We start from the raw sequence: 56901 nt of genomic DNA on the forward strand, positions 1-56901 counted from the left end.
ACCGCAGCAACGGATATGTACACAAACCTCACGCCGGAAACCGCAATGGCAACGCCGGCTTCAGCAACGCCGCCGGATCCCGATAACGCGCCCCAAAGTGGTCCCCCGGCAACCGCGCCCGCCCAGCCCCAAACAACCGCTCCCGCAACGTCTCCCCCTCGTTGTACCGCTCACGAAACCGCCCCCGACGACGCAACTCCGGCACCACCAATTCAATAAAGTCCCGCGCCGTCTCAAACGACAAATACTGCCTCAGGTTAATCCCGTCGATCCCATCCTCATCCAGCCATTTCTCAATCGCGTCCGCCACCACCGTCGGCGTACCCGCGACAAAAAACCGCTCGCGATTAAACCCACCCAACTGCGCCAATACCGCCCCAACAGTGGAGTCCGCCTTGTACCGGCTCAAACTCTCCCACCCCTTGACCTGCCGACTCACCAGATCACTGATCAACGTATCCCGCGGATACGCCGTCAAATCAATCGCCGACTGCCCGTGAGCCAGCGACGCCTCGACACTCACCAACTTGCGATAACTGTCGAGCTTGGCACTCACCTCCTCATCGGTCCGCCCAACGATCACCCCCGCCATCACAATAAACTTCAACCCCGCCGGATCGCGATCATGCTCAACTGCCTTCTGCCGCATCGCCTGGATATTCGCCCGCACCGCCGGCGCATCATTACCACCGGTAAACACCACTTCGGCATGCCGCCCGGCAAACTCGATCCCGGCCGGTGACCCCGTAGCCTGAAACAACACCGGCGTACGCTGCCGCGAAGGCTGGCACAAGTGTGGGCCGGCAACCTTGAAGTGTTCCCCCACGTGGTTGATATAGCGCACCTTGTCCGGATCGGTGTAGATCCGACGCTCACGGTCGACAATCACCGCGTCATCGTCCCAGGAGCCTTCCCAAAGCTTGTACAGCACGTCGAGGTATTCATCGGCGATCTCGTAGCGGTGATCGTGAACCACCTCAGTGTCGTGCCCGAAGTTGCGCGCCGCATTCGGCAAATACGAGGTGACGATGTTCCAGCCCACCCGCCCCTTGGTCAGGTGATCGAGGGTACTCATGCGCCGCGCAAACGCGAACGGCGGTTCGTAGGTGGTGGAAAAAGTCGCGCCGAAACCCAGGTTCTTGGTCACCCCGGCCATCGCCGGAATCACCAGCAGCGGGTCGTTGCTGGGAATCTGCATGCCCTCACGCAGCGAGGTCTCGGGGCCGTCGCGAAAGCGGTCATAGGTGCCAATCACATCGGCCAGGAACACGCCGTCAAAGGTGCCGTATTCCAGCAACTGCGCCAGCTCGGTCCAATAGTCCAGGTCGTTGAAACGGTGCCGGTTGTTGTCCGGGTGCACCCACAAACCATGGACGATGTGGCTGACGCAGTTCATCTCAAACAAATTCACGTGCAGTTGCTTGGGCACCAGGAGCACTCCTTTCGTAGATACGTTTTCCAATACGTCAGATCGCTACATTCAGGTAGAACGGGATCGGCGTGTAGTCGGTTTCAAGGGTCGGGATCGCATCGATCAGCGCGCGGGTATAGGCATGGGCCGGACGGTCGAACACCGCGCGTACCGAGCCGGACTCCACCACTTCACCGGCCTTCATCACCAGCACACGCTCGCTGACGTGATTGATCACGCCGAGGTCATGGGAAATGAACAGGCAGGCCAGGCCGAGGCGGCGCTTAAGGTCGTCGAGCAGTTCGAGAATCTGTGCCTGTACCGACACGTCGAGCGCCGACACCGGTTCATCGCAGATCAGGATCTGCGGCTCGGACGCCAACGCTCGGGCAATCGCGATGCGCTGGCGCTGGCCACCGGAAAGTTCGATCGGCCGGCGCGACAAGACGCTGGCATCAAGGCGTACCAGTTCCAGCAGTTCCAGGGCACGGTCGCGCCGGGCATGACGCGGTACGCCAGCCACCACCAGCGCTTCGAACAGCACACGCTGCACGGTGTAGCGTGGGTCGAAGGAGCTGAGCGGGTCCTGGAACACCACTTGCACCGCACGCCGGGCTTCGCGTTTTTGCCTGGCGTCGAGGTCGGACCAGCGCTGGCCATTGATCCACACCTCGCCGGCATCGGCGGTTTCCAGGCCGAGTATCAGCCGGGTCAAGGTGGTCTTGCCGCAACCCGATTCGCCCACCACCCCCAGCGTCTCGCCGCGACGCAGCTGTAGCGACACCTGGTTCAGCACCGTGCGGGTTTTGCCGTCGGGGCCGACAAAGGTTTTGGACAGCTCGCGTGCTTCAAGCAGTATTTCGCCCTGGGGCGCCGGCTCGGGCTCCACCGCCGTGAGCAGTCGGCGTGTGGGCTGGAAGTGCACGGCCTTGGCGGCCCGCAGCAGCAGTTGGGTATACGGATGACGCGGGTCTTGCAGGACCTGTTCGGTGCTGCCCTCCTCCACGATCACCCCGTGGCGCATCACGGCCACGCGATCGGCCAGGCGCGAGACCACCGACAGGTCGTGGCTGACCATCAGCAGTGCATTGTCTTCACCGCGCAGGCTCTCCAGCAGGGCGATGACCTGGGCCTGCACCGTGGCATCCAGTGCCGTGGTGGGTTCATCGGCAATGATCAGCCGCGGATTGCAGGCAATCGCCGAGGCGATCAGCGCCCGCTGGCGCAAGCCGCCGGAAAGTTGCCAGGGGTATTGGCTGGCGCGCAGTTCCGGTTCCGGCACACCGACATCCCGCAGCAGTTCCAGCACCCGCAGGCGGCGCGCTTCCAGGCCCAATGCGGTGTGCAGGTACAACGGTTCTTCGATCTCGGCACCGACGCGGCGCAGCGGGTCCAGCGCGCCCAACGCGTCCTGCATCACAAAGCCGATGCTCGCGCCGCGCAGTTGCTGCCAGGCCCGCTCGTTGAGCTGGCGCAGGTCGACGCCCTGGAAGGCCAGCTTGGCAGCCTGGACATGGGCGTCCTTGCCGGTGAGGCCAGCCAGGGTGCGGGCGGTGACGCTTTTGCCGGACCCCGACTCCCCCACCAGCGCCAGGCATTCGCCCCGGTTCAACTGCAGATTGACACCGTGCAACACCGGCTCGGCCTGGCCGAAACGTACTGTGAGGTCGCGGATATCGACCAACGGGCCGAGGGTATGAATGTTCATCGTCATAGAGGCTTTCCTTCGCTGCGGCGCAAGAGTTCGCGGCCGATGGCACTGATGGAAACAACGGTCAGGGTGATGATCAGGGCGGGCCAGGCCACCAGCCACGGCGCATTGGCCAGGAAGCTGCGCCCGATGGACATCATCCCGCCCCACTCCGGCGCAGGCGGCGGTGCGCCGAAGCCGAGGAAACTCAAGGCGGCACCGGCAGTGATCGCGCCGCCGATGCCGATGGTGGCGAGGATCAACACGGGCTTGAACGCATTCGGCAGGATGTGCCGCAGCACCACCGCCAGCTGCGATTGGCCGAGGGTGACGGCGGATTCGACGTAGCCGGCATTGCGTACGCTGAGGGTTTGCGCCCGCACCAGGCGCGCATAACGCGGCACACCGGCAATGCCTATCGCGAGAATCAGATTGGCCGTGCCCTGGCCGAAAAACGTGATGATCACCAGCGCCAGCAACAGGTCGGGAAACGACAGCAACACGTCGATCCCGCGCATCAAGGCGCCGTCCAGCCAGCGCGGCCCAAGGCCTGCGATCAAGCCGAGCAAGGTGCCCCAGGCCAGTCCCAGCGCAGTGGCGGCGAGGCCCATGAACAGCGACGAACGCACGCCATAAATCAATCGGCTGAGCACATCGCGCCCGTTCTCATCAGTGCCCAGCCAATGCACATTGCTCGGCGCCTGGAACGCCATGCGCGCCGACGCCTCCAGCGGGTCATACGGGGCCAGCCATTGCGGAACAACGGCGGCCAACAGCAACAGCCCGACAAATACCCCGGCGAGCAACAGACCCGGCCGCAGTTGGGTAAACCCGACAAGACGCAACGGGCGATTGCCGATCAACGTTTCAATGGTTTGCGTCATGCCAGGCTCCTGGTGCTAGGGCGCGGGGTTGGGAATGCGCTGGTGGATGGCCTGGATCTGCGCCTTGATCTCATCGCCAAGAGTCACGTCCAGCGCGCCGAGGTTGTCGCGCAATTGCGCCAGGCTGGTTTGCCCGGTCAGTGCGCTGGTGACGAAGGGTTTGTCGATGATGAAGGCCAGGGCCAGTTGGGCCGGGGTGAGGCCATGTTGCCGGGCAATCTCCACGTAGCCGGTGATGGCCTCCTGGGCCGAGGCACTGTCGTAGCGATTGAAAGTGCGGTACACCGCCGACAGCCGCGAGCCCTCGGGCCGTGCGCCGCCGAGGTACTTGCCGGTGAGTGCACCGAAGGCCAGAGGCGAGTACGCCAGCAGCCCGACGCCTTCGCGATGGGTGAACTCCGAGAGGCCGCCTTCGTACAGGCGGTTAAGCAGGCTGTAGGGGTTTTGCACACTGGCAATGCGCGGCAGGCCGAGGCGTTCGCTTTGCTTGAGAAACTCGGCGACGCCCCACGGGGTTTCATTGGAAACCCCGATGTGGCGCACCTTGCCGGCCTTGACCTGATCGGCCAGCACCGCCAGGGTTTCCTCGATGGCGACGCTCTGGGTGTCTGCCTGATACGGGTATTCGCGCTGGCCGAAGATGTTGGTGGTGCGGTCGGGCCAGTGCAGTTGGTAAAGGTCGAGGTAGTCGGTGTTCAGGCGTTTGAGGCTGCCGTCGAGGGCTTCGACGATGTTGCGCCGGTCGTGGCGGCTGAGGCCGTCGCGAATGTGTTGCTGGCTGCTGGGGTCACGGGCCGGGCCGGCGATTTTGCTGGCCAGGATCACCTCGTCACGTCGACCACTGGCCGCCAGCCAGCTGCCGATGTAACGCTCGGTGGTGCGCCAGGTTTCAGCCTTGGTCGGCGTGGGGTACATCTCGGCGGTGTCGATGAAATTGATACCTTCGGCCAGTGCCAGGTCGATCTGTTGATGGGCATCGTTTTCGGTGTTCTGGTGGCCCCAGGTCATGGTGCCGAGGCCCAGCACGCTGACTTGGATGTCGCTGTTGCCCAGTTGGCGGTAACGCATGGGTGATCCTTTTTTCTTCAAGGGTTGATGGCTCATACCGCACTCGCTTCGTCGCGGGCGGCCTGCTGCTCGGCGTCGGCGGCTTGCAGGCTGCGCCAGGCGGCGTTCGGGGTGACGTCATTGAGGTAGTAGTTGCCCAGTGCCCGTTCGCGAAAGATCGCCGGGTTGTGGGAGGCCAGGGTTCGTGCGTTGCGCCAATGCCGGTCGAAGCGACGCGACTCGCTGGTGGCGGAGGCGCCGCCGACTTCGAACAGCAGCGTGGTGGCTTCCAGTACCTGTTCCAGCACGATCTGTTGCGCCTGAAAAGCGCGAATCTCGGCCTCTGTGTAATGCTGTTCGGTTGCGTGCCCGCCCTGCTCCGCTTCGTGCACGTCCTGCAGCACCTCCGCGACGGCCAGCACCTGGGCGCGTGCGGCATAGGCCAGGCTCGACAAGCGGCCGATCACCCGCTGCACCAGCGGGTCATCCTTGGGGCTCGATTGCCCCGGCACCCCAAACGCGCGGGTGCGGCCCTTGACGAACTCGGTGGCGTCGCGCAGCACGGCGTTGGCGATGCCGGCCAGGGTCGCCAGGTGGAACAGCTGGTAGAAAGCGCTCAGGTAGGACTCGGCGCGCAGTTCGTCTTTCTTGAAGCGCCGCACAATGTGCTGCTCCGGTACGTTCACCGCCTTGAAGCGGGTAGTGCCGCTGCCGGTGAGTCGCTGGCCAAAGCCGTCCCAGTCATCTTCGACGGTGACACCCGGCGCGTCGGTGCGTACCGCCAGGCTGACAAAATCTTCGCCATCCAGGGCCACGGCCGCGATCCAGTTGGCGTACAGCGTGCCGGTGCAGTAGTACTTCTCGCCGTCCAGCTGCCAGCCGGAGTCGACTGCGCTGAGGGTCACCGAGTTGCGGGTGGTGTCGGTGCGCTCGGCCATGGCGGCGCCCCACAACTCGCCGTCGACGACTTTGGCGAACCAGTAATTTTGGGACTCGCTGTCACGGCTGGAAAGCCGGCCTTCAACAAACCCGAAATGCGCGCGCACAATCTGCGGCAGGTTTGAATCGGCCTCTCCCAGTTCAATCAACAGGCGAAACAACTGCGGCAGGCTTGCACCCAGGCCGCCCAAGGCCTGCGGCACACGCAGTGCGCCAAAGCCGGCCTCGCGCAGCCAAGCCACCGCGTCATGGGCCAGCTCGCGTTGCTGCTCGCGGACGACGGCGGTGTCGGCTATCCGGGCAAATACGTCAGCGAAACGCTGGTGCAAGTCGGCATAACTCACTTCAGCGGGGATCGAAGCACTCATGGTTTTTCCTTCTTCAAAGGCACTCACGCTTGGTTGGCCCGAGGGTCAATCCAGCGGTTGATCAAATCGACGGCCAGGTTCACCAGCACATAGACGGTGGCGGCCAGCAAGGTCACGCCCAGCACCACCGGTACGTCTTTGTTGCTGGTGGCATCGAGCATCAAGCGCCCGATGCCCTGGCGTGCAAACAGCAATTCCACCACCACCGCGCCGCCCAGCAGGCTGGCGAACACGAACCCGGCCAGGGTCACCAACGGCACCAGCGCATGGCGCAAGGCATGACGCAGGCGCACAGCGGTTTCGGACAAGCCACGGGCACGGGCCATGGCAATAAAGGGTTGTTCGAGGGTGTCTTCCAGGGACTGGCGCAACAGCTGGGTCAGCACTGCCGCCACCGGCAACGACAGCGCGATCGAGGGCAGGATCAATGAGCGCCAGCCAACGGAACCGGAGGGCGGCAACCAGTGCCAATGAAACGAAAACACCAGCAACAACAGCATGCCGATCACAAACGAAGGTGCTGAAGACAGCACCAGCTCGCTGCCTGAAACGGCTGAACGCACCCAACGCGAACGGTTGGCGGTGAGGATCGCGCACACCAGGGCCAATACCACCGCCAGCAACGCCGCGCTCAGGGACAGTTGAATGGTTGCACCGATCTGCTCGGCAATCGCCTGCTGCACCGGGATGCGCAAGCGATAGGACTCGCCCAGGTCGCCATGGGCCAGGCGCACCAGGTAATTGCCGTATTGCACTATCAGGGGTTGGTCCAGGCCGTACTCGGCACGTACCCGGGCCAGCAGCTCCGGGGTGGGCATCGAATCCGGCCCGCCGAGGATTGCCAGCGCCGTGTCACCGCCGCTGAAATTGACCGCGAGGAACGTCAGCGTCGCCGCGCCCCACAGCACGCCAATGCCCGCCAGCAGGCGCCAGGCGATGGATTTGAACAGGCTCATGGTTGCCCCCGGTCCAGCCAGATGCTGGTGAAGAACGGTACGTTGTGGGAGGTATCGAAAATCACCCCCTGGACCTGCCGGCCATACGCGGTGAGCACCTGGCTTTCCACCGAAGGCACCGCCGGGACGGTTTCGGTCAGGCGCTTTTGCGCCTCGCCATAGAGCGCCTGCAATTGCACCGGGTCGCGGGATTGGCGGGCGGCGCTGAGCACGCGATCCAGTTCGGCATCACGGAAGCGCCCGACGTTCTGGCCGATGATCTTGTCGGTGCTGATGGCCTGGCTGTGATAGAGCACGAACAGGCCATCGGGTGTGTTGGTGTGCCAGTAACCGCCCGCCAGCGCCTGGAACTTCCCGGCGTAGCGTTTCTCGGTCACGCGGGTCAGCGGCAGCATTTCGATGGGCATCTCGAAGCCGACTTTTTTCAGGTCGGCCTGGATGGCCACCGAAACGCTGGCGGGAAACGCCGGGTTGTCATAGGACAGCATCGTTGCCTTCAGGCGCTGCCCGTCCTTGGTTCGATAGCCCTGGGCATCGCGCCCGGTCCAGCCGGCCTCGTCCAGCAGCGCATTGGCGGCTTTCACGTCGTAGGCCAGGGCGTCGTTGTTGGGTTGATAAAACCGGGTGTTGGCCGCCAGGAAATCCGCCTTGGCGATGTATTCGCCGAAGCCGGAAATCCACGCCAACCCTTCGCGGTCAATGGCCTTGGCCACTGCGCGACGCACCCGTACATCGTCGAACGGTGGCTGCTCGACGTTGAAGGTCATGCTGCGGCTCGGGTTGCCTTTGCGGATCCGGCTGCGCATCACCAGGTCGGGGTTGGCGCGGATGGCGGCGGCATTCTGGGCCGGTGCATCAAGCGCGAAATCCGACTGGCCGGACTCTAGCGCCGTGAAGCGGATCATGGCTTCGGGGACGTAGCTCAGTTCGATACGGTCCAGGTAGGCTTCGCCCGCGTGGCGCGTCACCGGTGGCGCCCAGTTATAGCCGGGGCGCTTGATGAACACCGCGCCCTGGTCACGGGTGTAGCTCTGCAACGTAAACGGCCCGCTGCCGATGGGGTGCTCGGCGATGGTCTTCGGCGCCTCGCGAATCTGCCTGGGGGAGATCATGCTCAGCCAGGACTGCGCCAGCACATCCAGGAAAGGCGTATAGGGTTCGCGCAAATGGGCTTCGAAGGTGTAGTCGTCGATGACCTTGCCATCCAGGTACGGCGCGATATAGGCCGCGGCCAGTGGGGACTTGGTCGCCGGGTCGCGCATGTGTTCCAGGTTGGTTTGCAGCGCCTGGGCATTGAATTTCTCGCCGTCGCTGAAGGTCACGTCGTCGCGCAGGTGAAAGGTGTAGGTCTTGCCGTCGTCGGAGATGTCCCAGGAGCGGGCCAGCCACGGGCTGATATTGCCCTGCTCGTCCTGGTACACCAGGCAATCGAAGAGAATCCGGCCCATCCACTGGATGTTGCCGTTAGACAGTGCATGAACATCGAAACTGCCGGCGTCGGAGGCGGCTGAGACGCGCAAAGTTCCGCCACTGCGCCCCGGTGACGACTCATGAAAGTCCGTCGCCGAATAAGTCACTACACCGTTGGTGACCGTGCCATCAGCCGCAGACGTTTCATGTTTCGGTGCCGCAGCCGGTGAGCAGGCATTGACTGCCAGGCACAGTGAAATAACCGCTGAAAGTTTCAGGATGGTTGTCAATGACACTTCCTTAGAGGAACTCGATGAACACTGAAAGTTTGCAATTACGGGGTGTAATGCAGTGAGCATGCCAGTCTTCAAGAAACGCCATATTGACCACGAAACCAGCGCAAAACCCTTGTAAAACGAGGCGAACACTGCCAAACACTTATATGGTTATACCCGTTATACTCCCCGGAATTGTTGGTAGCCTTACACACTGCTTATCAGCTGTTGCGTTCGCGACAGCTGCGGTAATCCCAGCCATTAAAGTTGACTGTTGAGAATCAAACACCGATTCAAAACAAAGTATCCCGCAGAACACTTAACCTTAACTAAGCGCCCGTATTCCTTGGCCAATAGTCTTGGCATAGAAACTGCTCAGAGCGAAACAGGCATGACTATTCGAATAGAAAGCTGGGGCTCTTTTATCTATTCACAAGGAACACGCTTAATGGATCCAATCTTTCGGGGAGAGTTGCAAAAGTTGACACTTGCCGTGCGGCAAGCAACTTGGCTGGCGATGGTGGGGCTGGGCTCAGCCCTGGTTTTTGCCGCCAGTGTGCAGGCAGATGATGAGGTCACACCGACGACCGGAACACGGCTAAAGACGGTGACAGTAGAGGCACAAAAAATCACGCCCGTTGAGGCAGCCAAAAGTCAGCTGTCCGAAGTGCCAGGCGGCACCAGCGTGGTCGACAGCGAACAGGTGGCCAAGGGACGCACCGCCACCTTGCAGGACACCCTCGCCTATCAGCCGGGGGTGTTCGTGCAGTCCACCGGCGGCAACGACGCGGCCAAGATCTCCATCCGTGGCTCGGGCGCCAACACCTCGCCGGGGTATTTCCGTGAGGGCATCAAGTTCCTGTTCGACGGCCTGCCGATCACCGGCCCAGGCGGCACACCCTATGAATTCCTCAACGGCTCGGGGGTGAACTACACCGAAATCCTGCGGGGGGCCAACGCCTTCCAGTACGGAGCACTGAGCCTTGGCGGCGCCATCAACTTCGTCAACCAGACCGGCTACACCGCACCCGGGCTGCGGGTGCGAGCGGAAACCGGGAGCTACGGCTACAACAAGCAAAGCCTGAGCGTCGGCGGCGTCGAGGGTGCGTTCGATTACTACCTGAATGCCGACAACTACCGCAGCGACGGTTACCGCGACTACAGCCTGTCGAAGAGCCAGGGCGTGGTGGCCAACTTTGGCTACCGCTTCAGCCCGCAACTCGAAACCCGGGTGATGCTGCGTTACCGCGACGAGTTCCACAACGACCCGAGCGCTACCACCCTGGATGCGGTCAAGCACCATTCCGACCGTGCCAGTGCCACCGCCGAAAGCAGCGGCGCCGGCAGCCGTCGCCCCGGCAGCGTATGGCTGGGCAGCAAGACCACCTACACCTTTGAGGACGACGCCACCCTGTCGGTAGGTTTCGTCTACTACCAGTACGCCCACAACAACAGCCCGAACAGCCCGAGCAACCCCAGCTACTGGGACTGGCATGACCTGAGCGCGGTGATCAACTACGACCGCCGCGACACCCTGTTCGGCCACGAAAGCCGCTCCAGCCTGGCCTTCACCTCCACCGAGCACCTCAAGGGCCAGGTCGACTCCACCTTCGCCAACAAACAGACGCGCAAGTTCGTCGACTACAGCTCCTCGTTCGATCACGTGTTCTCCGTGGGCAACGACCTGGAACTGGTAGACGGCCTGTGGCTGACCAGTGGCGTCTCGGCGATCAACGTGCGCCGCCATGCCGACGTCAAGGAAGCCCTGGTGGCCAACACCACCACCTACCCGAGCGATGTGACCTACGACAACTGGAGCCTGGCACCGCGAGTGGGCGTGCGTTACGAGTTCAACCCACAACTGCAAGTGTTTGCCAACGTCAGCCGCTCCGTCGATCCACCGGCGTCCTGGGAATACTCCGGCTCCGGGCCGACCACGCCGTACGTACGGCCGCTGGTGGAACAGAAAGCCAATACCGTGGAAGTCGGGATCAAGGGTTCATCGGGCATCTTCGACGGCAGCCTGGCGCTCTACCGCTCGTGGGTGAAAAATGAATTGCTTAACGTACAGATCATCCCGGCCACCTCCACGGCTGCTGCGGTCACCGGTGCATTCAACGCCACGCCGACGATCCACCAAGGGATCGAGGCCGGCTTGAATACACGCCTGTGGGAAAACACCTCGGGTGAAAAAATCACCCTGCGCCAGGTGTATACCTATAACGACTTCTACTACCGCCACGACCCGACCTTCGGCGACAACCAACTGCCGGGGATTCCGAAGCATATCTATCAGGGCGAAGTGCAGTATCAGCACCCGGCGGGCTTCTATACCGGGGTGAATGTGCAATCGGCTTCGCGTACGGCGGTGGATTATGCGAACAGCTTCTATGCGCCCTCCTACACAATCTTCGGGGCGAACGTGGGGTATGAAACGCCGAGCAAGGACTGGAAGGTGTCGCTGGATTTGAAGAACCTGACCAATCAGAAATACGTGACGGCGGTGCAGCCGTTGTATGACGCGAAGGGGCAGGATACGGCGTCGTTGTATCCGGGGGATGGGATTGGGGCTTATGTGGCGGTGGAAATGCGCTATTGAGGCCTCTGCGTCAACCGTCGACAGAACCCGTTAGGCGCTGTCGACGATTTAACTCAAATCTTGCCTAGAAGACGAATGACAAACACAGCCCCTTGCCCGACCGAATGATCTACCGCGTGCATCAACGCTTTCGCAGCATCTGAAGAGAAGCCAGCCGAAATGGTGACCGACGCCAGGATACCTAGAAAATAAATAACCCAATCTTTTCGGCTAAGACGGTTAGCTGCCTGTGCAGCCGTATCCAGTTGGTTTTTCAGTATCGCAAATTGTTGTGCGCTAACATCGGCATTGCTCTTTAACTCATCGAGTACCTGCTTAAACCCCTGCTGAATCTTGGCTATATCTTGGGGTGTAAACGAGGTTTGTTGACTCTCGATTTCGATGCTACCGAACAATTGAGCCTGAATCGACACGCCAGTAAGCAAAACATCTGCTTCGCTGTAACTGCTGCCCATGAGCCTTAGTTGTAAATAACCGTCGCTACCGGCGTCGACTAGAACAGATGTTCCAATAGTCAACGTCTCTTTCCGGTCCGGAAACTTAGCACCTCCGATCACAAAATCGGCACCGTCTGTTGTGCAGTTAATCGCGGTGATAACAACGTCGAAAGGGGTGAATTCTTCAGCTACTTTTTTTCGAAGTACCTTGCGGACAGGTTGAGATGGAGGGGTCATGAGCGTCCTTATGTATGGATTGCCTTAGGCGTTAGATGGTTACGGCGAAGCGCTGAGCATCAAGGGCAGGAACGGCCGAAAATCCGGCGCCCTTCCTGAAACTCATGTTATGGACAAAATTCCTCATAGCATCAGATGGATCGATGGTTTCGAGGTTAAGTCCGTCAACAGTTAACCTAGAGAACGCAACACTCAGAATTGGCTGTTCCTCCATATGACCTGTCGAGCTGTTGAGCACATTGTCAAGAGCGGTGACGATGACCAGGTCATCCGGCAGGATTGCCAACAACTCTCGACCTACTCGCAGCGCGCAGCTGCACACGTAGTCCTGATGGAGTTCGTTGAACCGACCAACTGGCATAGCTTTGGTCGACAACTTGCCGCTTTTGAGTAGAGATTTGATTTCGGCAGGAATCACGTCGGAGCCATGGATAGCGACTTTGGCTTCTAGGACACCACCTTCATGAACAATCATCTGAATAGCTGAGCCGAGGTGTGATATTTCTGCAAACGACTCGAAAGCTTCGATGGCATCTAGCTTGGCCTGACGATCACCATCAAGGATACGGATAGCAATGTCCCTCTCCTCTGCCCACTCGGTATGGGCAGTTTTCCATCCATCAAGCTGAGCCTGATATCGCCTTTCGTCTTCCGCCTTCGCGGCGCCAATCTTGCCTACCAGGGCTATACGCTGACGAGCCTCTAGCTTGAAGAGCCGAGCCCAGAAATTGGGGTGATATGTAGCGGCCGCATGCGTAGCTTCTTGCTCGAGAGTATTGCTTTTGAGTGGCTGTCCAGGTTCAGGGTTGGAGAGAAGTCGCTTCCATTTTACGGGCTCGGCACATTCCTTGTGCATCGAAAGGAGGATGTCTACGTGATTTTCGTAAACCTCACATTCATACGCTGCTTGCTCCAGCGCTTCCATCTTTGCGTACTCTTTCTGTCGCTTTTCAAGTTCGCGCTGACGGCGATGAGCGTTTCGTTCCGATCGCCGCGCAGACGCTTGCAGCGAACGTACAGTCCCTTTCCAACCCATCACGACTCTCCATAACGTTCATATGACGGCACATTAATATAACTCCTAGCGTTGCCTGAATCACCTGCGCATTTCGTAACCGAAACATCAGTTAGCCCATAAAAAACGCATTTGTACTCTACGCTTCTCAGAGCAAGGGCACGTTCAGTTTCCCAGAAGTAAGAGGACCTTCACGGCCCCTTGTTTCTCGTTTACTCCGCCATTAGACGTACGGCCCTCTCAATCCGTTGACGTCCAGCATGAGCAAGCTTGCTTACACCAGCTTCCTTCGCGACCGCATATATTAGGGCCTCTCCTTCGTGCCCCCGCTGCGCCATCTCGTCAACCAAAGCACGTAGTTCTGGCAGGCAGATTTCAGATAGCCCTCTCGTGGTGTCTTCATCGCCGGGCTTACGAAAGACGACACTGGCATCCGACTCGATATGAGTCGGCCAGAAAAAGACTCCTGTCTGTTCCTCTTCATGTGAGCGGAATCGCGCCCGGGCAATTTGGTCAACGCGATCACGTATCCGTGAGCCGGTTCGTACCCAGCCATGAGCGCGGGCAATGCGCCTTGCAAGCGCCGTGTCCAGAACCGGTCCCTCTTCCGCCACGACATGAGCAATCATCTGCTCCAGCGTTTCCGTGTAGCTCGCCTCAAAGAACTGATCTGGATCGACCAACCTTACCGCCTGACGAGGGTCGGATTCTTTGTAAATCAAATATTCAAGGGGACGAGCAAAAGCCAGGACATCCTCATCTGGTTTGACAGATGCCGACTTGGCATACTTCAAATCAGGAAACGCACCTGAGGGGTCATTGGATTCGCCCACACTATCGACTGTGGCGACCACAGTAACCTGACTTACTACCTCAATGACCTCAGCCATAGCTGCGTCGATTTTCAGTCGCTCTGCCTCTTGAGCGGCGTCGATGACAGCCTGCTTGGCTCGGGACTCAGCAAGGAGTTCGTTCAGACGTTGATGTACCTTTTCGGCAGTTCCAATTGCATCAACCCACCAGTCCGTCGACCATATCCTAACAATCTCCCAGCCAAGTCCACGCAGTACAAACTCACGGAGTTTGTCACGATCACGAGCGGTCGCACTGCGGTGATAGGTAGCGCCGTCGCATTCAATCCCGGCAAGGTACCGTCCAGGTGCGTCAGGGTGGACAACCCCAAGGTCTATTCGAAAGGAGGAAACGCCAATTTGGGTAAATATCTGCCATCCCTTTTTAGCCAAGGCCGCTGCAACTGCCTCTTCGAATGGGCTGTCAAAACTACCCACGCTACCAAAGTCAGCTTCTGCGAGAGCCCGTGGACCACGCTCTGCAAACTCCAAGAAGTGCTTAAGATCTCGAACCCCGATCGCTTGCGTACGAGCTAGATCAATATGCTCTGGGCGCAAGGTCGAAAACACCACAAGCTCCTGGCGAGCACGGGTTATTGCCACGTTCAGTCGACGCTCACCACCAGGGCGGTTCATCGGACCGAAGTTCATGGACAGCACACCGGCAGCGTCTTTTCCGTAGGTGGTCGAGAAATAGATGATGTCTCGCTCATCGCCTTGAACGCTCTCAAGGTTCTTGACGAACACAGGCTCCAGCTCGGACTCAGCGAAATACGAATCGAGTGATGGGTCTTTCCGGCAAGCCTCATCCAGCATGTCCATGATGAGCTTCTGTTGCTCGCCGTTAAAGGTTACGACCCCCACGGTCCGACCGCTTTCGCGGAAGGCCGGAGACTGTAGGCGGGCAACCAAATCAGCAACTAAATATCTTGCTTCAATTAAGTTTGTTCGCGCCCCACCCTTGTCATATACACCCGGGACTGAGCATAACCGTACTGCTTTGTCGGCCGTAAACGGTGATGGGAAGGTCACCAGCTTCGACTGGTAGTATCGCTGGTTCGAGAAAGCGATCAGACTCTCGTGGCGGCTACGGTAGTGCCAGTTCAGATTACGCATTGGCAGATTGGCACTGATGCACTCGTCCAGAATACTCTCGAGATCAGCCTCTACATCCTCATCTTCAGCGGTCGACTCAGCTCGGTTAAAGAACGAAGTTGGGGGGAGCTGTTTGGGGTCGCCCACCATCACCACTTGCTTCCCTCGGGCCATTGCGCCGATGGCATCCCAGACAGGTATTTGAGATGCCTCATCGAAGATAACGAGATCGAATGGCGTTGAGGCAGGAGGCAGATACTGAGCAATGGATAGAGGGCTCATGAGCAAACATGGAGTCAGCTTGGTTAGCGCTTCTGGCGCACGACTCATCAGCTCCCGCAATGGAATGTGCTTGGTCTTCTTGCCCATCTCATGTCGCAGGACTCCCCACTCTGAAGAGCGACTTACACTGTCTTGGCTTGGTAGGTCGGAACATAGCCGAGCCCGGAGCCAGTCCTTGGTCAACTCGGTGAACTTGTCGTCCAAAGCGCGGAAATCGCGAATGCGTTGCTCATGCTCCACGCTGACGAACGTCCGGATCACCTCTTCGTTGTCGACCGTCGTATTCAGCCACCAGCGGGCATAATTTACTTCCAATACACGCCGGACTTTTCCAGAGCTGATAGCTCCTGCTTCCATCGCTTGAACAATCGGCGCCAGGCCGACAGCGTAGGCTTCATCGCGAACCTTCCGCCAAGCGCACCATGCCTTAAGGCGCGATTCAGACGAGACGACAGTTTCGCAGTTTGTCTTGATATCACTTAGCGCCAGGTGAGCAGTTTCGATGACGCCCATTTCGGTGAAATGACCGACAGCCGTCAGGTGCGCCGCTCGCGCCTGTAGCAACTCAAGCTTTTCTCGAAGAGCAACACCGGCATTGGCTATAGCAGCCTCCGGTTCAAGTAGTGCGTTACCATCCCCCAACAGAGTTTGAAGCGGTGTTTTGTAGGCCGCGATCTGCTCAGGATTGAGTGCCAGCTTCGCCACCGCGGTAGCCATCTCCCCCTGAAACGCTGCCGCACTACGCACGACATCAACTTTCGTTTTCAAGTCATTCCAGACAGGAACGATTTCTCGCAGATCGGCCAGATCCACCAACTCTCGCTCAACTGCTGCTCTGTTCTTGAGCAACTCAAAATCAGCTTTTAACGACGAGCCACAACGCCCCTCCTCTACATGAGGATGATCGTCGACAAGCCGACCACGTTCTTCAATGTCACGTCGTTCAGCCTGGAAACGTAGCGCTGCAGTCAGCACGTCAATATCAGTGGTCAAACCGCTCCAGAGAGAGCTAGTTGCTAAACTGAGATCCACCAGCTCATCTAACCCAGCATCGAGACGAGTCAGCGCACGCAGCCGGCGGAGCTCCTCCTTCAGCTCATCACCTAGCTGGCCCTGCTCAACCAACTGCAAGCCGTCATCAATCCAGGCAGAATTACTTTTCTGAAGCCGCATAGCCTCTTGCAGCTTGATCGCTGTCGCGAGATGCGTTGCTTCGGATTTGGCACCTTGCCAAACAGCAACACACTCATGACCTGGCTCCAGCTCATCGATTGCTCGACGCACCGACCGAATCTCTACCCAAGTAGCGAGATCCTTGCCATTGTCGATTTCACCTGTTGATGTCTGCGTCGGCGCCAATAGCCCAGCGATGCGGCGTTTTCCGAACCAGGACTTAGGCCAGAAAGACTCCTCCGCTTCTTTCCATTCGCGCAGTAGGAGTTCGGTATCAAGTACTTCAATCGCATCCCCGTAGGACGCCGTTAGCTGGTGCTTGAGGTCGTCTATCTGACGCAGCAATGTGACAGCTTGCCCGAGAACGTCAGTGACATTTTCTGGCCAGGCCGGGCCTAGATCAACGAATGTAGCGCGGCGTTGCTGCAGCAGATCAATGCCTTGTTTAGCTTCAGCAGTAATACGAGAGGACCAGAAGGATGAGAGTCTGGAGTTAATGTTCCGGTGTTCGTCGACCCAAGTGCAGCCGTCACTCAGGCGTTTAGAAATCGAGCGAGCATCGGGGCGCAGTGCGAACCGCCAATCATGCCCAGCGGCAGCTGGAAGTACTCGAGAAAGAATCGACAGCCCCTCAAGCGCTGTTGGGGTGTACTCCGTAACAGGAAGCCCTGACAGCTCAATGAAGCGATCGGCAGCTCGCTGGACTTCAAGCACTGCAGGAAGCACGTCACGAGCCGCCTGCACGAATTGTTGCTGCCAATGAGGCGACCATTCTGCTTGGCCTACCCCGGACAAAGCGTTGCCTGCCAGCTGACTGTAACCCACAGCCTGCGCGTTCACTTCAAGGCGGTCGCCCAGCTCTCGAAGCGCAAGCATGGCCTTCTGATCATGAGTGTCCGGGGATGACCAAGAAAGCGCAGCAACTGCCTCATCAACACCCGATGTCACAGTCCCGATAGCATCGTAGATCGTATAGCCATTGCGGTGCCGACGATGCAGACGCTCGACATAAATATTGAGGCTGTCACGCAGGGAAGCCAGCCGCTGCGCTTCCACCTCCCAAGCGGAAGCATCTACCTCCCCTTTCGCTTCCCAAGCCGACTGCAACTGAGCAAGGACATCCGTTTTTCGAGCCTTACTGGAGTGAAGTTCAAGGCAAAACTCACCCAGACCGATTTCACGCAAGCGGCGGTACACGACATCCAGGGCAGCAATTTTCTCAGATACGAACAGTACCCGGCGCCCTTGAGCGATGGACTGGGCGATCATGTTGGAAATCGTTTGGCTTTTACCCGTGCCCGGTGGACCTATGAGAACGAAATCTTTTCCCTTCGCTGCTGCCATCACGGCAGCAAGCTGAGATGAATCAGATGGCAATGGGCAGAACACATCAGTCGGACCATAATCACGGTCCAGTGACTCCGCCTCCGGAAACGGGGTATCGGAGATGAACGAATCACGTGGCGTATCCAGAAGATGTTGGACTACAGGGCTCTGTCGAAGGTGCTCTGCATTCTCGGCAAGATCCTTCCACATAAGATACTTGGCAAACGAGAACATCGAGAGCACAACGTCCTCGTTCAGCTCCCAGCCAGGGATATCCTTGATAGCATGGCCAACTTTGTTCCAAATGGCTGCGATATCCAGACCGGAGTCGTCCCGAGGCAGCTCCTGCTCCAGTGAACCCAAGCCCAGTTCAAAGTCTTGACGCAGCATCTCGATCAGAGTCGGGTTAAACCGAGGCTCATCATCGTGCAGCACCATGGTGAATCCGGAACGTGCACTCTTACGCTCCAAAGTGACAGGAACCAGGACTAGTGGCGCTTTGTACTTCTGCCCGGCCCTATCCTCACGCGTCCAACTAAGAAAACCGATGGCCAGGAAGAGAGTATTGGAGCCACCCTCCTGCAAAGCAGTACGAGCGCCTCGATATAACTCAGTTAACCGGACCTCCATTTCGGCGGACGTCAGCGCAACGAATACTTCCCTACGCTTGAGAGCATCTTCAGCATGACGGCGGCGAACATCTTCTCGCTCACGCTGCTCATAGAGTGCGCGCTCACGCGGATCTGCACCATCCATCAGGTCAGGCCTCGTAAGCAGCTTCAGAGACTGTCCACTTGCAAGAATGTCCTCGAGAGCACCGGGATCAGGAGATTCAAGCTTCAGCGCTCGCTTACCCATTTTGAAATTGAGCAAGTTATTTCGAAGCGACAGATCCAGGAGCTTTCGCTGCCACCGGCCGAGGCGATCTGCTGGGTCGAGCTTAGACAGATCCTCAGCCTGTACCTTAATATTGTCATCGGCGATGCCGATTCCTTCCTCCACCAGAAGCGGTGGCGCTTCATCAAACTCAGAAACAGCGACACGTGCGATCTGAGCCTCTGAGCTGGCGAGCGGTTTGATACGCTGCAGACGGGCGCGACGGATATCTAGCAGCATCTCGAAAACACTATCAGCGTCTTCGGCTACCTGCTTCGCGCCCATCTCTACCGCATAAGAGAATGGCGGTATGGAGGCGTGGGTTATAAGAGTAGTCTCAAACAGCACAAGCTCCTGAAGTTTCACCCTCTTACGTACTGCGGTGACATCATCCACGACAGCAGTCGTAAACTCTTCTGGCTTAAGCCAAAAACCAGCAAAAGCATGACCATGGGTGAACACGATTACAGGGTTAAGACCTATCTGCTCCAATGCCGCGCAGAAAAGCAGAGTAAGATCGAGACAAGTAGCTAACCCGGAGTCAGCAATCTGACTGGGGCTACGAATCTTCTGCCCAGATCGTTCAAAGCTAGCCGGCGGCAACGCATAGTCGAGCTTCATGCGCGCCACCGCCCCCCACACTGCAGACCCCAACTGCCAAGCTCTTTTGGGGCCTCCCTCATACCCATCAAGTGCAGATGACTTATCGCTAAGACGAAGCAGCTCGGCTGCCTGTTTGAGCAACCTTTCAACCGCCGCATCATTCGGCTGAACAAAAGCTGCCGTCATATCTGGTATATGGCGCAATCCGCCCCACTGATTTCTGGGCAGGAGGTCTACGACCTGTTCAAACAGAGCAACTTCCTTGCGACCGCCTTCCGACTCCTTGTCATCGGCTTCGAGGACAAACGTGAAGGTCGACATCTCTGATTCTGTCAGGCGACTCAGCAACGGGCCGTCCAAAGCAAGATCAAGCCCAGGTATGACCCGGAAGCTACCTGCAGCGATCTCGTCAATCCGCCAGACCTTGGACTTAAAAACCTCGGGTACCGAGCTAAGCGTAAGAGTCGCATTGACGAAACGATCACTCGTTTCGTTCGATATGCGAAGCTCGCGTATCACAGGAATGGCGTTCTGAAAATCCGCAAGGTTCAGCTTTGCCACCAGAGTGGCAAGGATTTTTACGTCTTTAGGCTGGATTTCTTCTTGGAGCGTGAGGGGCTGAACAATGTCGTCCATGCGCAACAATCCTTGTCGTGATGCTCGAGGGAGTGCCGGATTTGTCCGGCCAGGAGGCCCCTCTTGAGCTGATGGCGGGATGATATCTCTTCTAGGGAGAGCCGTAATGTGCCTTTGGTCGTCACTAACTTCTCATTCCGTCATCGGATCCCCATCTATTGATCTCTGATATCAGGCCGAGGCTGATGTTCGCAGAACAGATTCGATGGTAAATCCACATCCGAAAGCTATTCATAGCCGGCTGTTTTATGGGGAGGGGGTAAAAATGCAGGCAAATAAAAAGGCCGCGAGATAAATCTCGCGGCCTTTTTAAATTATATGGTCGGGACGGAGTGATTCGAACACTCGACCCCTAGCACCCCATGCTAGTGCGCTACCGGACTGCGCTACGCCCCGACTAGGCGTGTTACTGGGTTCGCTTCGCAACGAAGCGATCAGGAATATACCGCAAGCTTTTGAAATGTGGAAGTATTTTAAAAGCCGGAATTACTTCTTCAAAACCACCAGCACATCTTCGAGTTCGGAGATCATCTGGCGGATCATTTGCTTGTATTGGGTGGTGTCGTCTTTGGCTTCATCACCGGACATACGCTGGCGCGCGCCGCTGATGGTGAACCCCTGGTCGTACAGCAACGCACGGATCTGTCGGATCATCAGCACATCCTGGCGCTGATAATACCGACGGTTCCCGGTGCGTTTGACGGGGTTGAGTTGAGGAAACTCCTGCTCCCAATAGCGCAGCACGTGCGGCTTTACCGCACAGAGCTCGCTGACTTCACCAATGGTGAAGTAGCGTTTGCCTGGGATGACGGGCAGTTCGTCGTTATGACTTGGTTCCAGCATAAGCCTCAACTCGGGCCTTCAACTTCTGCCCTGGACGAAAGGTGACCACACGGCGAGCCGTGATCGGGATTTCTTCTCCCGTTTTTGGATTGCGGCCAGGCCGCTGGCGTTTGTCCCGCAGGTCAAAATTGCCGAAACCGGACAATTTGACCTGTTCGTTGTCTTCAAGTGCGTGCCTGATTTCTTCAAAGAACAGCTCGACCAATTCCTTGGCCTCGCGCTTGTTCAGGCCCAGCTCTTCATACAGACGTTCCGCCATCTCAGCTTTCGTCAAAGCCCCCATACGTCACTTCCTTAACGTGGCGTTCAACCTTTGTTCGAGCGAGGTGAGGATATTTTGCGTCGTCGTATTCACCTCATCGTCATTAAGAGTGCGCGATGGATGCTGCCAGGTCAAGCCAACTGCAAGGCTTTTTCTATGCGGATCAATGCCTTTACCCTGATAGACGTCAAATAGCCTGAGGTCTGTCAGCCATTCCCCTGCATTTTCACGGATTACGTCCAGAACAGCACTGGCCGCAACACCTTGATCGGCAATCAGCGCCAGATCACGTCGTACTTCAGGGAAACGCGACAACTCGCTGAATTTAGGCATTTTGCCCGAGGCCACTTCAGCCAAGACTAGCTCAAAAACGAAGACTGGACGGTCCAGCCCCAAGGTTTTCGACAGTTCCGGGTGAATCGCGCCAACGAAGCCCACCAGGCGACCTTCACGTTCGATACGGGCGGTCTGGCCCGGGTGCAACGCCGGGTGTTTGCCAGGGGTGAAAGTGAAGGCATCCAGCGCACCGGCAAAGCCCAGCACCGCTTCCACATCGGCCTTGACGTCGAAGAAGTCGACGGTGTCGCGACCTTGTGCCCAGCCTTCCGGCAGACGGCTGCCGCAAACCACGCCAGCCAGCATCGGCTCTTGCTTCAGGCCATCCAGCTGACCGACGAAACGCAGGCCGCTTTCGAACATGCGCACGCGGTCTTGCTGACGGTTCAGGTTGTGGGACAGCGCCTTAACCAGACCCGGCCACAGCGACGAGCGCATGGCGGCCATGTCGTTGGAGATCGGGTTAGCCAGCAACAGCGGCTCGACACCCGGGTTGAACAGTTCGAATTGCTTTGGATCGATGAAGCTGTAGGTCACTGCTTCCTGATAACCACGGGCAACCAGCAGGCGACGCAGTTCCGGCAGGTGTGCACGGGCTTCGGCTTTCGGCTGCGGCGCCAGGCGCGCTTGCGGGTAACGAACCGGCAGGCGGTTGTAGCCGTACAGGCGGGCCAGTTCTTCGATCAGGTCGACTTCCAGGCTGATATCGAAGCGATGGCTTGGCACTTCTACGTGCCACTGCCCTGCTTCACCGGCCGAGATGCCGAGGCCGAGTGCCGACAGCAGGCGCTCGATTTCAACCGGCTCGATCACCAGGCCGAGCATTTGCTCAACGGCCTTGGCGCGCAGGATGATCGGTGCAACCGACGGCAGGTGCTGTTCGCTGACGGTTTCGATGATCGGGCCGGCTTCGCCGCCAGTGATTTCCAGCAGCAGGCCAGTGGCGCGCTCCATGGCTTCACGGGCCAGCTGCCAGTCCACGCCACGCTCGTAGCGGTGCGAGGCGTCGGTGTGCAGGCCGTAGGAACGGGCCTTGCCAGCGATGGCGATCTGATCGAAGAAAGCGCTTTCGAGAAAGATGTCGCGAGTGGTTGCGGACACGCCGCTGTGCTCACCCCCCATCACGCCGGCAATCGCCAGGGCGCGGGAATGGTCAGCGATCACCAGGGTATCGGCACGCAGGCTGACTTCCTGGCCGTCGAGCAGTACCAGCTTCTCGCCTTCCTCGGCCATGCGCACGCGGATGCCGCCGTTGATTTCGGCGAGATCGAAGGCGTGCAGCGGTTGGCCCAGTTCCAGCATCACGTAGTTGGTGATGTCGACGGCAGCGTCGATGCTGCGCACTTCGGAACGGCGCAGGCGCTCAACCATCCACAGCGGGGTTGGCTTGGACAGGTCGACGTTACGGATCACGCGACCCAGGTAACGTGGGCAGGCGTTGGGGGCGAGCACTTCGATCGAACGCACTTCATCGTGCACGGCAGGTACCGCTGCAACCACCGGGCGGGTCACGTTCGCGGCGTACAGTGCGCCGACTTCACGCGCCAGGCCCGCCAGCGACAGGCAGTCGCCACGGTTCGGGGTCAGGTCGACCTCGATGCTGGCGTCTTCCAGTTCCAGGTAGACACGGATGTCCTGGCCCACTGGCGCATCGGCCGGCAGTTCCATCAGGCCATCGTTGCCTTCACCGACCTGCAGTTCCGCCTGGGAGCACAGCATGCCGTTGGACTCAACGCCACGCAGCTTGGCCTTCTTGATCTTGAAGTCGCCTGGCAGCTCGGCACCGATCATGGCGAACGGGATTCTCAGGCCCGGGCGCACGTTTGGCGCTCCGCACACGACCTGGAAGGTTTCCGCGCCGTTGCTGACCTGGCACACACGCAACTTGTCAGCGTCCGGGTGTTGCTCGGTGCTCAGCACCTCACCCACAACCACACCACTGAAAACACCGGCGGCCGGCGTAACGCTATCGACCTCAAGGCCGGCCATCGACAGACGAGCAACCAGCTCGTCGCGACTTACCTGCGGGCTTACCCAGCCACGCAGCCATTGTTCACTGAATTTCATCCTGCTCTCCTAAAGATCCGTTACGACTAGCGAAATTGCGCGAGGAACCGCAAGTCGTTGTCGAAGAACAGACGCAAGTCGTTCACGCCGTAACGCAGCATGGCCAGACGCTCAACGCCCATGCCGAAGGCAAAGCCCGAGAATTCTTCCGGGTCGATCCCGGACATGCGCAGCACGTTGGGGTGAACCATGCCGCAACCCATCACTTCCAGCCAGCCGGTCTGTTTGCAGACGCGGCAGCCTTTACCGCTGCACATCACGCACTCCATATCGACTTCAGCGGATGGCTCGGTGAACGGGAAGAATGAAGGACGGAAACGTACCGCCAGCTCCTTCTCGAAGAACACCCGCAGGAACTCTTCGATGGTGCCTTTGAGGTCGGCGAAGTTGATGTCGCGATCAACCAGCAGGCCTTCGACTTGGTGGAACATCGGCGAGTGGGTGATATCGGAGTCGCTGCGATACACACGGCCTGGGCAGACGATGCGGATCGGCGGCTTCTGCGATTCCATGGTGCGGACCTGTACCGGCGAGGTATGGGTGCGCAGCAGCATGTTCGCGTTGAAATAGAAGGTGTCATGCATCGACCGGGCCGGGTGGTGGCCTGGGATGTTGAGCGCCTCGAAGTTGTGATAGTCGTCTTCGACCTCAGGGCCTTCGGCAATGCCGTAGCCGATGTGGGTGAAGAACTGCTCGATACGTTCCAGAGTCCGGGTAATCGGATGCAGGCCGCCCGAGGTCTGGCCACGGCCAGGCAGGGTCACGTCAATGGATTCGGCGGCGAGCTTGGCCGCAAGATCAGCCTCCTCGAGCGACGCCTTGCGCGCATTGAGAACCTCTGTAACACGCTCCTTGGCCACGTTGATCAGCGCACCGACTTGCGGACGCTCTTCAGCCGGCAAATTCCCCAGGGTCTTCATCACCTGAGTCAATTCACCCTTTTTGCCAAGGTAGTGAACCCGGATTTGCTCCAGGGCATTGATATCTTCTGCGCTTTGCACAGCCTCTAGTGCTTGAGAGACCAGCGCATCCAGGTTTTCCATGTACAGACTCCAGATACAAAATAGGGGAAGAGCTTGAAGGCTCTTCCCCTATTTAAGACGTTTAACACCGTGGGCCGCGGAAGCGACCCAGGGTGACTGTCGGGGGTACTTAAGCCAAGGTGGCTTTAGCTTTCTCGACAATCGCAGCAAACGCCGCTTTTTCGTTCACTGCCAGATCAGCCAGAACCTTACGGTCGATCTCGATGGACGCTTTTTTCAGGCCAGCGATGAAACGGCTGTAGGACAGACCGTTAACACGTGCACCAGCGTTGATACGAGCGATCCACAGAGCGCGGAACTGACGTTTTTTCTGACGACGGTCACGGTAGGCGTATTGGCCAGCCTTGATAACCGCTTGCTTGGCAACACGGAATACGCGTGAACGCGCGCCGTAGTAGCCTTTAGCAAGTTTCAGAATTTTCTTGTGGCGCTTACGCGCCATGACGCCACGCTTTACACGAGCCATGAGTTACTTCCTCTATTCTTGACTAAAATTAACGAAGGCGCAGCATGCGCTCGACTTTTGCCACGTCAGACGGATGCAGCAAGCTGCTACCGCGCAGTTGACGCTTACGCTTGGTCGACATTTTAGTCAGGATGTGGCTCTTGAAAGCGTGCTTGTGCTTGATACCGTTAGCAGTTTTCAGAAACCGCTTAGCAGCACCACTTTTAGTTTTCATCTTTGGCATGTTCGGTACTCCGCATTCAGTTGATAAACATAATCAGAAGGCCTGCCGTGCCCTATTGATTACTTCTTCTTTTTCGGGGCGATGACCATAATAAGCTGGCGTCCTTCCATCTTAGGATGCTGTTCGACCGAACCGTACTCGAGCAGGTCAGCTTCAACCCGCTTGAGGAGTTCCATCCCCAGCTCCTGGTGGGCCATCTCACGGCCGCGGAATCGCAAGGATACCTTGGCCCTGTCCCCATCACTCAGGAAACGTACCAGGTTGCGCAGTTTTACCTGGTAATCCCCTTCCTCCGTCCCTGGACGAAACTTGATTTCTTTTACTTGAATCTGCTTCTGGTTCTTCTTCGCCGCGGCAATCTGCTTCTTCTTCTCGAAGATCGACTTGCCGTAGTCCATCACCCGGCAAACGGGTGGGATTGCGTCGGCGGAGATTTCCACCAGGTCCAATTTGGACTCTTCAGCAATACGAAGCGCTTCATCAATCGAGACGATGCCAATCTGCTCGCCGTCAGCGCCAATTAACCGAACCTCGCGTGCCGAGATATTCTCGTTGATCGGGGCTTTCGGTGCAGCTCGTTTATCTTGTCTCATTTCACGCTTAATAATAATTACTCCGAATCTGGGCGACCACGCCGGGAAACCGCTTGCGCGAGGAACTCAGCGAACTGGGCGACGGGCATCGAGCCCAGGTCAGCACCTTCACGAGTACGCACAGCGACAGTCTGCATCTCGACTTCCCGATCTCCGATAACCAAAAGATAGGGAACCTTGAGCAAAGTATGCTCGCGGATTTTAAAGCCGATCTTTTCATTTCTCAAGTCGGACTTGGCACGAAATCCGCTTTCATTGAGAGTTTTTTCAACTTCAGCGGCAAAATCTGCCTGTTTATCAGTGATATTCATGATCACTGCCTGGGTCGGAGCCAGCCACGCAGGGAATGCACCCTCGTAGTGCTCGATCAGGATCCCGACGAACCGTTCGAACGAGCCAAGGATCGCCCGGTGCAGCATAACCGGGTGTTTACGGCTGTTGTCTTCGGAGACGTATTCGGCTCCCAGACGGATCGGCAGGTTAAAATCGAGCTGCAGGGTACCACACTGCCAGACGCGACCAAGGCAATCTTTCAGCGAGAACTCGATCTTCGGACCATAGAACGCGCCCTCGCCCGGCTGCAAGTCGTATGCAAGCCCCGCACTGTCCAGCGCTGCGGCCAGTGCAGCTTCGGCGCGATCCCACAGCTCGTCGGAACCGACGCGTTTTTCCGGACGAGTGGACAGCTTCATCTCGACTTCGGTGAAGCCGAAATCGCGGTACACGTCCATGGTCAGCTTGATGAATGCAGCGGATTCAGCTTGCATCTGCTCTTCGGTGCAGAAGATGTGGGCGTCATCCTGAGTGAAGCCGCGCACGCGCATGATGCCGTGCAGTGCACCCGATGGCTCGTTACGGTGGCAGGCACCGAACTCGGCCAGGCGCATCGGCAACTCGCGGTAGCTCTTCAGGCCCTGGTTGAACACCTGTACGTGGCACGGGCAGTTCATCGGCTTGATGGCGTAGTCGCGGTTTTCCGACTGGGTGGTAAACATGTTGTCGGCGTAGTTGGCCCAGTGCCCGGATTTCTCCCACAGGCTGCGGTCAACGACTTGCGGCGTCTTGATCTCCAGGTAGCCGTTGTCGCGCTGAACCTTGCGCATGTACTGCTCGAGCACCTGGTACAGGGTCCAGCCGTTCGGGTGCCAGAACACCATGCCCGGCGCTTCTTCCTGGAGGTGGAACAGGTTCAGGCGCTTGCCGATCTTGCGATGGTCGCGTTTTTCGGCTTCTTCGATGCGCTGGATGTAGGCCGCCAGCTGCTTCTTGTCAGCCCAGGCAGTGCCGTAGATCCGCTGCAGCTGTTCGTTCTTCGCGTCACCGCGCCAGTAGGCACCGGACAACTTGGTCAGCTTGAACGACTTGAGGAAGCGTGTGTTCGGCACATGCGGGCCACGGCACATGTCGACATATTCTTCGTGGTAATACAGGCCCATGGCCTGCTCGTCCGGCATGTCTTCCACCAGGCGCAGCTTGTAGTCTTCGCCGCGGGCGGTGAACACGTCGATCACTTCGGCACGCGGAGTGACTTTCTTGATGACGTCGTAATCTTTTTCGATCAGCGCGTGCATGCGCTGTTCGATAGCCGCCAGGTCGTCCGGGGTGAAAGGACGCTCGTAGGCGATGTCGTAATAGAAGCCTTCGTCGATGACCGGGCCGATGACCATCTTCGCGGTTGGGTACAGCTGCTTGACCGCATGGCCAATCAGGTGCGCGCAAGAGTGGCGAATGATCTCCAGCCCCTCTTGATCCTTGGGCGTAATGATTTGCAGGCTGGCATCGCCGGTGATCAGGTCGCTGGCGTCAACCAGCTTGCCGTCGACCTTGCCGGCCACGGTGGCCTTGGCCAGGCCGGCACCAATGGATGCGGCGACCTCGGCTACGGAAACCGAATGATCGAATGAACGTTGACTGCCGTCGGGAAGAGTAATAGTTGGCATGGCGCCTCCTCTCCTAGTGGTGACCCCTACCAAAGGTCACGTGGGTTGGGATGAGCCAGTACAAGATCCAATACCAGGCCGTTCAGTGATGAACGCCTGCCTTACAGCGGCAGGAGCCTTTCGGCCAACCGATAATCGAACCAGAGTGACTGGAGTTAAACAAAAAAGACCTTGGCAAGGCGGCATAGGGCGCGCCGGAAAATAGCCAAGCGAAAGATGCTAGCACAGATGAACGGTCATGGCGCCGAAGCCGCTTCAGGAAACGAAAATTCCCGGCTTTTAAGGGCAAAAGTGAACTTGAACTGTACGGCAACCCTCAAACACACCGAGAATCGCCGTTCGTCCACGACTCCAGGAGCATTTGATTATGCGTTTTACCTCGACTTTCGCCCTTGCTGCATCCCTGACCCTCATGTCCCTGGGTGCGCACGCCGCAGCCCCGTCGAACTGGCCTGCCGGTGCGCGGGACAGCTTCATCAAGGATTGCAGCGCAGCCGCCCAGCAAAGTGTTGATGCCAAAACCGCCAAAGACCACTGTGAATGTGGCGCGGACAAAATCAATGCCGAATTGAGCAGTGCCGAAATCAAGGAACTCATGACCAACCAGAACGCAGATCCCGCGCTCAAGACCAAAGCTGTGACGGCTATTTCGTCCTGCAAAGTCGTGAAGAAAAAGTAATTTTTACACCCTGCCAGACCGGCTGAAGGACCAGAAATCGCCATGAAAACTGCCATTTCTCACAAATTACGCAGCTTTTACGGCTTTTTTTAACAGCTGATATTTCGCCTGAAAGCCCCGTAGATCGGGGCTTTCAGCCAACCAAGGCATGAAACACAACGCGATTGATTAGCAAACAATGCCTTGGGGGGGCTCCCAAGCCGAACATTTCGACTATGATAGCTCGGTGTGCCCAGTTGGCCTGAGCAGCACAGCACTACTGAAAATATATGTTTCTTGGAGATACACCATGTCTAATCGCCAAACCGGCACCGTTAAATGGTTCAACGATGAAAAAGGCTTCGGCTTCATCACTCCTCAAGGTGGCGGTGACGACCTGTTCGTACACTTCAAAGCTATCGAAAGCGACGGTTTCAAAAGCCTGAAAGAAGGCCAAACCGTTTCCTTCGTGGCTGAGAAAGGCCAAAAGGGTATGCAAGCTGCACAGGTTCGCCCAGAGTAATTCTGCGCCGAACTAAAAAAACCCCGTCCATGTGACGGGGTTTTTTATGGCCTGGAGAAAAGCGCTGGAGCAATCAGCCGCAATTGACCCGATTGATCACAAGGTTGTCATCGGTATTGAGGTTCAGGCGATCGGAGCGGTATTCCAGCGTGACCATGTCATCTGGCTTGAGAATGCGTGCGTTCTGCGCTCCGGCGCGGCTACGGGCCTGTTCCAGCAATTGTGGCGAAGCTTTCTGGCCGATTGCGAACTCGGCAGCCTTCGCCTCACAGCGGCTATGACCAGCATCGGTCACGGCAGTGTCTTTGGCTGGCTCAGAGGTACCCGGGGTGCTGCAACCCGACAAGGCGAGCGCAGCCAACAAAGTACCGAATGATGCGAGCTTCCAAGGCATGAAGCCTCCTTTGAGAAAAAATGGACAGAGATCGTGCGACCGTGGTTTGGCCGATTGGTTTCAGAATTGTCACAATTGGCTGTGGGCCAGTCTGCCTGAGTCGACACCGGGCGCTGGCGAATCAATCGTCACCAGATATGAACGCACTCAGTAGATGTCGATGTAATCAAACGGCGGCGTTGGCCAGTTCTGCTTGAGCGCGTTGAAAATCTGCATCACCCACACCTCGTCGCTGGCTGCGACGTTGCCGACATAACCCGAACCCGCCGCCCAGGTCTCCAGGCGGAACAGAAGGCCGTCGATATCGACGCCACCCACCACGCCCGAAGAAATGTAGGCAATGCCGGCCTTGGTAACGCGCAATTGGGTGTGAACGTTGTCACTGGCGGACGCAAGCAGCTGCCGCACAGCGTCCAGCGTCAGGTTCTCGGTGTTGTTCAAGTCGATCTGCACGCGGTTTGTCCTGGCAATTAAACAGGCGGACAGTGTCGCACAGCCCTCCCCTCATGCCTAAGTAGCAGTGCCAAACACGGCGCAAAATGGTTAACTCCCTACGCAGAACGCACTAACCGCCTTTCAGCCTCGCGAGACACCCATGACCATCGTCACGATCCACGCCGACATCAAAGCCAAGTGGCCCCACGGGCAAAGCTCCTACAGCCCGGGCAGCCCGGAGGAGTTGGCAATCATCGGTATCGACCTGCTGGTCAAGGAACTGGGCACACAGGCCGCGCAGGCATTCATCGGCCAGGTATTCGAGAAATACCCGGCCGATCACATGGGGGCGCCAGACCCCGAGCGCGAATAAGACCCGGCCGACGAACGTCGACCGGCAGACTGTTTACTTCAGGCGACCAAGGCGTTCGGTCAGCAGATCGAAAAAGCCCTGGGCATCGCCATTTTCAACCCAGAACGCGTTCTTCGGTTGTTTCAGGCCATCGTACCAGTCGACGATGGTCTGCCCGAAGGTTGGGCCTTCACGGCTGTCCACCACCACGTTGACCTCACGGCCGCTAAACAGCGCAGGCTTGAGCAGGTAGGCAATGACGGTAGCGTCATGCACCGGGCCGCCCGGGATGCCGTAGTGCTCCATGTCGCCCTTGACGTATTCATTGAGAATATCGCCCACCACCTTGCTCGCGTTGTTGTTCAGCGCAGCGATTTGCTTCAGGCGTGCGTCGCTGGTCAGGACCTTGTGGGTCACGTCCAACGGCAGGTAGGTCAGCTTGACGCCGCTCTTGAGCACGATCTCGGCCGCGATCGGGTCGGCGAACAGGTTGAACTCGGCCACCGGCGTGATATTGCCGCCGTTGAAGTGCGCGCCGCCCATCACCACCACTTCCTTGATGCCTTGAGTGATCTCCGGCGCCTGGGTCAATGCCAGCGCCAGGTTGGTCTGCGGACCGAGCATGGCGATGGTGATGCTGTGGGGCTTGGCGGTGCTGAGGGTCTTGATCAGGTAATCAACGGCATTGCCTTCTGCCAGGCCTTTTTTCGGCTCATGCACGGTGACGCCGGAGATACCTTCCTTGCCATGGATGTTTTCAGCGTAGATCGGCGTGCGCAGCATCGGTTTCGGTGCACCGGCATATACCGGGATGTCCTCGCGCCCTGCCCATTCGCGGGCCAGGCGTGCGTTGCGGGAGGTCTTGTCGAGGCGCACGTTACCGGCAACGGTGGTCAGCGCGCGGATCTGCAGTTCATCGGGCGAAGCCATGGCGAACAGCAAGGCAACCACGTCGTCGGCACCGGGGTCGGTGTCGATGATCAGGTCGATTTTTTCCGCCGCGTGGGCGCTTGCAGCAGTTAGCACGGACAAAAGCAGCACACTCCGGAACAGGTGTCGCAGGGTTTGGGTACCACGTTGCATGACGCACTCCTTGTCGTTGGGGAATTCTAGAACGTTACGCCGGAAACCAGCGCGATATTGCAGTAGGGCTGGCACTCGCCGGTGCGCACCACCGCCCTCGCCTTGCGGCTGAGTTGCTTGAACGCTTCATGGCTGACCAGGCGGCGCTCGCCGAGGGCGGCCTGTTCGGCCAGGGTATTGAGATCCGCCAGGGCCGGCGGTTGCTTGAGCAGGATTTCTTCCGCGAGCACGTGGCTTTCCACCTGCATCTCGCTGAGGACGATGCGCAAGGTACTGACGAAATCCGGAATGCCTTTGGTCAGCGCCAGGTCGATCAGCTCGACACCCGGCGGCACCGGCAAGCCGGCATCACCGATCACCAGAATGTCGCCATGGCCAAGGGATGCGATCACCCGCGACAGCGCGATATTGAGCAAGGGAGTCTTTTTCATGAGGGCACAAAACCTTGGACGTCATGCAATGTGGGAATAGAGGGTTGCGCACCCGCGCGGGTCACGGACAGCGCGGCGGCTACCTGGCCGAAACGAATGGCCTCGGCCTCGCTCCTGCCGTTGGCCAGCGCGGCTGCGAAACCGCCGACGAAGGTGTCACCGGCAGCCGTGGTATCGACCGCCTTGACCTTGGGCGCGACCAGGTGCTCGAAGCCTTGGCCATCGGCAAACAACGCGCCTTCGGAGCCGAGGGTAATGATCACTTTGCCAGCACCGGCCTTGATCAGGCGTGTGGCGGCGGCCTTGGCGCTGTCCAGCGAGTCGACCACCACGCCGCTCAAGGCCGAGGCTTCGCTTTCATTGGGAATCAGGTAGTCGATGGCGGCGTACCAATCCTCGGGCAGCGGACCACTGGCCGGCGCCGGGTTCAGGATCACCGTCTTGCCCAGCTCGCGACCGCGCTTGAGGGCATGGCCGACAGTCTCCATCGGCGTTTCCAGCTGGCAGACAATCACGTCGGCAGCCTGCAGCACACTGTCAAATGCCTGTAATTTGGCTGGGGTCAGCTCGCCATTGCTACCGGCAACGATGACGATCGCATTCTGGCTGCTGTCATCCACCACGATCAGCGCCACGCCGCTGGAACCGTCGACGGTGCTGACGGCCTGGCAATCAATGCCCTCCACCAGCAACGCGTCGCGCAATTGCGCGCCATAGGCATCGGTGCCCACGCAGCCGACCATGGCGACCTCAGCCCCGAGGCGCGCCGAAGCGACCGCCTGGTTCGCGCCCTTGCCGCCGGGAACGGTGGAGAACGATTGGCCGATCAGGGTTTCACCGGCGCGGGGCAGCCGACTGGCCCGGGTGACCAGGTCCATGTTCAGGCTGCCTATTACCACTACTTTTGCTGGCATACATCAGTACTCATCAATTCGGTTCAGCGGTATTGGGCAAACACACCGGCCAACGGCGCTGTCGACTCGCGCAGGACAATACTCGGCGTCACGATGCGTTGATCGATCGGCAATTGGGGTGTCGCAATTCGTCGCAGTAAAAGCTCGGCCGCCATCTCTCCCAACTGCAGGATCGACTGGCCCACGGTGGTCAGCGCCGGGTACACGTACTGGCTCATCTGGATATCATCAAACCCGATCACCGACAGCTCACCGGGCACCCGGATATTACGTTCGGCAGCGGCGCGCAAGACGCCGAAGCCAATCATGTCGTTGCCGGCAAAAATCGCGCTGGGGGGATTATCCGCCAGCAATTGCGCCGCGGCCGCGTAACCACCGGTACTGGTGAAATCACTTTCCAGCACACGGCCGGCCGGCACTTCGAGCCCCGCCTCGGCCAGGGCGCGGTAGTAGCCCGCCATCCGCATTTGCGCCACGCGGGTATGACTCGGGCCACCAATGCAGGCAATGTCGCGATGACCCAGATCGAGCAAGTGCCGGGTCGCCAGGTAAGCGCCCTGTTCATGGTCGATGCGCACCAGGTCGACATCGATCCCGTCCAATGCACGGTCGACGATGACCATCGGCGTGCGTACCGCCTTGAGGCCTGTCGCCAGGCCGCTGTCGTCGCCGCCCACCGAGGTCACGATCAAGCCGTCGATGCGTTTTTCCAGCAGCACCCTCAGGTAGCTGCGCTGCTTTTCGGCATTATCGTCGGAGTTGCAGAGGATCACGCAATAGCCGTTACGCTCGCAGTAATCCTCGATGCCCCGGGCCAGTTCCGCAAAATACGGGTTGAGGCTGTTGGGCACCAACAGGCCGATGGTGGCTGTGGTCTTGGCCTTCAGCGAGCGCGCGACCGCACTGGGTACATAGTCGAGCTGCTTGATGGCCGCCTCGACCTTGATCCGTACCGGCTCGCTGACCGGGCGCGTCTTGTTCACCACATGAGACACCGTGGTGTAGGAAATCCCCGCCAGCGCGGCCACATCCTTGATCGTTGCCATGGCTCAGGCTCGCCGACTGGCGCGCTGGCTGCGGTAAGTATCGAGCACCACCGCGATCACGATCACGGCACCGGTGATGATACGTTTGGTCGGCTCGGTGGCGCCAATCTGCGCCAGCCCTGCCGCCAGTACCGAGATGATCAGCACGCCGAAGAAGGTACTGATGACCGAGCCACGCCCGCCCATCAGGCTGGTGCCGCCGATCACTACCGCAGCGATCACTTGCAGCTCCAGGCCGGAACCGGCGTTGGGATCGGCCGCTTCCAGGCGCGAAATCTGGAACAGCGCCGCCACACCAGCCAGCAGGCCCATCAGGCTGAACACCAGGATCTTGTAGGGCTTGGGATTGATACCCGCCAGGCGCACGGCCTCTTCGTTGGTGCCAATGCCGATCAGGTAGCGACCGAACACGGTACGGGTCAGCACCAGCTGCGCGGCGATGATCACCAGCAACGCGATGATGAACGAAGGTGAAATGCCGAAGGCCACCGGGTTGGACAGCCAGGCAAACGAATCACCGATGTATGCGGTACGCGAGCCGGTCATCTGGTACGCCACGCCGCGCGCCATTTCCAGCACGCCGAGGGACACGATGAACGACGGGATCCGCCAGGCCACTGTGATCGAACCGGTAATGGTCCCGGCCAACGCGGCGCAGCCCATGCCCAGTACGGCTGCCGGCAACACACTCCAGCCCCAGCCGAGAATCGCCACGCTGACGGCCGATGCGGCCAGGGCCAGCACGGAGCCTACCGACAGGTCGATGCCGCCGATGATCAGCACGAAGGTCATGCCGACCGCCAACACCATCAGGTCGGGAATCTGGTTGGCCAGGGTGCTGAAGGTGTCGTACGAGAGGAAGTGGTCGCTCAGGAACGAGAACAGCGCAATCATCGCCAGCAAGGCGCCGGCCAGGCCCAGGTAGGTGCCCAGGCCATAGAAGTTGCCGCCACGTTTTGCGGGGGAGGAAGTGGTTTTCATGGGGTATTCCTAGGCGCTGCGTCGTTGAGCAGCGCATCACGTTTCTGATAGCCGGCAAAAGCAGCGGCAAGCAATTCGTCCTGGGTCCAGCTGTCGCGCTCGAAGGTCTCGATCAGGCGCCCGGCGGAAAGTACGCCGATGCGGTCGCAGATCAGCATCAACTCACGCAGGTCGCTGGACACCACCACCAGCGCCTTGCCCTGGCGGGTCAGGTCGCCGAGCAACGCATAGATATCGAATTTGGCGCCGACGTCGATGCCTCGGGTCGGTTCATCGAACAGCATCACCGCGCAATCGCGCTCCAGCCAGCGGCCAATCACCACCTTCTGCTGGTTGCCACCCGACAGCTCGGACACCAGCTGCGCCGGACTGGAACTGCGGATACGCATGGCGTCGACCTGGCGCTTGGCCAAGGCCGTTTCGTCACGACTGTTCACCAGGCCACCGCTGGACACCTTCGGCATGTTGCCCAAGGCAATGTTGGCGCCGATGGATTGGGTCAGCAGCAGGCCTTCGCCCTTGCGGTCTTCGGTGATCAGGGCGATGCCATGGCCAACCGCGTCGACGGGCGAGCGAATGCTGACGACTTGCGCAGGTGTGCCCAGGGCCACGGTGCCGCTGTCGGCCAGGTCGGCGCCGAAGATCAGGCGCAGCAACTCCGTACGGCCCGCACCGATCAGGCCGGAGATGCCGTAGATTTCGCCGGCACGCACTTCAAACGACACGTCGCGGACCTTGTCCGAGCGGGTCAGGCCTTTTACCGTCAACAGCGGCGCGCCGATGGTGCGCGGGCCCAGGTCGATTTTCTCGCCCAGTTCGCGGCCCACCATCAGCGTGACCAGTTGCTCACTGTTGTAGTTGGCCATCGGCTCGACACACACCAGCTTGCCGTCGCGCAGCACCGCAATGCGCTGGGCAACCCGGGCCAGTTCTTCGAGCCGGTGGGAAATATAGATAATCGCCACGCCCCGGGCCTGCAGGCGGGTGATTTGTTCGAACAGCATCTCGACTTCACGGGCGGTCAGCATCGCCGTAGGTTCATCGAGGATCAGTACGTGGCAGTCGCCAATCAGGTTGCGGGCGATCTCGACCATCTGTTGGTGGCCGATGCCGAGGCTGCCGACCAGGGTGTCCGGGTCGATAGCGTCCAGGCCGACCTGGGCCATGGCTTCAATGGCGGCCTTGCGCAGTTGCTTGCGACTGATCCAGCCACCGTGGCTGGGCAGGTTATCGAGGAACAGGTTTTCAGCGACCGTCAGGGTTGGCAGCAGGTTAAGCTCCTGCATGACCATGCGGATGCCCTGCTCTTCAGCCTGGGTCCGGCTGCCTGGCGTGTAGGCCTGGCCATTGAACTGCATCTGGCCGTCGGTCGGGGTGACCAGCCCGCCGATGATTTTCGACAGGGTGCTTTTCCCCGCGCCATTCTCACCGGTAAGCGCCAACACTTCCCCACGATTGAGCGTCAGGGTGATGTCGAACAGAACCGGTTGGGCATAGGTCTTGCCGATACCGCTGACCGAGAGGACAGCGTTCGGTGCGGAAGATGACATAGGAACGTCTCCAGGCGTCCGCTCGGGTGAGCGGACGCTGTTTTGTGCTGCCGGGGAATTACTTCTTGAGGATGAGTTCGACCGGGGTTTCGATCATGCCATCCACGGCATCGACTTTTTCACCCTTGACCAGCTTCAGAGCGTTCTGGATACCGAAAACGGCTTGCTGGGCAGCAGCCTGGTCGGCGGTGGCCAGGACACGGCCGTCCTGCAGCATCGGCTTGATGGCCTCGATGTTGTCGTAGCCTACGACCAGCACCTTGCCAGCCTTGCCGGCGCCACGTACGGCGGATACTGCGCCCAGTGCCATGTTGTCGTTACCGGCCAGCAGTGCCTTGATGTTCGGGTTTGCCTGGAGCATGGCAGCGGCAATCGCGTTGCCCTTGTCGATTTCCCACTCACCGGATTGGGTGGAGACGATCTTCATGCCGGCGGCATCCATCGCGTCCTTGAAGCCAGCGGTACGCTGCTGGGCGTTGGTGGTGGTGGACACACCTTCGATGATGCCAACCTGGTCACCCTTGGTGAGGTGCTTGGCCAGTTCTTCACCGACCAGGCGCGCGCCCTTGCGGTTGTCTGGACCTACGAACGGGATATCAAGGTTTTTGCTTTTCAGTACATCCACATCCAGACGGTTGTCGATGTTGACGACCTTGATGCCTTTGTCAGAGGCCTTTTTCAGCACGGTGACCAGGGCTTTCGAGTCGGCGGGAGCAATGACGATCGCGTCAACCTTGGACAGGATCATCTGATTGACGATATCGATCTGAGCACTGGTATCGGTTTCGTTCTTGATCCCGTTGGTGATCATGTCGAAGTCGGCGGCGTGGGCTTTCTGGTATTCCTTGGCACCGTCCTGCATGGTGACGAAGAATTCGTTGGCGAGGGATTTCATCACCAGGCCGACCTTGGGTTTGGCGGCGGTCTCGGCAGCAAATGCAGAGGAAAGAGGCAGGGCAGCGGATGCGGCAGCAAGCACAGCGACAGCAAGAAGACGTCCAGCAAATGGCAGCTTCATGGGTTCACTCCGATCTTATGATTATTGTGAGCAACGCTTGCACCGAAGAACGCTTCGGCAGCCAACCCACCCGGGCGGCTGATACGAGCTTTCACGACACTCGAGGAGCACCCCGTGAAACATCTCGCAAACGTTTGCGTTAGGTCAAACTATGAGAAGCTTGTCGAGATTTGTCAACGGGAGAAAACAGCCTTTTGGTGAATCCGCTTTACGCCCTGCCCTCGAAGCCATCCGGTACCCCCTTTAAACATCCGCGTTGCTGGATCGTTCTCTGAAACGACAGGTCGCGGCGTGCCTCCTGCGTTTAAAACCAAACTTTTCCGTCATCCTTTTCGGACAACCGAACACCCGCGCACCGCTTTGTTCGGAAAGCCGGACAGAAGACCAAGCCATTTACTTACAAATCAAACAAATATAGATATAAATCAATAGGTTAAATTCTATTGCCCAACAAAATCCCGCTGGTACAAATCCTGCTCTTACTCAGCACCTCGTGGCGTTCAGAACCGCCCGGGTGTTTCTAGATGAACCTGCATCAGCACTCATCAAAACTAGAGAGAAGAATAATGAAATCTGCGTTGAAAACTTTCGTACCGGGCGCGTTAGCCCTCCTGCTGTTGTTCCCCGTTGCCGCTCAGGCAAAAGAAGCTGAAACCCAGCAAAAACTGTCCAACGTGGTGATCCTTGCCACCGGCGGCACCATCGCCGGCGCCGGCGCCAGCGCGGCCAACAGTGCGACCTACCAGGCCGCCAAGGTCGGCATCGAACAATTGATCGCCGGTGTTCCTGAGCTTAGCCAGATCGCCAATGTCCGCGGCGAACAAGTATTGCAAATTGCCTCCGAAAGCATCACCAACGAAAACCTCCTGCAACTGGGTCGTCGTGTCGCCGAACTGGCCGACAGCAAGGACGTCGACGGCATCGTGATCACCCACGGTACCGACACCCTGGAAGAGACTGCCTACTTCCTCAACCTGGTGGAAAAGACCGACAAGCCAATCGTCGTGGTCGGCTCGATGCGCCCAGGCACCGCCATGTCGGCTGATGGCATGCTCAACCTGTACAACGCCGTTGCCGTCGCCGGCAGCAAGGACGCCCGCGGCAAAGGCGTACTGGTGACCATGAACGACGAGATCCAGTCGGGTCGCGACGTCAGCAAGATGATCAACATCAAGACTGAAGCGTTCAAGAGCCCATGGGGCCCGCTGGGCATGGTGGTAGAAGGCAAATCCTACTGGTTCCGCCTGCCAGCCAAGCGTCACACCATGAACTCGGAATTCGACATCAAGACCATCAAAAGCCTGCCGGACGTCGAAATCGCCTATTCCTATGGCAACGTAAGCGACACCGCCTACAAGGCCCTGGCCCAGGCCGGCGCGAAAGCCATCATCCATGCCGGTACCGGCAATGGTTCGGTGTCGTCCAAGGTGGTGCCTGCCCTGCAGGAACTGCGCAAGCAAGGCGTACAGATCATTCGCTCTTCCCACGTGAATGCCGGTGGTTTCGTTCTGCGTAACGCCGAACAACCAGACGACAAATACGACTGGGTAGTTGCCCATGACCTGAACCCGCAGAAAGCCCGCATCCTGGCCATGGTCGCCCTGACCAAGACCCAGGACAGCAAGGAACTGCAACGGATGTTCTGGGAATATTGATCGCTCCCGGGCCCGGCCGGCAACGGTTGGGCCATCCCGCTCGTGGCGTACCGCGAGCGGGTCTGATTTCCCCCGCTTTATCCCCCGCGCAAAAAACCTTTGAAAAACAAAGCGTTCCTACACCAAATCGGCAAAACCACTGTCAGAAGAACTTCTTGAATTTTAAGCAGTTGCGAAATTGCCCACAGTTAAATACTGTATGCACGTACAGCCTAATAAGGAATACTCCGTGGCAAAGCCCTCTTCCGCAGCACCAACACCTCCTGATGCCTACCAACGACTGGCCGTTCGTGTGCAGAAAATCATCAACTCCACCAATGCCCAAAAAAACAAGGCGGCGTTGATTTTTCGTTTGCCGGAGGAACCGGAAGACGAGTGGGCACGACTACTGGAAGAGATAGCAGAAAACGATAACGTCACCCTCGCTTATCGCGATGACGGCGGCGTGCAGATTTTCTGGGTTGTGCCGAAGGAAGATTGAGTCAATGAGTGTCCGTTTTATCAGTGTGTTGTTCGTGTTTTTTGCTGTTACCGCTCAAGCCCAAGCCCCCAGGACGTTCAGCGAAGCCAAGAAAATCGCCTGGAAACTGTATGAACCGCAATCCACGGAGTTCTATTGCGGCTGCAAATACAACGGCAACCGGGTAGACCTGAAAGCCTGCGGCTATATCCCGCGCAAAAACGCCAACCGGGCGGCACGTATTGAATGGGAACACATTGTTCCGGCCTGGCAGATCGGCCATCAGCGCCAGTGCTGGCAGGATGGCGGGCGCAAGAACTGCACCCGCAAGGACGCGGTCTACAAGCGGGCCGAAGCCGACCTGCACAACCTGGTGCCGAGCATCGGCGAGGTGAATGGCGACCGAAACAATTTCAGTTTTGGCTGGCTGCCGGTACAAAGCGGCCAATATGGATCATGCCTGACCCAGGTGGACTTCAAGGCCAAGAAGGTCATGCCCCGCCCTTCCATTCGCGGCATGATCGCCCGAACCTATTTCTATATGAGTAAGCAGTATGGCCTGCGCCTGTCGAAACAGGATCGCCAGCTGTATGAAGCCTGGAACAAGACCTACCCGGTACAGCCCTGGGAACGCCAGCGCAATCAAACCGTGGCGTGCGTGATGGGGCGCGGCAATGAATTTGTCGGCCCGGTGAACTTGAAAGCCTGCGGCTGAACGAAAAAAGCGGGAGCGCCATGGCCTCCCGCTTGTCGACTCTTTACTGCGCAACCTTGTGTTCGATGACCTCGGACACCGTGTCATTCTTCTTCGCAGTGGCCAGTTTCTCGGTCAACTGCGCTTGTTTCGCCTCGGCCTCGGCCTTGGTGCTGAATGGGCCCAGCAGCACCTGGTCCTTACCGTCTTCCTTCGCCAGATAGAAACTGAAACCGTGTTCCAGCAACCACGCGGTCAGGTCAGTCATCGCCTGCAGCTTGTGATCCGGCGGCCCCACCCATACATCCCATTCTTGAGAGGCGATCGCGCCGACCGCAGGTTGCGCCTGGGCGGGCGCCTCGGCAACGGCAGGCCTGGCCTTGGGGGCGTCGACACTTTTACCTTCACCGCAACCGGCCAATGCCAACACCGCAATTGCCATCGCTACTTTACGCACTACCCTGCTCCTTAGAGGATCAAAGAGGCGACTTTATCATTCACTGTCTATTCTGGCCGTCATAAACGTTGGCTTAAACAATGCGAATGATGTATCGCAGACCTGTATGATGGCGGCATGGGAATTAATGCCGCCTCTATGCGTCCTAAAAGAGGCAGCCACAGGGAAGCGCTTCGCAGTAAGCTACACACATCCGACATCTGCCCTGTCTGAAACATGTGTCCTTCAAAGCAATCAAGGAGAAGTCCATGCTGATACTCACCCGCAAAGTCGGTGAAAGCATAAACATCGGTGATGACATCACGATCACCATCCTGGGCGTTAGCGGCCAGCAAGTAAGAATCGGCATCAATGCTCCAAAGGACGTTGCCGTGCATCGCGAGGAGATCTACCAACGTATCCAGGCGGGCCTGACGGCTCCGGATAAAAACCAGACACCTTGAAGCGCCTCCAGTAGCCAGCCCTTTCGTTCACTGTAACGGCTGGCGAAAACCTCTTTCAGCCTGCTCGCGGCTTCCCGCGGCCAGCGCGCCCTATTCCCTTGTTCCAGCGTCAGGCCAGCGTCATCCCAGGCCGATACCGCGTGCCATGCCACTCGCTGCAATCATCATCAGCACCAGCAGTAACGCCTGCACATGGCTGATGCGCGCAAAAAGACCTGCCTGGTGCAAATCGAGGCGCGTGCCACGCGCCAACGCGATGCGCCATTTGATAAAGCGAATCATCGGCGCGAGCTCCAGTAACAAAATTAATACAAGCAGCGTCATCTTCACGTGAAACAACGGCTGGTGCAGGTAATAATCACTGCCCTTTTCGTAGCCGCCGAAGGCCCGCAGGCCACCGGTTACCAATAACACCAGGGCACTGATTCCCCAGATGTTGTCCGCGATCAATACGCGGCGCAGGGTGGATGGGTCACTATCAGATACACCGCGCAATGCCTTGCCACGCGCAAGCACGGCCGACAAAGCCATGGCGAATGCCAGTAAATGGACTGCTGCAACCACTGAACCAACATAAGGCGTACTCCCTTTTGTATGACACATGGCAGGAACACTTCTCAGTAATAGTCGCTGGCTGCGTTCAACGCATGAAACAGCCTGCAAACAAAGGGAACTTGTGGAGTTTTCCAGGGCCGAATCTCGTGACAAATCCCCTACAGTCTGCAGCGCGCCAAGGAGCACGTTGATGAGGCGTACCGTTAAACAGCCTTACTTATCCAAGTCTTGGTTGATTGTCACGCTGATCAGCGTGGCGTTTGTGGCGCTGGAGTATGGCCTCAAGTTCGAAATCGAAGGCTCCTCCGACAAAGCCTACTCATGGCTGGACCTGACGCTGTTCCTGAGCGCGTACTTGTTTTTCTTCTGCCTCAAGCCCATTCAGGTCGCCGTCCATCGCAGACTGTGCCGGCGCGCGCCTCACAGTGATCGCCGCAAAGCCTCATCCTGACGGCTTTGGGTTTCATCTTGAAGTTCGTTGCCCCAGCGCGGTGTATCCCGCAAGCGGGTTGAAACCGCCGCCGCAGTTGCTATCAGATCGCCGGTATTTACAGCTGCGCGACACAACCTATGCTTGGGCATGCACGGTCGGTGAAAGGTTGTAGCGCTGATGGACACACTGAGTAAAAGCGAAATCGAATCAGCACTGGCAGCGCGCCTGCCGAGCTACAAAATCGTCTGCACCCTGCATGCCGATGGCACGCTTTCCGCGATTCTCAGCGGCCCGGAAGCTGATCACTTTGCAGTGACCGGCATCGTCCGCGCCCACCATCGAGGGCCGGAGGCGATTGCCAGGCTTGCCAGCGAAATCCTCAAGGAAATGGTCTTGTCCCGCCAGGGGCTCAAGGGCAACCGCCTGCAGACGCTGACTGGAAACGGCTCCAACGTTGAACCGCCCCTATACGAAGAAGGCCGATCCGGGTAACCGGGTCGGCCTTTTTTTACGCCAGGCGCTGTAGATGCAACAGCCCGGCTTCGTCCCGCTGAACCTGTAGATGCTCATACCCGTCAATCGACGGATGCGCGGTGACCATGGGCACAAGGTGGGTCGACGTCACCACCATCACATCGGCCCCCGCCGCCTCGCCGGCGCGAATCCCGACGCTGGCATCCTCAAACACCAGGCAGTCCTGTACCGGTACTCCCAGCCGTTGCGCACCGAGCACATAACAGGCAGGGTCCGGCTTGCCGCTCGCAACATCCTCCGCGGTGACCAGCACCGCCGGCGGGTTGATCCCGGCCGCCTGCATACGGCGCAGAGCCAGTGCCTTGGGGGCAGACGTAACCAGCGCCCATTGATCGCCGGGCAATGCGTTGAGGAATTCCACCGCGCCCGCAATCGCCACCACCCCTTCCACATCCTCAAGTTCAGCCTCGGTAATCCACTGCGCCTCAGCCTGCGCGTCCACACCGGGCAACGCCTGGCGGGTGATGGTATCGATGGCCCGGGCACCATGGATGGTCTTCAGAAAGGCCTCGACATCCAGCCCATGGCGTTCAGCCCAGGTGGCCCATACGCGCTCGGCGGCGGCAATGGAGTTCAGGAGTGTGCCATCCATATCGAACAGGAAGGCGCGGTAACGGTGGGCGAATACAGCTGAATCGCGGGTGGACACTGCTCGGCTTCCTCTTGCTTTCGTCACCCGGTCTTGGGCGCTGACGAACCACTTGCCTGGTGCAATCTACGGATCGGCCCAAACGCTGTAAACCTTCCCGTGGTTTGTATCGGACTGTATGGGAACCCCGCCTGGATACGCGAACCCGCATTTCGCCACGCCTGGGCACACATGGCAGATACACCCCGGCGATTAACTACGACCACCAGCCAATCCGGCTGACTCACGCGTAGGAGCCTCATCATGTTCAATCTCTCGAAAGCTTCGTCCCTGGTACTCGGCCTGACTGTCATCGCGGGCCTCGGGCTGTCATCCATGGCGTCGGCCGACACCGACGCTGGCGCGGTCAAAGACCAGTCATCCCACCTGCTCGCCGAGGGCGGCGCAGATCGCCTGCACGAACGCGGCCTGGCGGAAGGCGGCGCTGAACGCCTGCAAGCAACCCGTACTGTCTGATGGGTCACCGTCCAACCAGGGCAGCCTTCCGGCTGCCCATTGCATTACAAACTTGTCATCAAGCTGTCAGTGTTGCCCTCACCCTCACTTCATACAGTGAAGTCGTCAGTCACCCACAGCGGGTGACCCAACTTCCCACTGAAAATGAAGCGAGCCCGCCCATGAAACCTGCAAGCAAACTCTGCCTGATCGCCGCCAGCCTGTTGATGCTGGGGACCGGCGCCGCCGTGGCCGGCCCGATTGCACCGGTGAAAGCCAATAACGTAGTGCTGGTACACGGCTCCTGGGCCGACGGTTCCAGCTGGTCCGAAGTGATTACCCGCCTGCAGGCCGCCGGCTTGCATGTAACCGCCGTGCAAAACCCGCTGACCTCGGTGGCGGATGACGTCGCTGCCACCAATCGCGTACTCGATCAACAGGACGGTCCTACCGTGCTGGTCGGCCATTCCTACGCCGGCACCGTGGTCAGCGACGCCGGGGTCAACCCCAAGGTCAGCTCCCTGGTATACGTCGCCGCCCGCGCTCCGGACGCCAACGAAGACTTCGTCGCCCTGTCCGCCAAGTACCCAAGCACACCCGTGCGGGCCGGTGTGGTGGAGCACGACGGTTACCTGACCCTGAACCAGGACGCCTTCCTCAAGTACTTTGCCGCCGATGTACCCCACGCCAAGGCCATGGAGCTGTACGCCGTGCAACAACCGATCGCCAAGACCCTGTTCAGCGGTCGCACCGTCAACGCCGCGTGGCACACCAAGCCGTCCTGGTATGCGGTGTCCAGCAATGACCAGACCATCAACCCCGACCTGGAACGCTTTCTCGCCAAGCGCATGAACGCCACCACCATCGAGGTGCCATCGAGCCACTTGTCCCTGGTTTCCCACGCCAAGGAAATCACCGACCTGATCCTCGAAGCGTCCGGCCGCCAGCCTTAAGCCCTTCATTACGATCTTGTCATCATCCTGTTGGCTGGCTGTTTGTGTCGCCTGGTTACTGTGAACTCACTGCCGGATACCGGCAGCCAACCCTTAAAGAGAGATACCGCCATGAAACTGTTTATCCTCGGCTTTGCTGCCCTCCTCGCCACCGGCTCGGCCTTTGCCGATACCACCGCCACCACCTCGGTGATCCATGACACCCCCGGCTTCTTCATGCACATGGACGTGGCCAAAGTACTGTCGAGCACCGATACCTACGGCCAGTGCGGCATTGTCCCTGCGCGCCTCGACTACCTCGACAGCCAGGGCCGCGAACACGTGCTGGACTATCAAGTACAGGGCATCGGCTGCCCCAATGACAATTGATCGGGCTACACTTGCGCCACGCAAGAACTGCACATCACCAGGGCGAATCCCATGAATATCCTCGTAGTCGAAGACGAGCCCAAGGCGGGCAACTACCTGCTTAACGGCCTGCAGGAACTGGGTTACTCCGTGAGCCTTGCCCGCGATGGCGTGGACGGTTTGCACCAGGCCCTGGAAACCCCGTTCGACGTGATCGTGCTGGACGTGATGATGCCGAAGATGGACGGCTGGGAAGTGCTGCGTCGCCTGCGCAAGGAAGCCGACACGCCGGTGCTGTTCCTGACCGCCCGGGACGATATTGCCGACCGCATCAAGGGCCTGGAACTGGGCGCCGACGATTACCTGATCAAGCCGTTTTCCTTCGCCGAACTGGTGGCGCGCCTGCGCACCCTGACCCGGCGCGGGCCAAGCCGTGAAGAAGAACACTTGCAGATCGCCGACCTGCAGATCGACGTGCTCAAGCGCCGCGTCAGCCGTGGCGGCGTGCGCATCACCCTGACCAACAAGGAGTTCGCCTTGTTGCACTTGTTCGCCACCCATCAGGACCAGGTACTCTCGCGCTCGCTGATCGCCTCAAGGGTGTGGGACATGAATTTCGACAGCGACACCAATGTGGTCGACGTGGCCGTGCGCCGCCTGCGCCTGAAAATCGACGACCCGTTCCAGCTCAAGCTGATCCATAGCGTGCGCGGCATCGGCTATCGCTTCGATACGCAACCATGAGCAAGCCCCGGCATTACTCCCTGACGCTGCGCCTGGCGCTGATCTTCGCCCTGCTGGCGTTCGCCCTGCTGGCAACCCTCGGCGTGGCGCTGTACCGCGACCTTGAGCGCGAACTGATCCACCGCGACGACGCTGCGCTGATCTACCGCGTCGACCAACTGCGCAACCTGCTGAACGACAGCAACACCCTGGACCTGATCAAGACCAAGCCCGAACTGTTCCAGAACATGCTGGGCAACCGCGAATCGGTGCTGAGCATCGCCGCACCCGGGCAGAAACCGCTGCTGGAAGTGAACCCCGGCAACATCGACATGCCCGACGTTGCACCGGTGCCCCGGGACCACGCCCTGGAATTCGCCGACGTGCAGCATTTACCCGGCGTCAATGGCGTCCCCTTCTCCACCCTCGCCGCGACCATCGATTCAGGCGACCTGGGCAGCCTGCAAGTCACTACCGGGCGGTTGATGACCGAGCGCACCGCAGTGCTCGCCAGCTACCGGCTGAGTGTCTATATCCTCGCCAGCATCGCGGCATTGGTACTGGCGGTGGTCGGTTACCTGATGGTGCATCGCGGCCTGCTGCCATTGCGGCGCCTGGCCGTGCATGCCCAGGGCATCGGCGTCGGCAACCTCGCCGCGCGCCTCGACAGCCACGGCGCCCCCAAAGAACTGCTGCCGATGATTGATTCGTTCAACACCATGCTCGAACGCCTGGCCAAGGGTTTTGTGCAACTGGGCCAGGTCTCCACCGACATGGCCCACGAACTGCGCACGCCGATCAATAACTTGCTCGGGGAAACCCAGGTGGCGCTGCAGCAACACCGTAGCATCGAAGCCTACCAGCAACTGCTGGCCTCCAACGTCGAAGAACTCGAACGCCTGGCGCGCATGCTCGACAACATGCTGTTCCTGGCCCGCACCGACCCGGCCAGTGCACTGCGCCAGCGCCAGGAACTGGACGCGGCCGATGAAGTGGAACGCATGGCCGACTACTTCGAAGGCCTGGCGGGCGATGTCGACATCAGCATCCTCGCCCAGGGCGCCGGTGTGATCTGGGCCGAGCCGATGCTGCTGCGCCGTGCCCTGGCCAACCTGTGCGCCAACGCCATCAAATATGGTGCGCCCGCCTCTGAACTGCTGATCCAGGCCACACCCTGCGCCGAAGGCATCAACCTGACAGTGACCAACCACGGCGCGACCATCCCGGCGGAGCACTTGCCCAGGTTGTTCGAGCGGTTTTATCGCGTGGATGAATCACGGGAGCGTTCGGCGCATTCCAATGGATTGGGGCTGTCGATTGTCGCGACCATCATGCAGTTGCATAACGGCCGATACAGCGTGAGCAGCGAGAACGGTGTGACCTGCTTCGCGTTGTTTTTCCCGGGACGCGAAGCCGAAAACCTCAGCTGACTTGCCCACCCGTTTCACTGATATCCACCAGGGTATTCCAGGCCGTCAGCAGCGCAATCCGCAAGCCCTCGACCTGCACCGGCAACGCCATCGAGGCCGGCTCGGGTATTCGGCCCGCCACCTGCTCGGGCAGCCACGGCACATGGATGAAACCGCTGCGTACCCCTGACCCGGCGAGCGCGTGCTGCAACAGATAGAACACCTGGTTGCACACGAAAGTGCCGGCGGTTTGCGACACGCTGGCCCCAATGCCGGCCTCGCGCACGGCCCTCACCATGGCCTTGCTCGGCAAGGTGCCGAAGTAGGCCGCAGGGCCGCCGGGCAGCACTTCCGTGTCGACAGGTTGCTCACCCAGGTTGTCCGGGATCCGCGCGTCGTTGAGGTTGATCGCGACCCGCTCGATGGAAATATCACTGCGCCCGGGGCCCAGCCCGACAGCAATGACCATCTGCGGGCGGTGTTCGGCCAACAGCTGAGCCAGGCGCTCGCCCGCCGTGGCAAAGGCACAGGGTAACTGCCGCGCGACAATCCGCACATCAGCGCCCAGCTGCACACCCTCCAACAGGCGTACCGCCTCCCAGGACGGGTTGACAAGGTCTTGGTCAAACGGTTCGAAACCCGTCAGCAATACAGTGCGCATTACAGCCTCACATCAGCAGGTAGAGCAGGACAATATTGACCACCAGCATCATCAACGCGGTCGGCATCTGTGCCTTGATGACCGCGTTTTTATCCGGCAGCTCCAGCAACGCTGCCGGGACAATATTGAAGTTGGCCGCCATGGGTGTCATCAGCGTACCGCAGTAACCGGAGAACATGCCGATGGCAGCCATCACCGCCGGGTTGCCGCCGTAGATGCCTACCAGCACCGGTACGCCAACGCCGCCGGTCATCACCGGGAAGGCGGCAAAGCCATTGCCCATGATCACGGTAAACAGTGCCATGCCCAACACATACACCATCACCGCTACCAGCTTGTAATCCAGGTTGATATAGGTGGTGGTGATGTGCGCCACCGCTGTGCCCACGCCCGCTTCGTTGAACAACAGCCCGAGCATCGCCAGCATCTGCGGCAGCACCATCGCCCAGCCCAGCGCTTCGGTGAGGCGCCGGGATTCGCGAAGGGCTTGCACCGGGGTGTCCCGCGTCAGCCAGCAGGCCAGTGCCAGTGCAATCAGGCAGCCGATACCCAGGGAAACAAAGGTGGTGTTCTTCGGGTCCAGCAGCGGCACGCCGCCGATCTCGGTGTGTTTGAGCAATACCGAGCCGATCACCGTGGTCAACGGAATGGCCAATGCCGGGATAAACAATTTATGCCCCAGGCGACCAGCGCTGGCCCGTGCGGCCTTGTCATGCAACTGGGCATGCGCGCCGCGGCCTACGCCGCCCAGGCCCGCGATGAGTGCCATCACCACCACGCCCACGCCGACCACCACCGAGGGCAGGCGCTCCCCCACCAGGAACGGAATGGCAAACAGCAGCCAGAACAACGAACTCGACCAGCGCTTGGGGTGGGTGCGATCCATCAGGATCATCCCGGCGGTAATCACCAGCAGAACGCCGGCCAGCCAGTACAGGTATTGAATGGAAATGATCATTGCGCCGCCTCCGCTGTGTTGGCCGGTAACAGCTCTCGGGTCAGCATTCGGTCAAAGCGGTGCAAGCGAATGGCGTGAATGATGAAGGCGCAGATCGCCGTCGGGATGCCCCAGACCGCAATGTGCAGAGGCTCGACATCAATCCCCGAACCCAACAGGAAGGTGTGCATCAACGCAATCGCACCAAAGGCGACGAAGATATCCTCGCCAAAAAACAGCCCTACGTTGTCGGTCGCGGCACACATGGCCAGGACCTTGTGGCGAAGCTTGTCGGGGAGTTTGCCATAGCGTTTTTCCGCCGCGCCTTCCGCCATCGGCGCCAGCAACGGGCGCACCATCTGCGGATGCCCGCCCAGGCTCGTCAGGCCCATGGCCGCTGTGGATTCACGCACAAACAGATAGATGATCAGCAAGCGCCCAACCGTGGCCCGCTCAAAGCGCGCGATCCAGTTTTGCGCATGCAGGCGCAAGCCATGGCGCTCCAGCAAGCCGATGACAGCCAGGGGCAACAACAGGATCAATTGCAAGGCGCGAGTCTGGAGGAAGCCGTCGCCCATGGTGGCGAGGATCTTTTCCAGTGGAAAGTGGGCGGCAAACCCGGTGGCAATCGCTGCCGCCGTGACGACCAGCAGCGGATTGAAGCGCAACACAAAGCCGACCACGATGACGAGTACGCCAATCAGCGGCCATAGGTTCACAACAGTTTGCATGGTGGTGAGGTCCTTAAGTGCGCGCTGCGGCGCCAGTAAAGCAGGTAGTGAACAAAGGGTTCACTGCAAGAAAACGGCGTGCAGCCCGGCTCGATTTTTTATTGTTGACCTGGAAGGTCGAGCGTCAGTGGCCGCATCTTTGCTGCTTGGGGAGGGAGGTGTCCAACAAGAAAAATTGTTGCTGCAATCCAATAAAGTTTGTGGGTGTTTGAAGCGTTAGAGGGCATTTGTCGGCCCGTTTGAAGAGAAGGCCCAGGCGCAGAACGTGCTCAGGTACTTGAAGTCCGATCAGGGCCTCGACGGCTTGGTCACGTGGTGAACGGTGACCCGCTAGCCCTCAGCCCAGGTGCTTCTGGAAAAAGTGGCGCGTGTGTCCTGGCGGGTACTCGGCAATATGCCCGAACTCGCTGAAACCCAGCTTCCGGTAGAACCCGGGCGCCTGGAAGCTGAAGGTGTCCAGCCAGATCCCCGCACACCCTTTCTCCCGTGCCAGCTCCTCAGCCGCGCGCATCAGCCGCGAGCCCATGCCTTGAGTGCGCATTGACTCAGGCACGCTCAACAGCTCAATGAACATCCAGCCATAGGAAATTTTCCCGTACAGGCCGCCCACCACTTCCTGGCTGGCGGGATCACGCAGTAACAGCCCGAACGTTTCGAACGGGTTCTCGCCGCATTGGCTGATGTTGTATGCCCTCAGCGGCTGGAGGATGGCCTGGCGCTCTTTCTCCGTCACCTCAAACGACAGTTCCATTGCCACGTCCATCTTGATCGTCCTGTGTTGAATTCCAGATCAGCCCACAAAAACACCACCCCTTCAAGGATTGAGTTTTTCCAGGGCCGCTCGCAACGCGGTGTTGTTGCCGCCCAACGCGCTGGTGGCGATCGCCGCGTTGCGCAGCAGGATCGATGCGGCGTGGGGGATGTGTTCTTTCAGCAATCGGTCGGAGGGGCCCGACAGCGTCAACGCGCCCTTGAGCTCACCGCCCATTGCAAACACGGGGACGGAGACGGCGGTGGTTTCCGGGTCGCGTTCGCCGAACGAGCAGGCCCAGCAGCGTTCACGCTCCTGAGTCAGTGTGGCGTCACCCTGGCGTGAGAACGCGCGCAGGACCTTGCCGGAAGCCCCGGCATGCAGCGGGAACCGCGCGCCTTCCAGCACCGAGACCCGCACCGCGCGCTTGGGCTCGACACGGAACAACACCACCCGGCTGCCGTTTTCATAGACGTAGAAAGACGAGGTCTCGCCGCTCTCTTCGGTGATGGATTCCAGCAGCGGCAGGATCACATCCCGCAAGCGGAACGAGGCTTGATATAGCTGGGACAGGCGCAGAGGTTCAGGCCCGACGGCGTATTGGCCGTCACTCAAGCGCCGCACGAACCCGGCTTTTTCCAGCGAGGTGATCAGGCGCAGGATGGTGCTTTTATACAAGCCGGTGCGCCGGGCGATCTCCGCCAGGCTCAAGCTCTCCTGGTCGATATTGAAGGCCGCGAGAATGGAAAACGCGCGATCGACTGCAGCAACGCCGCCTTCCGGACTGCCGGCTTGATCAGCAAGACTGTTGTTGGGTTCGGTACTCATGGCCACTCATTGGGTATTCATCGCCGGCGCAAGCGGCGGCATCATTGCCGTCCCGGTCGCGCCAGACACTTTCAGTCGCCGTAACATACCCTTTTGCGCCGGGGTGCAGCCACCGCATTATGCGTCCCGCAGGAAAAGCCGCAGCGACATAACCATCGCGGCCGCGACGAACATGATGCACCCCATCACCATCAGGCCCGCCGTGAACGAGCCGGTGTAGTCCTTGAGAAAGCCCATCAGGTATGGCCCGACAAAACCGCCAAAGGCACCAATCGAGTTAATCAGCGCAATACCACCGGCAGCGGCCTGGCCACGCAGGAACTTGCCCGGCAAGGTGTAGAAAATGGTCTTGCCGGCAATCGTCCCCACCAGCGCCAGGGTGATCCCGGCCAGGGCGGCCACCAATGTGTCCATCTGCAAGGCGACCAATAGCGCCAGGCCAGCCAGCAGCATGGCCACGGTCAGGTTGAAAATCCCCTTGCCGGTGCGGTCCACGTGTTTCGCCCAAACCAACAGGCCGATGGTTGCAAAAAAGTAGGGAATCGCCGCCACCCAGCCAATCATGCTGATCTCGACACCGTGGGCCTTGAGCATCTGCGGCAGCCAGATTCCAATGCCGTAGGAGCCCAGGGTAAAACTGAAGGTAATCGAGCTGAGGATCCACACCCGAGGGTCCTTCAGGGCAGCCTTGAAGCCGTGGCGGTGCTGGCCCTGGCTTTGCTCTTCAGCCAGCAAGCCGGTGAGCACGGCACGTTCCTGTGCCGACAGCCATTTGGCTTCGGAAGGCTGGTTGGTCAGCACTTTCAACGTGATCAGCCCGAGGATGCACGCCGGGACGCCCTCGATCAGAAACATCCATTGCCAGCCTGCCAAACCCCAGATGCCGTGCATTTGCAGGAGCCACACCGACAGCGGGCCGCCCACCAGGAACGAAATCGGCGTGGCCGCGGTAAACCATGCCAGCACCCGCGTGCGGTACTGCGCAGGAAACCACAGGGTCAGGAAAAAGATCACCCCGGGAAAGAACCCGGCCTCGGCCACACCCAGCACCAGGCGCATGGCGTAGAAGCTGTAGGGGCCGACGACCCAGGCCGTGGCAGCCGCCGCGATCCCCCAGGTAATCATGATGCGCGCCATCCACCGCCGGGCGCCAAAGCGGTACATCGCCAGGTTGCTCGGCACCTCACACAGGCAGTAGCCAACGAACATAATCCCCGCACCCAGGCCGAATTGCGTGGCGGTCAAACCCAGCTGTTCGGTCATTTGCAAGGCGGCGTAGCCAACGCTGGTGCGGTCCAGGTAGTTGAAAAAGTAAGCCAGGGCGAGCAGCGGGATCAGACGCCAGGCGGCCTTGTGCAGGACGCGGGTTTGCTCTGCATCCAGCACCACGGCGGTGATGGCTGGGGCGCCTGATGCAGGTGTCGTGACAATTGCCATGACGGGTTTCCTCGACATTATTGTTATTGGAATGGCGACAAAAGCACCTAGCGGACCACGCCACGAGCGCGCAAGGCGTCGACATCCCTGGCGGCATAACCCAGCTCTTCAAGCAACGCCTGCGAATGGCTGCCCAGTTGTGGCACGTTCAGGCGCGTATCGAAACGCCGGCCATTCATTTCAAACGGCAGCATCGGCACCTTCACTTCCTCGCCGTTATCCAGCGTCAGGTGCGCCAGGCCGCCGGAGGCATTCAGGTGCACATCGTCAAACAGATCATGAGGCCGCTGGATCGGCGAGAACGGCAAGCCGGCCTGCTCGCACATGTCCATGATTTGCTGCTTGGGCAGCGTGGCCAGCCGCTCCCGCACCAGCGGCAGGATTCGCGAACGGGCATGCACACGCTGGGTGTTGCGCGCCAGTTCGGGGTCGCTGCCCAGTTGTTCAAAACCAAACGCCTGGCAGAAGCTCAGCCATTGGCTGTCACTCACCACGCCCATGAACACCTGCTCGTCATCCTGGGCGTTGAACACGTCATAGATCGCCCACGCTGAAAGACGGCTGGGCATCGGCGCTGCCGGCTGGCCGGTGGTCGCCATCTGCATCATGTGCTGGCCGACCAGGAACGCGGAGTTCTCGAACAGGCCGGTCTGCACAAACTGGCCCTCCCCGGTCGCCTTGCGTTGCCACAGTGCGGCCAGGATCGAGATGGCGCTGAACATCCCGCCCATCACGTCATTCACCGAGGCACCAGCGCGTAGCGGGCGGCCTTCGGGGCCGGTCATGTACGCGAGCCCGGACATCATCTGCACCACCTCATCCAGTGCAGTGCGGTGTTCGTAAGGGCCCGGCAAAAAGCCTTTCATGGAGCTGTAGATAACGTCGGGCTTGATCGCCTTGACCTGCTCAAAGCCCAGGCCGAGTTTTTCCATGGCGCCTGGACGAAAGTTTTCGGTGACCACGTCGGCGCTTTCGATCAGCTTGCGCACCGCCGCCATCCCTTCCTCGGTCTTGATGTCGACGGCGAAGCTTTTCTTGTTGCGGTTGTAGGTCATCCAGTAGCCGGCGCCCGAACCGGTCAACCGCCGGGTGTTGTCGCCAGCCGGCGTCGGTTCGACCTTGATCACTTCGGCACCAAGATCGGCCAGCACCAGCCCGCAGGTCGGGCCCATGACCATGTGCACAAACTCGACCACGCGGATGCCCGCCAATGGCAGCGCCTGGATCTTGTGATTCTGCGTGTTCATCGTACAGCCCCTGCGTAGTGGAAGTTCTTGCCCACGCCGGCATCCGGAATGAACCCGTAGAGCGGCTCGCCTGGCAGGCCTTTTTGCAGCCATTCACGTGCCGCCACCAGCTTGTCGATATCGACGCCGGTACGCAGGCCCATGGATTCGAGCAGGTAAACCAGGTCTTCGGTCACGATGTTGCCCGACGCGCCCGGCGCATATGGGCAGCCGCCAATCCCGCCCTGTGAGGCGTCGAACGTGGTGACCCCCACATCGAGCGCCGCCAGCACATTCGCCAGCCCCTGGCCGCGGGTGTTATGGAAATGGGCACTGCCAGCCTTGGCGCCGATTTCGCTGTGCAAGCGGATAAACGCCCGGCGCACCTGAGCCGGGTTGGCGTAGCCGACGGTGTCCGCCAGCCCTACCTCATCCACGCCCAGCTCGGCCATGCGCAGCGCCATGCGAATCACATCGTCCTCAGGCACTTCGCCCTGGATCGTGCAACCGAATACCGTCGACAACCCAGCCTCCACTTGCACCTTCGGGAAGTGTTCGTTGCGCAGGGCAATGACCTGGCGAACCTCCTCGAACACCTGTTGATGAGTCTTGCGGATATTGGCCAGGGAATGCGGCTCGCTGACGGAGATCGGCAGGGTGATTTTCTGCACGCCGGCGTCGAAAGCGGCCTGGGCGCCCTTGAGGTTCGGCACCAGCGCCGTGACAAACACGTCCCGGCGTTGACGCATATGCACCACTAAGTGCGCCGCATCGGCCATCTGCGGCAGCAGCTTGGGGGAGACGAATGAGCCAATCTCGATTTCCTTGAGGCCGGCGTCGGCCAAAGCCGTTAGCCACTGCAATTTCAGCGCGGTAGGCATCGTCGCGGCGACGCTTTGCAGGCCATCACGCGGGCCTACCTCGCTGATCAGAATGTCGATGTTTTTATTAGGGGTCATCACCAGGCCTTTAAAGGTCAATTCATGCTTGTTCTATCTGACAGAACGATGTTCTGAAATAAATAATGAGCGCGTTAATTTTCACTGTCAACGTCCGAAAAGCGCCCAGCGCTTTTTACTTATATTTGGTTGATCAGCGGGCAAGCCAATTCATTGCATTGGTCTGATATGGCAAAAGACAGGGTTGACAGCCCAAGAAATAACCTCGACATTTGTTCTATTAGAAAGCACATCGTTCTATCCAGCAGAACAAAACAATAATGAGACAAGGCTTACCTCCTTTTCAGAGGTGCCTTGCCCGTTCCGTAGGAGTTGATCCTGTGAGCCTGTATGCCCCGCCTCGTGATTTGCCCACTCGCGTCTTCAGCACATTGCCGCAGGTTTTCTGCAAGGACGGAGACTCCGAGTGGGTGCACGCCAACAAACCCGGCCAGCGAGTGAAAAGCTTCCTCGAAGGACCGTCCTTCGATGTGCAGGGCAATCTCTATGTCACGGACATTCCCTACGGCCGGATCTTTCGCATCGACCCGCACGGCAACTGGACCCTGGTGGTGCAATACGACGGCTGGCCCAACGGCCTGAAGATCCATCGCGACGGGCGTATTTTCATTGCCGACTACAAGCACGGCATCCTGACCCTGGACCCTGCCAGTGGCGTCATCACACCGTTTCTGACTCACCACCGCAGCGAAGGCTTCAAGGGTGTGAACGACCTGTTCTTCGACGCTGGCGGCAAGCTCTACTTCACCGACCAGGGGCAGACCGGCCAACAGGATCCCACCGGTCGTGTATTCGCCTACGACCTGGAAAATCAGACGCTCACCTGCCTGATCAACAACGGCCCGAGCCCCAACGGCCTGGTCATGGACCTGGCGCAAAACGCGCTGTTCGTCGCCATGACCCGGGGCAACGCGGTGTGGCGCCTGCCGATCCAGCGCGACGGCGGCACAAGCAAAGTCGGGATCTTCACCGCACTGGCGGGCGGCGTGAGTGGCGCCGACGGCATGGCCCTCGACGCGCTCGGCAACCTCTACGTGTGCGATGCCGGCAATGCCTGCGTCTGGGTATTCGATCCCCACGCCGTACCGCTCTATCGCATCCGCAGCTGCACCGAGGACCGCACCCTGACCAACCTGGCGTTCGGCGGCGAGGGCAACCGGCAGCTGTTCATCACCGATTCGTCGACCGGCTCGATCCTGGTCGCCGACCTGGAGCACGCCGGCCAACCGATGTTTTCCCACCTCTGAATTCACCGGCACTGAACGCTGCGCGCAGCACGCAGGGACTTCGTTCGCCCTGAAAAAAGCCGGCAGTCACTTGCCTGGCGCCCTATAAGACCAACAAGAAGGCACACCCATGTTGATATTCCTGAGCTACGCCATGATCGTCTGCTTCATGTACCTGATCATGAGCAAGCGCCTGTCACCGCTGGTGGCGCTGCTGCTGGTACCGATCGTCTTCGGCTGCCTGGCCGGCTTCGCCCCGCAACTGGGCGGCATGATGTACGACGGCCTGAAGATGCTCGCCCCCACCGGCATCATGCTGACGTTCGCGATCCTGTATTTCTGCCTGATGACCGACGCAGGCCTGTTCAACCCGCTGATCAAAGTGATCCTGCGCCTGGTCAAGGGCGACCCGCGCAAGATCGTGGTCGGTACCGCCGTACTTGGCCTGTGTGTAGGCCTGGATGGCGACGGCGCCACCACTTACATCATTGCGACCGCTGCGTTTTTGCCGCTGTACCGGCTGACCGGCATCCGCCTGCAAGTCATGGCCACCGTGCTGCTGATGTCGATTGGCGTGATGAATATCCTGCCGTGGGGCGGGCCGTTTTCCCGGGCGGCCAGTGCGATGCATGTGGACATCACCGAGCTGTTCGTGAGCATGGTACCGATCATGCTGGCCGGTGCAGTGTGGGTGTTGTTCGCCGCCTGGTGGCTGGGGCGCATGGAGTTCCGCCGCCTGGGCAGAGTGAGCATCAGCGAGGAAGAAGTGCTCAAGGGCTACGCGCATATTCGCCTGAGCGATCCGCGTTTTCTGTTCAACGTGGTGCTGACCATCGCCCTGATCACCTGCATGATGATCAGCCTGATGCCCTTGCCTATCCTGTTCATGATCGCCTTCGGCCTGGCCTGCCTGGTCAACTTCCCGTCCATCAAGCAGCAAAAGGAAGTCATCGCGCGGCATGCCGACAACGTGATGGCGGTGACCTTGCTGATCTTTGCCGCGGGGATTTTTGTCGGGATCATGGGCGGCACCGGCATGGTCAAGGCGATCTCCGACAACCTGATCGCGCTGCTGCCGCAACAGTCCGGGCCTTACCTGTCGGTGATCACCGCGCTGCTGAGCATGCCG

55 protein-coding genes, 1 tRNA gene and 1 pseudogene (1 of these 57 only partly in view) are annotated in these 56901 nt (G+C 59.4%); 18 read left to right on the forward strand and 39 right to left on the reverse strand.

Annotation, left to right across the window (positions count from 1 at the left end):
• Window positions 1–28: 28 nt before the first annotated feature.
• Genes HX839_RS29775 through HX839_RS29805 form a run of 7 tightly spaced genes read right to left on the reverse strand, consistent with a single transcriptional unit; the run spans window position 29 to window position 8995 of the window.
• Window positions 29–1429: an LLM class flavin-dependent oxidoreductase gene (locus tag HX839_RS29775; protein ID WP_008431781.1), complete on the reverse strand. Its 1401-nt coding sequence runs from the start codon at window positions 1427–1429 to the stop codon at window positions 29–31.
• Between the two features lie 37 nt (window positions 1430–1466).
• Window positions 1467–3125 (reverse strand): ABC transporter ATP-binding protein, encoded by a 1659-nt coding sequence (locus HX839_RS29780; RefSeq protein ID WP_177068127.1) that lies wholly within the window; start codon window positions 3123–3125, stop codon window positions 1467–1469.
• Complete coding sequence (locus HX839_RS29785) at window positions 3122–3985, reverse strand: ABC transporter permease (RefSeq protein ID WP_003219920.1); 864 nt, start codon at window positions 3983–3985, stop codon at window positions 3122–3124. The genes HX839_RS29780 and HX839_RS29785 overlap by 4 nt, the downstream gene beginning before the upstream one ends.
• Before the next feature lie 15 nt (window positions 3986–4000).
• Complete coding sequence (locus HX839_RS29790) at window positions 4001–5053, reverse strand: NADP(H)-dependent aldo-keto reductase (protein ID WP_087694258.1); 1053 nt, start codon at window positions 5051–5053, stop codon at window positions 4001–4003.
• 32 nt (window positions 5054–5085) lie between these two features.
• Window positions 5086–6339, reverse strand: a complete 1254-nt coding sequence (locus tag HX839_RS29795; RefSeq protein WP_177068128.1) for an acyl-CoA dehydrogenase family protein — start codon at window positions 6337–6339, stop codon at window positions 5086–5088.
• 23 nt (window positions 6340–6362) lie between these two features.
• Window positions 6363–7295: an ABC transporter permease gene (locus HX839_RS29800; RefSeq protein ID WP_087694256.1), complete on the reverse strand. Its 933-nt coding sequence runs from the start codon at window positions 7293–7295 to the stop codon at window positions 6363–6365.
• Window positions 7292–8995 (reverse strand): ABC transporter substrate-binding protein, encoded by a 1704-nt coding sequence (locus tag HX839_RS29805; RefSeq protein WP_177068129.1) that lies wholly within the window; start codon window positions 8993–8995, stop codon window positions 7292–7294. The genes HX839_RS29800 and HX839_RS29805 overlap by 4 nt, the downstream gene beginning before the upstream one ends.
• A 433-nt stretch (window positions 8996–9428) precedes the next feature.
• On the opposite strand from HX839_RS29805, the gene HX839_RS29810 reads away from it, so the two are divergent.
• Complete coding sequence (locus tag HX839_RS29810) at window positions 9429–11579, forward strand: TonB-dependent receptor (RefSeq protein WP_177068130.1); 2151 nt, start codon at window positions 9429–9431, stop codon at window positions 11577–11579.
• 53 nt (window positions 11580–11632) lie between these two features.
• Here HX839_RS29810 and HX839_RS29815 read toward each other — a convergent pair whose 3' ends face one another.
• The 12 genes from HX839_RS29815 to thrS all read right to left on the reverse strand — a co-directional run bounded on the left by HX839_RS29815 (window position 11633) and on the right by thrS (window position 27883).
• A complete protein-coding gene (locus tag HX839_RS29815; RefSeq protein ID WP_177068131.1) occupies window positions 11633–12253 on the reverse strand; it encodes a hypothetical protein in 621 nt (206 codons plus the stop codon).
• 31 nt (window positions 12254–12284) lie between these two features.
• Complete coding sequence (locus HX839_RS29820; RefSeq protein WP_177068132.1) at window positions 12285–13289, reverse strand: hypothetical protein; 1005 nt, start codon at window positions 13287–13289, stop codon at window positions 12285–12287.
• A 191-nt stretch (window positions 13290–13480) separates the two neighbouring features.
• Entirely contained in the window at window positions 13481–20110 is a 6630-nt protein-coding gene (locus tag HX839_RS29825) for a DUF3320 domain-containing protein (RefSeq protein WP_177068133.1), read from the reverse strand.
• 319 nt (window positions 20111–20429) lie between these two features.
• A tRNA-Pro gene (locus HX839_RS29830) sits at window positions 20430–20506 on the reverse strand.
• A 90-nt stretch (window positions 20507–20596) separates the two neighbouring features.
• Window positions 20597–20953, reverse strand: coding sequence for a MerR family transcriptional regulator (locus HX839_RS29835; protein WP_003219935.1), 357 nt, complete (start codon window positions 20951–20953; stop codon window positions 20597–20599).
• Window positions 20934–21236, reverse strand: a complete 303-nt coding sequence (ihfA, locus tag HX839_RS29840) for an integration host factor subunit alpha (protein ID WP_002553164.1) — start codon at window positions 21234–21236, stop codon at window positions 20934–20936. The genes HX839_RS29835 and ihfA overlap by 20 nt, the downstream gene beginning before the upstream one ends.
• A 3-nt stretch (window positions 21237–21239) precedes the next feature.
• Window positions 21240–23618, reverse strand: coding sequence for a phenylalanine--tRNA ligase subunit beta (gene pheT, locus HX839_RS29845; protein ID WP_177068134.1), 2379 nt, complete (start codon window positions 23616–23618; stop codon window positions 21240–21242).
• Window positions 23619–23644: 26 nt separating this feature from the next.
• Window positions 23645–24661, reverse strand: coding sequence for a phenylalanine--tRNA ligase subunit alpha (pheS, locus tag HX839_RS29850; RefSeq protein ID WP_003219939.1), 1017 nt, complete (start codon window positions 24659–24661; stop codon window positions 23645–23647).
• A 109-nt stretch (window positions 24662–24770) separates the two neighbouring features.
• The gene (rplT, locus tag HX839_RS29855; RefSeq protein ID WP_003219940.1) at window positions 24771–25127 is read right to left on the reverse strand and encodes a 50S ribosomal protein L20; all 357 of its coding nucleotides are present in this window, start codon (window positions 25125–25127) and stop codon (window positions 24771–24773) included.
• 28 nt (window positions 25128–25155) lie between these two features.
• Complete coding sequence (gene rpmI / locus HX839_RS29860; RefSeq protein ID WP_002553160.1) at window positions 25156–25350, reverse strand: 50S ribosomal protein L35; 195 nt, start codon at window positions 25348–25350, stop codon at window positions 25156–25158.
• A 59-nt stretch (window positions 25351–25409) separates the two neighbouring features.
• Window positions 25410–25961 (reverse strand): translation initiation factor IF-3, encoded by a 552-nt coding sequence (infC, locus tag HX839_RS29865; protein WP_169875357.1) that lies wholly within the window; start codon window positions 25959–25961, stop codon window positions 25410–25412.
• Window positions 25961–27883: a threonine--tRNA ligase gene (gene thrS, locus HX839_RS29870; protein WP_003219944.1), complete on the reverse strand. Its 1923-nt coding sequence runs from the start codon at window positions 27881–27883 to the stop codon at window positions 25961–25963. Before thrS ends, infC begins: the two co-directional genes overlap by 1 nt.
• 364 nt (window positions 27884–28247) lie before the next feature.
• Between thrS and HX839_RS29875 the strand changes: the two genes are divergently transcribed.
• The gene (locus tag HX839_RS29875) at window positions 28248–28562 is read left to right on the forward strand and encodes a hypothetical protein (protein ID WP_080673250.1); all 315 of its coding nucleotides are present in this window, start codon (window positions 28248–28250) and stop codon (window positions 28560–28562) included.
• 289 nt (window positions 28563–28851) lie between these two features.
• Window positions 28852–29064 (forward strand): cold-shock protein, encoded by a 213-nt coding sequence (locus tag HX839_RS29880; RefSeq protein WP_003179963.1) that lies wholly within the window; start codon window positions 28852–28854, stop codon window positions 29062–29064.
• A 73-nt stretch (window positions 29065–29137) separates the two neighbouring features.
• Here HX839_RS29880 and HX839_RS29885 read toward each other — a convergent pair whose 3' ends face one another.
• Both HX839_RS29885 and HX839_RS29890 read right to left on the reverse strand, forming a co-directional pair.
• Window positions 29138–29458: an I78 family peptidase inhibitor gene (locus HX839_RS29885; RefSeq protein WP_008438688.1), complete on the reverse strand. Its 321-nt coding sequence runs from the start codon at window positions 29456–29458 to the stop codon at window positions 29138–29140.
• Between the two features lie 147 nt (window positions 29459–29605).
• Window positions 29606–29911 (reverse strand): hypothetical protein, encoded by a 306-nt coding sequence (locus HX839_RS29890; RefSeq protein ID WP_087693964.1) that lies wholly within the window; start codon window positions 29909–29911, stop codon window positions 29606–29608.
• 142 nt (window positions 29912–30053) lie between these two features.
• Between HX839_RS29890 and HX839_RS29895 the strand changes: the two genes are divergently transcribed.
• Window positions 30054–30266 (forward strand): hypothetical protein, encoded by a 213-nt coding sequence (locus tag HX839_RS29895; RefSeq protein WP_003219951.1) that lies wholly within the window; start codon window positions 30054–30056, stop codon window positions 30264–30266.
• Between the two features lie 33 nt (window positions 30267–30299).
• Here HX839_RS29895 and HX839_RS29900 read toward each other — a convergent pair whose 3' ends face one another.
• Genes HX839_RS29900 through HX839_RS29930 form a run of 7 tightly spaced genes read right to left on the reverse strand, consistent with a single transcriptional unit; the run spans window position 30300 to window position 37268 of the window.
• Window positions 30300–31328: a nucleoside hydrolase gene (locus HX839_RS29900; protein ID WP_003219953.1), complete on the reverse strand. Its 1029-nt coding sequence runs from the start codon at window positions 31326–31328 to the stop codon at window positions 30300–30302.
• 26 nt (window positions 31329–31354) lie between these two features.
• On the reverse strand, window positions 31355–31759 hold the full coding sequence (gene rbsD / locus HX839_RS29905; RefSeq protein WP_177068135.1) for a D-ribose pyranase: 405 nt from the start codon (window positions 31757–31759) through the stop codon (window positions 31355–31357).
• On the reverse strand, window positions 31756–32673 hold the full coding sequence (gene rbsK / locus HX839_RS29910) for a ribokinase (protein ID WP_008438691.1): 918 nt from the start codon (window positions 32671–32673) through the stop codon (window positions 31756–31758). The genes rbsD and rbsK overlap by 4 nt, the downstream gene beginning before the upstream one ends.
• Before the next feature lie 23 nt (window positions 32674–32696).
• Window positions 32697–33719, reverse strand: coding sequence for a LacI family DNA-binding transcriptional regulator (locus HX839_RS29915; protein ID WP_003219958.1), 1023 nt, complete (start codon window positions 33717–33719; stop codon window positions 32697–32699).
• A gap of 3 nt (window positions 33720–33722) precedes the next feature.
• Window positions 33723–34700 carry an ABC transporter permease gene (locus HX839_RS29920; RefSeq protein ID WP_003219960.1) on the reverse strand — a complete coding sequence of 326 codons (978 nt, stop codon included), beginning with the start codon at window positions 34698–34700 and terminating at the stop codon, window positions 33723–33725.
• Window positions 34697–36250, reverse strand: coding sequence for a sugar ABC transporter ATP-binding protein (locus HX839_RS29925; RefSeq protein WP_177068136.1), 1554 nt, complete (start codon window positions 36248–36250; stop codon window positions 34697–34699). Before HX839_RS29925 ends, HX839_RS29920 begins: the two co-directional genes overlap by 4 nt.
• A 58-nt stretch (window positions 36251–36308) precedes the next feature.
• Window positions 36309–37268: a sugar ABC transporter substrate-binding protein gene (locus HX839_RS29930; RefSeq protein WP_177009393.1), complete on the reverse strand. Its 960-nt coding sequence runs from the start codon at window positions 37266–37268 to the stop codon at window positions 36309–36311.
• A gap of 566 nt (window positions 37269–37834) precedes the next feature.
• On the opposite strand from HX839_RS29930, the gene HX839_RS29935 reads away from it, so the two are divergent.
• The 3 genes from HX839_RS29935 to HX839_RS29945 all read left to right on the forward strand — a co-directional run bounded on the left by HX839_RS29935 (window position 37835) and on the right by HX839_RS29945 (window position 40098).
• Window positions 37835–38923, forward strand: coding sequence for an asparaginase (locus HX839_RS29935; RefSeq protein WP_003219965.1), 1089 nt, complete (start codon window positions 37835–37837; stop codon window positions 38921–38923).
• A 229-nt stretch (window positions 38924–39152) separates the two neighbouring features.
• Window positions 39153–39404 carry a DUF1654 domain-containing protein gene (locus tag HX839_RS29940; RefSeq protein WP_023659007.1) on the forward strand — a complete coding sequence of 84 codons (252 nt, stop codon included), beginning with the start codon at window positions 39153–39155 and terminating at the stop codon, window positions 39402–39404.
• Window positions 39405–39408: 4 nt separating this feature from the next.
• Window positions 39409–40098 (forward strand): endonuclease, encoded by a 690-nt coding sequence (locus tag HX839_RS29945; RefSeq protein WP_134326091.1) that lies wholly within the window; start codon window positions 39409–39411, stop codon window positions 40096–40098.
• A gap of 43 nt (window positions 40099–40141) precedes the next feature.
• Here HX839_RS29945 and HX839_RS29950 read toward each other — a convergent pair whose 3' ends face one another.
• Window positions 40142–40519 (reverse strand): hypothetical protein, encoded by a 378-nt coding sequence (locus tag HX839_RS29950; protein ID WP_032899812.1) that lies wholly within the window; start codon window positions 40517–40519, stop codon window positions 40142–40144.
• A 263-nt stretch (window positions 40520–40782) separates the two neighbouring features.
• Here HX839_RS29950 and csrA point away from each other — a divergent pair, with 263 nt between their 5' ends.
• On the forward strand, window positions 40783–40977 hold the full coding sequence (gene csrA / locus HX839_RS29955; protein ID WP_003192511.1) for a carbon storage regulator CsrA: 195 nt from the start codon (window positions 40783–40785) through the stop codon (window positions 40975–40977).
• Between the two features lie 120 nt (window positions 40978–41097).
• Here the strand turns inward: csrA and HX839_RS29960 are convergent, their stop codons facing one another.
• Complete coding sequence (locus tag HX839_RS29960) at window positions 41098–41580, reverse strand: DUF2214 family protein (RefSeq protein ID WP_177068137.1); 483 nt, start codon at window positions 41578–41580, stop codon at window positions 41098–41100.
• A 142-nt stretch (window positions 41581–41722) separates the two neighbouring features.
• On the opposite strand from HX839_RS29960, the gene HX839_RS29965 reads away from it, so the two are divergent.
• The gene (locus tag HX839_RS29965; protein ID WP_003219977.1) at window positions 41723–41983 is read left to right on the forward strand and encodes a hypothetical protein; all 261 of its coding nucleotides are present in this window, start codon (window positions 41723–41725) and stop codon (window positions 41981–41983) included.
• 159 nt (window positions 41984–42142) lie between these two features.
• Window positions 42143–42457, forward strand: coding sequence for a hypothetical protein (locus HX839_RS29970; protein WP_008438700.1), 315 nt, complete (start codon window positions 42143–42145; stop codon window positions 42455–42457).
• Between the two features lie 16 nt (window positions 42458–42473).
• Here HX839_RS29970 and HX839_RS29975 read toward each other — a convergent pair whose 3' ends face one another.
• Window positions 42474–43148 (reverse strand): HAD-IA family hydrolase, encoded by a 675-nt coding sequence (locus HX839_RS29975; RefSeq protein ID WP_134326090.1) that lies wholly within the window; start codon window positions 43146–43148, stop codon window positions 42474–42476.
• Window positions 43149–43391: 243 nt separating this feature from the next.
• On the opposite strand from HX839_RS29975, the gene HX839_RS29980 reads away from it, so the two are divergent.
• The 5 genes from HX839_RS29980 (at window position 43392) to HX839_RS30000 (ending at window position 47037) form a co-directional block, all read left to right on the forward strand.
• Window positions 43392–43604 (forward strand): phage infection protein, encoded by a 213-nt coding sequence (locus tag HX839_RS29980; protein ID WP_177009392.1) that lies wholly within the window; start codon window positions 43392–43394, stop codon window positions 43602–43604.
• Window positions 43605–43765: 161 nt separating this feature from the next.
• Window positions 43766–44536: an alpha/beta fold hydrolase gene (locus HX839_RS29985; RefSeq protein WP_102368533.1), complete on the forward strand. Its 771-nt coding sequence runs from the start codon at window positions 43766–43768 to the stop codon at window positions 44534–44536.
• 111 nt (window positions 44537–44647) lie between these two features.
• Window positions 44648–44905 (forward strand): DUF2790 domain-containing protein, encoded by a 258-nt coding sequence (locus tag HX839_RS29990; protein ID WP_003219985.1) that lies wholly within the window; start codon window positions 44648–44650, stop codon window positions 44903–44905.
• A 51-nt stretch (window positions 44906–44956) separates the two neighbouring features.
• Entirely contained in the window at window positions 44957–45628 is a 672-nt protein-coding gene (locus tag HX839_RS29995; protein ID WP_003219986.1) for a heavy metal response regulator transcription factor, read from the forward strand.
• On the forward strand, window positions 45625–47037 hold the full coding sequence (locus tag HX839_RS30000) for a heavy metal sensor histidine kinase (protein ID WP_003219987.1): 1413 nt from the start codon (window positions 45625–45627) through the stop codon (window positions 47035–47037). Before HX839_RS29995 ends, HX839_RS30000 begins: the two co-directional genes overlap by 4 nt.
• On the opposite strand, the gene pcp is transcribed toward HX839_RS30000, so the two are convergent.
• Genes pcp through HX839_RS30015 form a run of 3 tightly spaced genes read right to left on the reverse strand, consistent with a single transcriptional unit; the run spans window position 47030 to window position 49345 of the window.
• On the reverse strand, window positions 47030–47677 hold the full coding sequence (gene pcp, locus HX839_RS30005; RefSeq protein WP_177068138.1) for a pyroglutamyl-peptidase I: 648 nt from the start codon (window positions 47675–47677) through the stop codon (window positions 47030–47032). The genes HX839_RS30000 and pcp overlap by 8 nt on opposite strands.
• Before the next feature lie 7 nt (window positions 47678–47684).
• The gene (locus tag HX839_RS30010; RefSeq protein WP_003219989.1) at window positions 47685–48635 is read right to left on the reverse strand and encodes a DUF979 domain-containing protein; all 951 of its coding nucleotides are present in this window, start codon (window positions 48633–48635) and stop codon (window positions 47685–47687) included.
• On the reverse strand, window positions 48632–49345 hold the full coding sequence (locus HX839_RS30015; RefSeq protein ID WP_003219990.1) for a DUF969 domain-containing protein: 714 nt from the start codon (window positions 49343–49345) through the stop codon (window positions 48632–48634). The genes HX839_RS30010 and HX839_RS30015 overlap by 4 nt, the downstream gene beginning before the upstream one ends.
• Window positions 49346–49577: 232 nt before the next feature.
• Between HX839_RS30015 and HX839_RS31960 the strand changes: the two are divergent.
• Window positions 49578–49664: pseudogene (locus HX839_RS31960) on the forward strand (SPOR domain-containing protein); the annotation flags it as partial.
• A gap of 18 nt (window positions 49665–49682) precedes the next feature.
• On the opposite strand, the gene HX839_RS30020 reads toward HX839_RS31960, so the two are convergent.
• The 5 genes from HX839_RS30020 to HX839_RS30040 form a co-directional block, all read right to left on the reverse strand.
• The gene (locus HX839_RS30020) at window positions 49683–50108 is read right to left on the reverse strand and encodes a GNAT family N-acetyltransferase (RefSeq protein WP_102605118.1); all 426 of its coding nucleotides are present in this window, start codon (window positions 50106–50108) and stop codon (window positions 49683–49685) included.
• Window positions 50109–50159: 51 nt separating this feature from the next.
• A complete protein-coding gene (locus tag HX839_RS30025; protein WP_003219993.1) occupies window positions 50160–50924 on the reverse strand; it encodes an IclR family transcriptional regulator in 765 nt (254 codons plus the stop codon).
• 117 nt (window positions 50925–51041) lie between these two features.
• A complete protein-coding gene (locus HX839_RS30030) occupies window positions 51042–52361 on the reverse strand; it encodes an MFS transporter (RefSeq protein WP_256344772.1) in 1320 nt (439 codons plus the stop codon).
• A 47-nt stretch (window positions 52362–52408) separates the two neighbouring features.
• Window positions 52409–53608, reverse strand: a complete 1200-nt coding sequence (locus tag HX839_RS30035; protein ID WP_177068139.1) for a CaiB/BaiF CoA-transferase family protein — start codon at window positions 53606–53608, stop codon at window positions 52409–52411.
• The gene (locus HX839_RS30040) at window positions 53605–54546 is read right to left on the reverse strand and encodes a hydroxymethylglutaryl-CoA lyase (protein WP_023659009.1); all 942 of its coding nucleotides are present in this window, start codon (window positions 54544–54546) and stop codon (window positions 53605–53607) included. The genes HX839_RS30035 and HX839_RS30040 overlap by 4 nt, the downstream gene beginning before the upstream one ends.
• Before the next feature lie 320 nt (window positions 54547–54866).
• On the opposite strand from HX839_RS30040, the gene HX839_RS30045 reads away from it, so the two are divergent.
• Both HX839_RS30045 and HX839_RS30050 read left to right on the forward strand, forming a co-directional pair.
• Window positions 54867–55793, forward strand: coding sequence for an SMP-30/gluconolactonase/LRE family protein (locus HX839_RS30045; RefSeq protein ID WP_177068140.1), 927 nt, complete (start codon window positions 54867–54869; stop codon window positions 55791–55793).
• A 109-nt stretch (window positions 55794–55902) separates the two neighbouring features.
• Window positions 55903–56901, forward strand: partial view of a CitMHS family transporter gene (locus HX839_RS30050; RefSeq protein ID WP_008438714.1) — the 5' portion only. 288 nt of this gene lie beyond the right edge of the window; the window shows 999 of its 1287 coding nt (coding positions 1–999); the start codon lies at window positions 55903–55905; its stop codon lies off the right edge, out of view.

This window comes from Pseudomonas sp. I8001, from assembly GCF_013385345.1.
Lineage (GTDB): Bacteria > Pseudomonadota > Gammaproteobacteria > Pseudomonadales > Pseudomonadaceae > Aquipseudomonas.

Excerpts from the sequence above, each read along its gene's own strand:
- HX839_RS29780 (WP_177068127.1), bottom strand. The coding sequence starts at position 3,125 with ATGACGATGAACATTCATACCCTCGGCCCGTTGGTCGATATCCGCGAC.
- HX839_RS29785 (WP_003219920.1), bottom strand. The coding sequence starts at position 3,985 with ATGACGCAAACCATTGAAACGTTGATCGGCAATCGCCCGTTGCGTCTT.
- HX839_RS29790 (WP_087694258.1), bottom strand. The coding sequence starts at position 5,053 with ATGCGTTACCGCCAACTGGGCAACAGCGACATCCAAGTCAGCGTGCTG.
- HX839_RS29795 (WP_177068128.1), bottom strand. The coding sequence starts at position 6,339 with ATGAGTGCTTCGATCCCCGCTGAAGTGAGTTATGCCGACTTGCACCAG.
- HX839_RS29800 (WP_087694256.1), bottom strand. The coding sequence starts at position 7,295 with ATGAGCCTGTTCAAATCCATCGCCTGGCGCCTGCTGGCGGGCATTGGC.
- HX839_RS29810 (WP_177068130.1), top strand. The coding sequence starts at position 9,429 with ATGGATCCAATCTTTCGGGGAGAGTTGCAAAAGTTGACACTTGCCGTG.
- HX839_RS29815 (WP_177068131.1), bottom strand. The coding sequence starts at position 12,253 with ATGACCCCTCCATCTCAACCTGTCCGCAAGGTACTTCGAAAAAAAGTA.
- HX839_RS29820 (WP_177068132.1), bottom strand. The coding sequence starts at position 13,289 with ATGGGTTGGAAAGGGACTGTACGTTCGCTGCAAGCGTCTGCGCGGCGA.
- HX839_RS29825 (WP_177068133.1), bottom strand. The coding sequence starts at position 20,110 with ATGGACGACATTGTTCAGCCCCTCACGCTCCAAGAAGAAATCCAGCCT.
- HX839_RS29835 (WP_003219935.1), bottom strand. The coding sequence starts at position 20,953 with ATGCTGGAACCAAGTCATAACGACGAACTGCCCGTCATCCCAGGCAAA.
- ihfA (WP_002553164.1), bottom strand. The coding sequence starts at position 21,236 with ATGGGGGCTTTGACGAAAGCTGAGATGGCGGAACGTCTGTATGAAGAG.
- pheT (WP_177068134.1), bottom strand. The coding sequence starts at position 23,618 with ATGAAATTCAGTGAACAATGGCTGCGTGGCTGGGTAAGCCCGCAGGTA.
- pheS (WP_003219939.1), bottom strand. The coding sequence starts at position 24,661 with ATGGAAAACCTGGATGCGCTGGTCTCTCAAGCACTAGAGGCTGTGCAA.
- rplT (WP_003219940.1), bottom strand. The coding sequence starts at position 25,127 with ATGGCTCGTGTAAAGCGTGGCGTCATGGCGCGTAAGCGCCACAAGAAA.
- rpmI (WP_002553160.1), bottom strand. The coding sequence starts at position 25,350 with ATGCCAAAGATGAAAACTAAAAGTGGTGCTGCTAAGCGGTTTCTGAAA.
- thrS (WP_003219944.1), bottom strand. The coding sequence starts at position 27,883 with ATGCCAACTATTACTCTTCCCGACGGCAGTCAACGTTCATTCGATCAT.
- HX839_RS29880 (WP_003179963.1), top strand. The coding sequence starts at position 28,852 with ATGTCTAATCGCCAAACCGGCACCGTTAAATGGTTCAACGATGAAAAA.
- HX839_RS29885 (WP_008438688.1), bottom strand. The coding sequence starts at position 29,458 with ATGCCTTGGAAGCTCGCATCATTCGGTACTTTGTTGGCTGCGCTCGCC.
- HX839_RS29895 (WP_003219951.1), top strand. The coding sequence starts at position 30,054 with ATGACCATCGTCACGATCCACGCCGACATCAAAGCCAAGTGGCCCCAC.
- HX839_RS29900 (WP_003219953.1), bottom strand. The coding sequence starts at position 31,328 with ATGCAACGTGGTACCCAAACCCTGCGACACCTGTTCCGGAGTGTGCTG.
- rbsD (WP_177068135.1), bottom strand. The coding sequence starts at position 31,759 with ATGAAAAAGACTCCCTTGCTCAATATCGCGCTGTCGCGGGTGATCGCA.
- rbsK (WP_008438691.1), bottom strand. The coding sequence starts at position 32,673 with ATGCCAGCAAAAGTAGTGGTAATAGGCAGCCTGAACATGGACCTGGTC.
- HX839_RS29915 (WP_003219958.1), bottom strand. The coding sequence starts at position 33,719 with ATGGCAACGATCAAGGATGTGGCCGCGCTGGCGGGGATTTCCTACACC.
- HX839_RS29920 (WP_003219960.1), bottom strand. The coding sequence starts at position 34,700 with ATGAAAACCACTTCCTCCCCCGCAAAACGTGGCGGCAACTTCTATGGC.
- HX839_RS29925 (WP_177068136.1), bottom strand. The coding sequence starts at position 36,250 with ATGTCATCTTCCGCACCGAACGCTGTCCTCTCGGTCAGCGGTATCGGC.
- HX839_RS29930 (WP_177009393.1), bottom strand. The coding sequence starts at position 37,268 with ATGAAGCTGCCATTTGCTGGACGTCTTCTTGCTGTCGCTGTGCTTGCT.
- HX839_RS29935 (WP_003219965.1), top strand. The coding sequence starts at position 37,835 with ATGAAATCTGCGTTGAAAACTTTCGTACCGGGCGCGTTAGCCCTCCTG.
- HX839_RS29945 (WP_134326091.1), top strand. The coding sequence starts at position 39,409 with ATGAGTGTCCGTTTTATCAGTGTGTTGTTCGTGTTTTTTGCTGTTACC.
- HX839_RS29950 (WP_032899812.1), bottom strand. The coding sequence starts at position 40,519 with ATGGCAATTGCGGTGTTGGCATTGGCCGGTTGCGGTGAAGGTAAAAGT.
- csrA (WP_003192511.1), top strand. The coding sequence starts at position 40,783 with ATGCTGATACTCACCCGCAAAGTCGGTGAAAGCATAAACATCGGTGAT.
- HX839_RS29960 (WP_177068137.1), bottom strand. The coding sequence starts at position 41,580 with ATGTGTCATACAAAAGGGAGTACGCCTTATGTTGGTTCAGTGGTTGCA.
- HX839_RS29965 (WP_003219977.1), top strand. The coding sequence starts at position 41,723 with ATGAGGCGTACCGTTAAACAGCCTTACTTATCCAAGTCTTGGTTGATT.
- HX839_RS29970 (WP_008438700.1), top strand. The coding sequence starts at position 42,143 with ATGGACACACTGAGTAAAAGCGAAATCGAATCAGCACTGGCAGCGCGC.
- HX839_RS29980 (WP_177009392.1), top strand. The coding sequence starts at position 43,392 with ATGTTCAATCTCTCGAAAGCTTCGTCCCTGGTACTCGGCCTGACTGTC.
- HX839_RS29985 (WP_102368533.1), top strand. The coding sequence starts at position 43,766 with ATGAAACCTGCAAGCAAACTCTGCCTGATCGCCGCCAGCCTGTTGATG.
- HX839_RS29990 (WP_003219985.1), top strand. The coding sequence starts at position 44,648 with ATGAAACTGTTTATCCTCGGCTTTGCTGCCCTCCTCGCCACCGGCTCG.
- HX839_RS29995 (WP_003219986.1), top strand. The coding sequence starts at position 44,957 with ATGAATATCCTCGTAGTCGAAGACGAGCCCAAGGCGGGCAACTACCTG.
- HX839_RS30000 (WP_003219987.1), top strand. The coding sequence starts at position 45,625 with ATGAGCAAGCCCCGGCATTACTCCCTGACGCTGCGCCTGGCGCTGATC.
- pcp (WP_177068138.1), bottom strand. The coding sequence starts at position 47,677 with ATGCGCACTGTATTGCTGACGGGTTTCGAACCGTTTGACCAAGACCTT.
- HX839_RS30010 (WP_003219989.1), bottom strand. The coding sequence starts at position 48,635 with ATGATCATTTCCATTCAATACCTGTACTGGCTGGCCGGCGTTCTGCTG.
- HX839_RS30015 (WP_003219990.1), bottom strand. The coding sequence starts at position 49,345 with ATGCAAACTGTTGTGAACCTATGGCCGCTGATTGGCGTACTCGTCATC.
- HX839_RS30020 (WP_102605118.1), bottom strand. The coding sequence starts at position 50,108 with ATGGACGTGGCAATGGAACTGTCGTTTGAGGTGACGGAGAAAGAGCGC.
- HX839_RS30025 (WP_003219993.1), bottom strand. The coding sequence starts at position 50,924 with ATGAGTACCGAACCCAACAACAGTCTTGCTGATCAAGCCGGCAGTCCG.
- HX839_RS30030 (WP_256344772.1), bottom strand. The coding sequence starts at position 52,361 with ATGGCAATTGTCACGACACCTGCATCAGGCGCCCCAGCCATCACCGCC.
- HX839_RS30035 (WP_177068139.1), bottom strand. The coding sequence starts at position 53,608 with ATGAACACGCAGAATCACAAGATCCAGGCGCTGCCATTGGCGGGCATC.
- HX839_RS30040 (WP_023659009.1), bottom strand. The coding sequence starts at position 54,546 with ATGACCCCTAATAAAAACATCGACATTCTGATCAGCGAGGTAGGCCCG.